This window comes from Shinella sp. (genome assembly GCF_049651085.1).
GTDB lineage: Bacteria > Pseudomonadota > Alphaproteobacteria > Rhizobiales > Rhizobiaceae > Shinella.
On record NZ_JBASBL010000009.1, the window covers coordinates 223,455 to 278,105 of the forward strand.

Sequence of the window (54,651 nt, forward strand, 5' to 3'; positions counted from 1 at the left end):
GAGCTTGAGCATCATGGATCGGATGACCTTCCGGAAGAGTTGCGGATATCCGCTGTAGGCCGCCCTATGACGAAGCAAAAATGGCGAAAACGTGCCTCAACCGGCCGCAATTGCTGTCGATGCGCGGTGGGATATACAGTCCATCGCTCACGATGGATTGTTAATCTTCGTTAATCGGACAGGAAAGAGTCTTGCGAATCAGTGACTAAACTGGATCGACTTGAAAGTCGGGATGCCTGTTCGGCAATTGCGCAAATTTTTGGAAAAAACTTTTAATATTAGCAATAGTTCCGCATTAATTCGGCGGCAACAATGAGGCAGATAAATTCAGGGTTGTATTAAATCGCAAAACCCGGCCCCGGGGGCCTCGCCGCCTCAGCCCCGCCAATGGCCGGACGCGTGAAGCTCGGCGAGCGACTGGCGGTAGTTCGGGAAGCGGAATTCGAAGCCCGCAGCCTTCAGCTTCGCGTTCGAAACGCGCTTGTTCTCCCCGTAGAAAGACCGTGCCATGGGGGAAAGTTCCGCCGTTTCGAAAGGAATGTCCGGCGGGGTCGGCAGGCCCATCAGGCGGGCAGCTTCGGCCACCACATCCTGCGGCGGGCCTGGCTCGTTGTCGGTGATGTTCCACACGCCGGCAAGATGCTTGCCGGCAAGGAAGAGGGCCGAGCGGCCGATATCCTCGACGCGGATGCGGTTGAACACCTGGTCCTTCTTGACGAGGCGGCGGGCAGTTCCCTCTTCCATGTTGCGCAGCGCATTGCGGCCCGGCCCATAGATGCCGGCAAGGCGCAGCACGGCAACCGGCAGGCCGGCGGCCTTGCCGAAGGCGAGCCAGTGGTCTTCCGCCTCGACCCGTTCGACGGAGCGGGCGGAGACCGGGTTCAGCACCGTTGCCTCATCCACCCAGCCGCCCTTGTGGTCGCCATAGACGCCGACGGTGGAAAGGTAGCCGGCCCATTCGAGCCTGGGCATCAGGGAGGTGAGCGCCGGCATGTCGGGGCGGAACAGCGGGTCGCCGTCCTTGCCGGGCGCGATCGACTGCACGACATGGGTGGCGCGCGCCATGTCCGCGGCAAGGCCGTCCGAAATCGCACCGCCATCATAGAGGATCGGCTCGATGCCGATCTTGCGGAGGCTTTCGGCCTTTTCGGTCGAGCGCGTTGTACCTGACACGGAAAAACCGGCCTGCCTGAAAACGTCGCCGATGGCCTTGCCGGAAAAGCCGGCGCCGAGGATCAGGAGGTGCTTCATCATCGTTTCGCCTTCGCTCTTTCGTATTCCGCACGCACGTCGTCGTCCGCGTCCTGCATTCTTCCTGCCGCAAATCTCTCGAATTCGCCAGCGTCCATCAGGCGGGAGAGCGCCCATGCGGCCATGCCACGCACCACGGGCGCGGCGTCGTCGGCAAGGCGGATGCACGGATCGATCAGGCTGCGGTCGCCGGAATTGCCGGCGGCAATCAGCGTGTTGCGCACGAAACGGTCCCGGCCGATGCGCTTGACGGGCGAGCCGGAGAAATGGGTGCGGAAGCCGGGGTCGTCGAGCGTCAGCAGTTCGGCGATGGCGGGCGCCTTCAACTCCTCGCGGGCGACGAGCTTCATCTCCGATGCTGCGGCGGCGAACTTGTTCCAGGGGCAGGCGGCAAGGCAATCGTCGCAGCCATAGATGCGGTTGCCGATCTTCGGGCGCAGGTCCGGGTCGATCGGGCCCTTGTGCTCGATGGTGAGGTAGGAAATGCAGCGCCGCGCATCGAGCTTGTAGGGTGCAGGAAAGGCGTCCGTCGGACAGGAATCGAGACAGGCGCGGCAGGAGCCGCAATGGTCGCGCTCCGCTTCGTCGCGCAGGAGGTCGGCGGTGGTGAAGAGGCTGCCGAGGAAGAGCCAGGAGCCGTGCGTGCGGCTGACGAGGTTGGTGTGCTTGCCCTGCCAGCCGAGGCCGGCCGCGGCCGCCAGCGGCTTTTCCATCACCGGCGCGGTGTCGACGAAGACCTTCACGTCCGCACCGCCGCGCGCGGCAAAGCGCGTCGCCACTTCCTTGAGCTTGCCCTTGATGATGTCGTGATAGTCGCGGTTCTGCGCGTAGACGGAGATCGCCGCGCAGTCGGGCATGGCGAGCACGCCGCGCGGGTCGTGCTGCGGGCCGTAGTTCATGCCGAACAGCACGACGGAGCGCACCTCGCTCCACAGCACGCGCGGATCGGCGCGCCGTGCTTCGGTCTCCGACATCCATTCCATCGTGCCGTGGTAGCCGGCGGCAAGGAAATCCGTGAGGCGCGCCGGTGCCTGCGGGATGGAGTCAGGCCCGGTGATGCGACAGAGGTCGAACCCCTTGTCCAACGCCTCCGCCTTGACGAATTCGGTCAGGCGATGCCGGAGCCTGTCGTCGCCCGACATGATGGTCTCCTCAGAAGTCCAGGTCCGCATAGTGCGAGACCGGCGTCACGCCGCGCACCCGTTCGCCGAGCAGCGGGCGGAAGGAGGGGCGCGACTTCAGCCGCTGGTACCAATCCTTGGCCTGCGGTGCGTCGTTCCAGTTTATCTCGCCCATATAGTCGAGCACCGAAATGGCGGCGGCGGCGGCAAGGTCAGCATAACTCAGCCGGTCGCCTGCAAGATAGGTGCGCGAGCCGGCGAGCCAGGAAAGATACTTCATGTGCTGGCGGATATTGGCGCGCGAATTGCGCAGGATCTTGCTGTCCGGCGGCCCGCCGCCCTGATCGGCCGTCATCTGGAGCTTGAAGATGCGCTCGCGCACCAGCGGGCGTGTCACGTCCTGCTCCATCTTCTGCAGGAACCATTCCGTGAGGCGGCGAATTTCGGCGCGCTGGAAGGGATCTTCCGCCAGCAGCCGGCGATCACGCTTGAGGACGCCATGGGTCTCGTCCAGATATTCCGAGATCACGCTCGCGCCACAGAGCGCCCGCATACTGTCGTCGACATAGACGGGCAGGGTGCCGGCCGGGTTGAGAGCGAGAAAATCGCGCCGGTTTTCCCACGGCTGCTCGTCGGCGAGTTCCGTCTGGAACCCGTATTCCGACAGGATGAGCCGGACGAAGCGGGAGGCCGAAGACATCGGATGGTGATAGAGTGTGGGCATGAACGCTGCTTTTACTCGATGTGCGGAAGGGGCATTGCCGGGCCTACCGCATCATGCGGAACTGATTTGGCGACGGCCGATTTGACGAACCTATAGAAATTTGATGGTACAAACACAAGCGAATCGGGCTTTTTGCCGGATGTCCGCTTCTCCATTGCGCCTTTCCTTCCCTTTTCCCAAGGAACTTACATGGCAGACCAGTCGATCGTCAGCGCCCTCATTCTCGGTCTCATCGAGGGCCTGACCGAATTCATCCCGGTATCGTCTACCGCTCACATCCTGCTGGCCGGACATTTTCTCGGTTTCAAGTCGCCGGGCAACAGCTTTGCCGTTCTGATCCAGCTCGGCGCGATTCTCGCGATCCTCTCCGTCTATGCGGCAAAGCTCACGCGCATCGCCTTCGCGCTGCCGTCGAGCCCGGAGGCGCGGCGTTTCGTCGTCAGCGTGCTTGTCGCCTTCCTGCCGGCCGCCGTCATCGGGGCGATCGCGCATGATTTCATCAAGACGGTGCTGTTCGAGACGCCGATGCTGATCTGCATCGTGCTGATCATCGGCGGCGTCATTCTCTATGTGATCGACCGGCTGCCGCTGCAGCCGCGCTATACGGATGCGATGAAATACCCGCCGTCGCTCGCCTTCAAGATCGGCCTGTGCCAGTGCCTGGCGATGATCCCCGGCACCTCGCGCTCGGGGGCAACGATCGCCGGAGCCCTGTTGATGGGCACGGACAAGCGGTCTGCGGCGGAGTTTTCGTTCTTCCTCGCCATGCCGACCATGCTCGGCGCCTTCACGCTCGATCTCTACAAGAACCGCGAAGCGCTCTCGTCGGACGACCTGCTGGTGATCGGCGTCGGTTTTGCCGCCGCCTTCGTCGCGGGCCTCTTCGTCGTGCGCAAGCTGCTCGACTTCGTCTCGCGTCGCGGCTTCACGCTGTTCGCCATCTGGCGGATCGTTGTCGGCGCGCTGGGCCTTGTCGCCCTTTTGATCTGGGGATGAAAGACCGGCTTCGGCCGGCCTTTTCAGGCTGGCCGGGGCTTACTCGACCGATGCGGTCGTGCAGGGATCGACGCCGTAGGCCGGCGAACAGCCGGGCTTGCTGGCGGAAACCGTCGAGGGCGCGACAAAGGATCCGGCCACGATGATCAGAGCCGAAAATCCGAAGAAGAGTGCAATTGCCTTGCCCATTTGCGCCGAAAGCCTCTCAAAGTGCTGAAATGCGCCGTTGCATGACCCTCATGCAATACGCGGCGCGGGCGGTGTTTATTCGCTGGTCCGGCTACAATCAATATCGTGCCATGCTGAATCGCGCGTAAATGCCGCAACGCATTTTTTAACCGCTGCATAAGTGCAACAGCAGGCCCAAGGCGCTTTGGGAAAAACCAGAGCGGCCGCCGCCGGGATTGCCCCTGCGGCGGCCGCTCCGATTGGAAAAAGAGGCTTCAGACCGTCTTGTCGATCCGCGTGAACTGGCCCTGCGGACGGTAGCGCACGAGGTAGCTCGGCAGGATCGCCTCGACGAGTATCGGCTCGATGCCGATGGCCTCCAGGGTGCGGCCCTCGCTGCGGGCAGCGTCCGAGACGATGTTGTCCGAGCGCAGCAGCGTCACCTGGTCGGGGGTCAGCGGCGGCTTGACGAAAGGCACCAGCGAGGCGATGGAGCCGATTATCGAGGCGATGCTGAAGGGCAGGGAGACGAGCGGCTTCTTGCGGTCGACCACCTGCAGCATCAATTCGAGACACTGGCGGAAGGTCAGGACTTCCGGGCCGCCCAGTTCGTAGATACGGCCGCGTTCGATCGAGCCGTCCACCGAGCGGGCGACCGCTTCCGCGACGTCGTCGACATAGACCGGCTGGAACTTCGTGTGGCCGCCGCCGATCAGCGGCAGGACCGGCGCATAGCGCGCCATGGTCGCGAACTTGTTGAAGAATCCGTCTTCCGGGCCGAAAATAATGGACGGGCGCAGGATGACGGCATCCGGCACGGCGCGCAGCACGGCGGCTTCACCGCGGCCCTTGGTGCGGGCATAGGTGGAGGCGGACTTCTCGTCGGCGCCGAGTGCGGAAATATGGGTGAGCCCGGCGCCGGCGTTGCGCGCGGCCTCGGCGACGGCGCGGGCGCCAAAATCCTGCACGGCGTCAAACGTGTTGCGGCCGGCCTCGAACAGCACGCCGACGCAGTTGACGACGTGATCGGAGCCTTCGACAGCCCGATCGACCGACTGGCGGTAGCGCAGGTTCGCCTGGACATAGGAGATCTGGCCGACGCCGCCGATCGGCTGGAGGAAGCCGGCAAGGTCCGGCCGGCGCACGGCGACGCGGATGCGGTAGCCGCGGCGCGCAAGCGCGCGCACCACATGACGCCCGACGAAGCCCGAGCCGCCGAAGACGGTGACGAGCGGCGGGAGGTTGGACAAGGTCATGAGGCTGCTCCTGGAGAATAGGATGGTAGTAGGTGAGGCCTACATAGCCCAAACCGTCCGCGAGGTGAAGCGCGGCGAAGCGTCTCTTCTGCCGGTTTTGCAGGCCTATGCGGGGCTTGGCTCAGAGGCCTTCCACGACCACCATTTCCGCGTCCGCCACTTCCTGGCGGATGGCGGCGGCGATCTGGTATTCCGGCGAATTGTAGCAGTCGACGGCGGCCTGGAGCGAAGGAAACTCGATGATCACGTTGCGCGCACGCACGCGGCCTTCCAGTTGCTCGAACGCGCCGCCGCGGGCGATGAACTTCGCGCCGTACTTTTCGAAAGCCGGCTTGGCGGCGGCGACATAGTCCTTGTAGCGCTCGGTGTCGCGCACATCGACCTGTGCAATCCAGTAGCCCTTCGACATGTCTCTCTCCCTTTGCATTTATGCTGTCAGTGCGCCGTCCATCTCGGCAAGGATCGCTTTGGCTGCGGCCAACGGATCGGCGGCCTTGACGATCGGGCGGCCGACGACAAGGTGGCTGGAGCCGGCCTTCAGGGCGTCGGCAGGCGTCATCACGCGCTTCTGGTCGCCGAGATCGGCGCCTGCGGGGCGGATGCCCGGGGTGACGATCGCCATGTCGGAGCCGACGATCTTGCGCACGGCGCTCGCCTCTTCGGCGGAGCAGACGACGCCGCCCATGCCGGCGATGCGCGCCTGTTCGGCGCGGCGCAGCACCAGCGTGTGCGGATCGTATTCATAGCCGGCGTCGATGACGTCCTTGGCATCCATGGAGGTGAGGACCGTGACGCCGAGAAGGCACAGGTCGGAACCCTTCGCGGCGGAAACAGCCGCGGCCATCGCCTTGGGATAGGCATGCAGCGTCAGCATGGACATGCCCATCTTGACGACGTTCTCAACGCCCTTGGCCACCGTGTTGTCGATGTCGAGCAGCTTCATGTCGAGGAAGACCTTCTTGCCGTCCTTGGCAAGGTCGCGGGCAAATTCCAGGCCGCCGGCAAAGACGAGCTGGTAGCCGATCTTGTAGAAGAGGGTGGAGCTGCCAAGCGTCCGGACCACTTTTTCCGCCTCCGCGATGGTCGGTACATCGAGGCCAACGATCAGGCGGTCGCGCGCGGACATGGTCAAAACCCTTTCCAAGATTCCATTGGCGTCCAGTCGCATGTGACGCTTCGGTCCGCAAGCCGGAAAGCGAAAAGATTGCCGCCACCGGGCGGCTGGTCGCCATCCCGGCGGATCGGCGTGCCATTGAGGTGGCATTTCAGCAGCGTGCCGACGCCGCCATGGCCGACAAAGGCGATCGGAACGGCCGGATCGTGCCCGGCAAGCACCCGCTCGACGGCCGAGACGATGCGCGCCTGTGCGTCCACCGCGCGCTCCCAGCCGTGAAAGCTTTCCGCAGGATGGGCAAAGAACCAGTCGGCGGCGTCCTCGAAGGCGTCCGGCGGCAGGAAGCCGGTGGCGGAACGATCGTTTTCGCCCATGGCGTGGTCGGTTTCGACGGCAGCGCGACCGGCGCACAGAATATCCGCCGTCTCGATCGCCTTGCGCTCGGTGCTCGCCACGAAGCGGCCGATCTTGCCTGCCCAGCCGGCGGAGGCGGCCAGCAGGCTGCGCTCCCTACCGCGTTCGGAAAGCCCCCAGTCGGGCACGGGTATGGCGGGGTCGATCAGGACCTGCGGATGAGTGATGTAGATCGCGAGCACGGTGCCGCTCAATGGGTGCGGCGGTAGGTCCACAGCTGCGCCGGCGGAATGTTGCGCACGACGAAATCGAGATGTGCGATCTGGTAGCGATCCGGCATGGCGACGACCGGTGAAAGCGGCCCGTAGGAAATCTGCACGACGGGGCGACCGACCGGAATGCGGGAGAGCAGGTCCTCGATCAGCGACACGCGCTTGTGCATGGGGAAGTTCAGCAGCGGCACGGCGGATATGATGCTGTCGAAGGTCGTGTCGCGCATGTCGCCGAGTGTCTTGTCGAGATCGAAGGCATCGCCGTTGATGAAATTGACGCCGTGGAACCGCTCGACCAGGTAGTTGTAGAAGTCCGTCGAGAATTCGATGGAGGTCAGCTTCTCCGGCGCAAGGCCGGTTTCAAGGATCGCCTTGGTGATGACGCCGGTGCCGGGTCCAAGTTCAAGGACGGGAAGGCCGGAGGCCGGGGTGACGACGCTGGCCATGCGGCGCGCGGTGATGGAAGACGTCGGGATGATGGCGCCAACCGCCTTCGTGTTGCGCACCCAGCCTTTGAAGAACCGGATCTCGGTGTCGAATTTCTTGCCGAGCCGTTCCTTCACTTTAACGCGCAACGTCATGGTACTCCCCTTCATGGTCGCTATCTGGCCGGCAGTGGATTTCATTCCATTCTGCGTCGTTTGACCGTTCGCGAATATGTGACGCGATTTGCGTCAAAAACAAGCCTGATTGCGTCGCCGCCGGCAAGTTTTCTTCCGGCGGCACCGCTGGTTACAAAAAAACCCGCCGGCAGCCGGCGGGTTCCACAATGGTTTCCCGGTGCCGGCAGGCTGGTCTATACGCGCATCGGCATGAGGACGTAGAGCGCGTCGTCGCCGGCAAGGTCGCGCACCAGCGTCGGCGAGCCCGGATCGGCAAGCATGAACACGGCTTCCGAGCCGGAAAGCTGCGCGGTGATGTCGAGCAGGTACTTTGCGTTGAAGCCGATTTCGAGCGGATCGTTCTCGTAGCCGACAGCCAGTTCTTCCGTCGCGCTGCCCGAATCCGGGTTGTTGACGGTCAGCGTCAGCTGGCCATCGGCGAGCGCCAGTTTCACGGCGCGGCCGCGCTCGGACGAAATGGTGGAAACGCGGTCGACGGCCTGCGCGAAGGACTGGCAGTCGATCTTCAGTTCCTTGTCGTTGTTGGTCGGGATCACGCGCTGGTAGTCCGGGAAGGTGCCGTCGATCAGCTTGGAGGTCAGCACGATCGAGCCGATGGTGAAGCGGATCTTCGCGTCGGAGACTTCCACGGTGACGGTGAGGTCCGGATTGTCGACCAGCTTCTGCAATTCGCCGACCGTCTTGCGCGGGATGATGATGCCCGGCATGCCCTCGGAGCCTGACGGGGCTTCAATATCGGCGCGCGCGAGGCGGTGACCGTCGGTGGCGACGGCGCGCAGCTTCAGCTGGCCGTTGCTTTCGATCGTGTGGATGAAAATGCCGTTGAGATAGTAGCGGGTCTCTTCCGTCGAGATCGCGAACTGGGTGCGATCGATCAACATCTTGAGGTCCGTCGCCTTGAGGCGGAACGTGTGCGAGAAGCTGCCGGCGGTAAGGTCCGGGAAGTCCGATTGCGGCAGGCACTGCAGCGAGAACTTCGAGCGGCCCGAGGCGACCGTCATCGAGGCGCCGTCGGCGCTCGTGGCCAGCAGCACTTCCGAGCCGTCGGAAAGCTTGCGCACGATATCGTAGAGAAGGTGAGCCGGAACGGTGGTGGCGCCCGCCTCTTCCACCTGGGCAGGTGTCGCCTCGGTGATCTCCAGGTCGAGGTCGGTCGCCTTCATGTCGAGGCTGGCGCCCTCCGAACGGAGCAGCACGTTCGAGAGGATCGGGATCGTGTTGCGCCGTTCGACCACGCGATGGACGTGGTTCAGCGACTTCAGAAGATTGGACCGCTCGAGAGTAATGCGCATGGAACTGTACCGCTTTCGACCGCTAGCACGCCGGGAGCCGGCGCGGCATTGCCTTGAAGTCCCGGCCGGGGCCGGAAGATGTGGAGGGGCAAAATGGCAGAAGTTCCGGCAGGATTGCAAGTGCTAACGGTGTGTAGAGCGCGTTCCTCAACGGCTGTCCCTTGCCGGGGCCTTTTCGCTCGCCCATAAGGAGACAAAAGAAAGGTGGCAGATGATGCGGGAAGACTTGACGGCAAGCGGGGCAGGCGAGGGCGGAAAGACGTTTCGCCTGCATAATGCCGTCATCCCGGCCCGGCCGCTGGAGCCGGCGCTCTACCTGGTCGCGACGCCCATCGGCAATCTCTCGGATATCACGCTGCGGGCGCTGGAAACGCTGGCCGGCGCCGACGTGCTCGCCTGCGAGGACACGCGCGTCACCCGCGTGCTGCTCGACCGCTATGGCATCGTCAACCGGCCCTATGCCTATCACGAGTACAATGCCGACGACGTCGGGCCACGGTTGATTGCCGCGCTCGATGCCGGAAAATCCGTGGCGCTCGTCTCCGATGCCGGCACGCCGCTCGTTTCCGATCCGGGTTATCGGCTGGCGCTGCTTGCCATTGCGGCCGGCCATCGCGTCGTGCCCATCCCCGGCGCCTCCGCGCCGCTTGCCGCGCTTGTCGGCTCGGGCCTGCCGAACGATGCGTTCTTCTTCGCCGGGTTCCTGCCCTCCAAGGACAAGGCGCGGCGCGATCGCCTCGCCGAGCTTTCGGCCGTTCCGGCAACGCTGATGTTCTTTGAATCGCCGCACCGCATCGCCGCGACGGTGGTGGCCGCGGCCGACGTGCTGGGCGAGGCCCGCCCGGCCTGCGTGTGCCGGGAGCTGACCAAGACCTTCGAGGAATTCCGCAGGGGCTCGCTTGGCGAGCTTGCCGCCCATTATGGGGACGGGCACACTGTCAAGGGCGAGATCGTCTTCGTCATCGGACCGCCGGGCGAGGCGGCCGCCCCCGATGCGGCGGATGTCGACCGGCTGCTGGCAATGCTCGTCAAGGACATGTCGGCCGGCAAGGCGGCGACCGAGGCGGCGCGCCAGACCGGCCTGCCGCGGCGCGACCTCTACCAGCGGCTCATCGACCTGAAGGGCGGCGATGCGGGATAGGCCGGCGGATCCGAAACGGCTCAGGGCCTTCCGCCGCGGACACGTCTCCGAATATATCGCCGCGCTTTACCTCACCGCCAAAGGCTACCGCATCCGCGCCATCCGCCATCGCACGAAACTCGGCGAGATCGACATCATTGCGCAGCGGGGCGACCTTGTCGTCTGCGTCGAGGTAAAGGCTCGCCGCGACGTGGACAGCGCCGTCTTCGCCGTCACCGCAACCGCCCAGCAACGCATCCGCTCCGCCAGCGAAATCTGGCTTTCGCGCCAGCCGGACGCCCACCGCCTTTCGCTGCGCTACGACATCGTCGCGGTCCTGCCCTGGCGGTTTCCACGGCATTTTGTGGGCGCGTTTTAAGCAAAAGGAAGATGTAACGAAAGTGACATGAAAGTGTAGCGCGTCTGTCATGGCCGCTCATTAGTGCAGCCTCACACCAAGTCCGGTGAAGAGGAGCAACCCATGTTCAAGCCGCTTTCCCTCGCAGGTTTCGCACTCGCCGTTACCGCTACCACGTCGCTTGCCGCGACCAATATCACCTGGTGGCACGGCATGGCCGGCCGCAACGGCGAAGTCATCAACGAGGTCGCCCAGAAGTTCAACGCTGCGCAGAACACCTGCGCGCTGACGCCGGTTTCCAAGGGCACCTACGAGGAAGCGCTTGCTTCGGGCATCGCCGCCTTCCGCGCCGGCGAGCAGCCGAACATCCTCCAGGTCTTCGACGCCGGTGCGGCGACGATCATCAACGCGCCGGGCGCCGTCATCCCCGCTGAAGACCTGATCATCGGCGCTGGCCACACATTCGACCGCGAAGCCTTCATCGAGGGCGTGCGCTATTTCTACGCCGCGCCGGACGGCAAGTTCGTCGGCATGCCGTTCAACTCCTCGGCGCCGATCATGTATGTCAACACCGAGGCCCTCGAAAAGGTCGGCGCCGAAGCGCCGAAAACCTGGGAAGAGTTCGAGGCGCTGGCCCCCAAGCTCAAGGAAGCCGGCTACCTGCCGCTCGTCCAGTCGCAGCTCACCTGGCAGTTCACCGAAAACTTCTTCTCGCGCCACAACATCCAGTTCGCGACGAACAACAACGGCTACGATTCGGTCACCGACACGAAGATCAACATGACGGATCCGAACCTCGTCATGATGTTCACCAAGCTCAAGGCCTGGGCTGACGAAGGCTACTTCGGCTACTACGGCGCCGGCTGGAACGACAACCAGAAGCTCTTCGAAGACGGCAAGGCCGCCTTCTGGATCGGCTCCTCCGGTTCGTTCGGCGGCCTCCAGAAGACCGCGCAGAAGCCGTTCTCGGCAACCTTCCTGCCCTATTGGCAGAGCGTCGATGGCGCCGGCACCAACACCTTCATCGGCGGCGCGGCGCTCTTCGCCATGTCCGGCAAGACGGAAGAGGAAAACAAGTGCACGGCCGACTTCTTCCAGTTCCTGACCTCGCCTGAAATCCAGAAGTTCTACCACCAGGCAACCGGCTACGTCGCCATCACCAAGGCGGCCTATGAACTGGCGAAGTCCGAAGGCTACTACGAGAAGGCTCCGGTTGCCGAAGTCGGCATCCAGCAGCTCATGCTGAAGTCGGGCGACTGGTCGAAGGGCTACCGCCTCGGCTTCTACCCGCAGATCCGCGAGATCATGGAGCGCGAATACGGCCGCATCTTCGCCGGCGAAACCTCGGTCGAGGACGCCCTGAAGACGATCGAGACCGAAGCGAACGACCTGCTCGCCCGTTTCGCCAAGACCGCCGGCTGATCCCGGTCAACCGCTGAAATCCGTGCCGGGGGCGTCCTGCTCCCGGCGCGCTGTACTGAAGGTGGCCCATGAAGCGCGTCCAGTTCTCGTCGCCCTATCTGCCCTATCTGTTCCTTGCGCCGCAGATGGCGATCATCGCCGTGTTCTTCTACTGGCCGTCGATCCAGGCCATTCAGTCGTCCTTCTATCTGGAGGATCCGTTCGGCTTCGGCTCCACCTTCGTGGGCCTGTCCAACTACGCCGATGCGATCGGCTCGGCGCAGTACCAGTCGATCGCCCGCTTCACGGTGGTCTTCACGGCGCTCGTCACCTTCCTGTCGCTCGGGCTCGGCATGTTGCTCGCCGTCAAGGCCGATGCGGTCCTGAAGGGCAGCTCCACCTACAAGACGCTGCTCATCTGGGTCTATGCCATCGCCCCGCCGGTCGCCGGCCTGATGGGCATGATGTTCTTCGACCAGCATATCGGCCCGCTGGTGAAATTCGCCGCCCTTTTCGGCTGGGACATGAAGGTCGGCCTCAACTACAACGACACGGCCATCGCCATGGTCATCGTGTCGGTCTGGAAGCAGATCCCCTACAATTTCATCTTCATCCTCTCGGGCCTGCAGAGCATTCCGGTCTCCGTTCGCGAAGCCGCCGCCATCGACTGCCGCTCCGGCACGCGGCGCTTCTGGACGATGACGCTGCCGCTGCTTGCGCCGACCGCCTTCTTCCTGCTCATCATCAACATGACCTATGCGCTGTTCGACACGTTCGGCGTCATCGACGTGATGGTGAAGGACAAGGCGGCCAACAACCCGATCACGCTCGTCTACAAGGTCTATATGGACGGCTTCCGCGGCAACGATCTCGGCGGCTCCTCCGCCCAGTCCGTCATCCTGATGATCGTCGTCTTCGTCCTCACCATCTTCCAGTTCCGCTTCATCGAGCGGCGCGTGCACTACAATTGAGAGGGCGCCCGCCATGAACCGTCTTCGCCTTTTCGATCACTTCGTCCTCCTCGTCGGCGTCTTCGTGATGGTCGCGCCGGTGGTGGTTGCCTTCATGACCTCGACCCACGAGGCGGCCGATATCCACCGCAACGGCCTGTCCCTCACCTGGGGCGGCAATTTCACCGAGACCTACAACACCGTGCTGACGCGCAAAGGCGGCTTTACCGGCGAGATTACCGGCGCGCGGATGATCTGGAATTCCCTGATTCTGGGTGTGGGTTTTGCCGCCGGCAAGATCGTGTTGTCCATGCTGGCCGCCTATGCCATCGTCTATTTCCGCTTCAGGCTCGGCACGCTGTTCTTCTGGATGATCTTCACGACGCTGCTGCTGCCGCTCGAAGTGCGCATCGTTCCCTCCTACGAGGTGATGAACAAGCTGGCGCTCACCAACACCTATACCGGCCTCATCGTGCCGCTGCTGGCCTCTGCCACCGGCACCTTCTTCTTCCGCCAGTTCTTCAAATCCGTGCCGGAGGAGCTGCTGGAGGCCGCGCGCATCGATGGGGCGGGGCCGTTCAAGTTCTTCATCGACGTTCTGGTGCCGCTCTCGCGCACCATGATCGCGGCCATCTTCATCATCATGTTCGTCTATGGCTGGAACCAGTATCTCTGGCCGACGCTGATGACCACGGACGAGCGCTTCTTCACGCTGGTGCGCGGCATCAAGCAGATCCTGCTTGTCTGGGTGGGCTCCAACATTCCCGATTATAACGAAGCCTTTGCGCTGGCGATCCTCGCCATGCTGCCGCCGGTGATGATCGTCCTGATCTTCCAGCGGTGGTTCATCAAGGGTCTCACCGAAAGCGACAAATAAGGAGTCTTCCGATGGCATCGATCGGCATCCGGGACGTATCCAAGATCTACAATGGCGGCGTTACCGCAGTCAGCTCCATCAATATCGATATCGCCGACGGCGAGTTCATCGTGCTCGTCGGCCCCTCCGGCTGCGGAAAGTCGACGCTTTTGCGCATGGTCGCGGGGCTGGAGACGATCAGCGACGGCGAGGTGACGATCGGTGATCGCATCGTCAACGATGTCGATCCTGCCGACCGCGACATCGCCATGGTCTTCCAGAACTACGCGCTCTATCCGCATATGACGGTCTACGAGAACCTCGCCTACGGCTTGAAGAACCGCCGCACGCCGAAGGCGGAAATCGATGCGCGGGTGGCGGAAGCCGCCCGCATGCTGGAGCTTCAGCCCTATCTGGAGCGCAAGCCCCGCGCCCTTTCGGGCGGCCAGCGCCAGCGCGTCGCCATGGGCCGCGCCATCGTGCGCAAGCCGTCCGCCTTCCTCTTCGACGAACCGCTCTCGAACCTCGACGCCAAGCTGCGCGTCTCCATGCGCGGCGAGATCAAGCGCCTGCAGCGCCGCGTCGGAACGACCTCGATCTATGTCACGCATGACCAGCTGGAGGCCATGACGCTCGCCGACCGGCTCGTGGTGCTTTCCGGCGGCCGGATCGAGCAGATCGGCCGCCCGCTCGACGTCTACCACCGACCCGCCTCCACTTTCGTGGCAAGTTTCATCGGCTCGCCGGCCATGAACCTCGTGAGGGGCGAGCTGCATGGCAGCAGGCTGGCGATCGGCCCGGTCCTGATCGATCTCGGACCGGTGGTCCCGACGCAGGGCGCGGTGACTGTCGGCCTGCGCGCCGAGGACCTGCGCCTGCACCAGGATGGGCAAGGCCCGCTGCCGTTCCGGATCGACTATGTCGAGGAGCTGGGCGCCCAGCGCCTCGTGCACGGTCTTGTCGGGGACCAGCCGCTTACCGTGGCTGTCTCCTCCGAAATACCGCTGCCGGAAACCGCTTCGCTCTCGATTGCGCCCGCAAGGCTGCACTTCTTCGACAGCGCGAGCGGCCTGCGCATCGACTGGTCCGGCGCGGAGAATCTGCCGCTCACCACCGTTCCCCTCGCCATGGAGGTTGCCGCATCATGATCCGCACCACCGTCGACCGGCTTGCCGCGCCAAGCCCGAAAGACCGCGCAGCCATCGCCACGCTGGAAAAATCCATTGCCGCGCATGATGGCCGCATGGCCGAGCTTGCCTGCATGAACGCGGTGGAGGCCGGCGGCCGCGCCGAGCGGGCCGAGCCGCTGCCCTTTCCCTTCACCGTCGCGGCCTGGAACCTGGAGCGCTGCCTGTTTCCGCTGCAAAGTGCCGAACATCTGGGCGCGACCGGAGCCGAAGTCGTGCTGCTGTCCGAAATGGACGACGGCATGGCCCGCACGCGCCAGCGCCACACGACGGCGGAGGTCGCCGAGGAACTCGGCATGGCCTATCTCTATGGCGTTGAGTTCATCGAGCTTGGCCTCGGCTCCGCCACGGAACTCGAATTTTGCAAGGACGATTTCAACCGCCGCGGCCTGCATGGCAACGGCCTGATGTCGACCGTGCCGCTGCACGAGCCCTTCCTGCTGCGGCTGGAAGGCGAGCGTCTCTGGTTCATGGGCGAGGTCGACCAGCCGCGCCTTGGCGAGCGCATGGCGATTGGCGGGGTGATCAACACCGAAGCCGGCTCGCTCGTCGTTGTCTCCACCCATTTCGAAAGCGCCGCCACCGCGGATTACCGCGAGCGTCAGATGACCGGCTTGATGGATGCGCTCGACGTGGCCTTTCCCGGCCTTCCCGTCCTCATCGGCGGCGATCTCAACACGGGCAACCATGCCGGCGGCGATTTCGAGGTCGAGGGTCTTTTTGCGCGGGCTGCCGAGCGCGGCTTCACCCGCCACGGCGGCCCGATCGACGGCATGACGACGCGCCCTAGCCTCATCACCCGCTGGCCTGAGCGGGCCATGAAGCTCGACTGGTTTCTGTCGCGTGGTCTTGCGGTTTCGCAAGCGACGATCGTCTCCTCGCTCTCTCCCGCCGGCAAGCCGCTTTCCGACCATGATGTCATCACCTGCCGCATCGACGGTTTTGCCTGACATGCCCTGGCTGCATGGCGCCCCGTTGCCATAGTGCCTGACGCATCCTAAATGTGTCAGGCATCCTCAGGGGACTTTTCATGGCAAAGATCAAGAACGTCGCGGTCCAGATGGACCATGTCTCGACCATCACCATCGCAGGCGATTCCACCTTCGCCATGAGCCTCGAGGCGCAAAGCCGCGGCTACAAGCTCTTCCACTATACGCCCGATCGGCTGAGCCTGCGCGACGGGACGGTCTATGCCACCGTCGAGCCGATGAAATTGCGCGAGGTCAAGGGCGACCACTACACGCTGGGCGAGCCCGAGCGCGTCGATCTGTCGACCATGGACGTGGTGCTGCTGCGCCAGGACCCGCCCTTCGACATGGCCTACATCACCGCGACGCACCTGCTGGAGCGCATCCACCCCAAGACGCTCGTCGTCAACGATCCGGCCTGGGTGCGCAACTCGCCGGAAAAGATATTCGTCACCGAATTCGCCGACCTGATGCCGGCGACGCTGATTACCCGCGATCCGGAAGAAATCCGCCGCTTCCGCGACGAGATGGGCGACATGATCCTGAAGCCGCTCTACGGCAATGGCGGCGCCGGTGTCTTCCATTCCACCAAGGACGACCGCAACCTGTCCTCGCTGCTTGAAATGTTCGGCCAGATGTTCCGCGAGCCCTTCATCGCCCAGCAGTATCTGCCGGACGTGCGCAAGGGCGACAAGCGCATCATCCTTGTCGATGGCGAGCCGGTCGGTGCGATCAACCGCGTTCCCGCCGAGCACGATGCGCGCTCGAACATGCATGCCGGCGGCCGCGCCGAAGCGACGGAGCTGACGGCGCGCGAGAAGGAAATCTGCGCCCGTATCGGCCCGGCGCTGCGCGAGCGCGGCTTTATCTTCGTCGGCATCGACGTCATCGGCGACTACATGACCGAGATCAACGTGACCTCGCCGACCGGCATCCGCGAGGTCAAGAAATTCGGCGGGGCCGATATCGCGGCTCTGCTCTGGGACGCTATCGAGCACAAGCGCTGAGCGGATCGGAAAGGCAAGGCGGGGCCTGCGTTCGCGAACGTCCCGCCTTCGTTCCGCAAATACAACCGCATACAACCCGTGCGCGGAAATCCTGTTCGCAAGTTCTATAATTGTTCTTGTTTCATTCCGTATTCCATGCCAGATTTGCATATGCAACCCAGGGGCGGCTCATGAGGCCGTTTTCGGCCAGGGCGAGCGGGGGCGATCATGGTGGCACGGGTCGGTACGATTGCGTTTCAGGGTATCGAGGGCGTGCCCGTGGACGTCCAGGTCATGGTCGCGCCCGGCAAGGTCGGCATGCAGATCGTCGGCCTGCCGGACAAGGCGGTCGCCGAAAGCCGCGAGCGGGTCCAGGCCGCGCTTCACGCCTCAGGACTCTCGCTGCCGCCCAAGCGTGTCACGATCAATCTCGCGCCTGCCGACCTGCCGAAGGAAGGCTCGCATTACGACCTCGCCATCGCTCTTGGCCTGATGACGGCACTCGGCGCGGTGCCGGGCGATGCGCTGGAGGACTATCTCGTCATCGGTGAACTCAATCTCGATGGCACGATCGCGCCCGTCGCTGGCGCGCTCCCCGCCGCTATGGGCGCCAACGCGCTGGGCAAGGGGCTTGTCTGCCCGGCGGAAAACGGCGCGGAAGCGGCCTGGGCTGGTCGCGGGCTCGACGTTCTGGCGCCGCGGAGCCTCATTGCCCTCGCCAATCACTTCAAGGGCAGCCAGGTGCTGTCGCGGCCGGTGCCGGCGATCCGCGCACCGGCTTCGAACCTGCCGGACCTTGCCGATATCCGCGGCCAGGAAAGCGCCAAGCGGGCGCTGGAAGTCGCCGCTGCCGGCAGTCACAATCTCCTGATGGTTGGCCCGCCCGGATCGGGAAAGTCCATGCTCGCCGCGCGTCTTGCCGCCATCCTGCCGCCGCTGTCGCCGGCGGAACTGCTCGAAGTATCGATGATCCATTCCATTGCCGGCCAGCTCTCCGGCGGCCGCCTGTCCGATCGCCGGCCGTTCCGCACGCCGCATCACTCCGCCACCATGGCCGCCCTTGTCGGCGGCGGCGCGCGGGCAAGGCCGGGCGAGGTCTCACTCGCCCACAACGGCGTCCTCTTTCTTGACGAGCTGCCGGAGTTCTCGCCGCAGGCGCTCGATGCGCTGCGCCAGCCGCTCGAAACGGGTGAATGCATCATCGCGCGGGCAAACCACCGTGTCAGCTATCCCGCCGCCGTGCAGCTCGTCGCCGCCATGAACCCCTGCCGCTGCGGCATGGCGGGCGAACCGGGCCGCAGTTGCGCCCGGGGCCCGCGCTGCATGAGCGACTATCAGGCGCGCGTCTCAGGGCCTCTGATGGACCGGATCGATATCCGCATCGACGTGCCGGCCGTCTCGGCGACGGACCTCCTTCGCCCCTTGGCGGGCGAGACCAGCGAATCCGTCTCCCGCCGCGTCGCGGCAGCCCGCGCCCTGCAGATCGACCGCTTCGCCCGTCTCGGCATGGGTTCGGTCACGAGCAATGCCCGCGCCTCGACGACGCTCGTCGAGACGATGGCCGAACCCGATCCCGGCGGGCTGCAGCTTCTGCGCGATGCGGCGGAAAAGATGTGTTTTTCCGCGCGCGGCTATCATCGTGTGCTGAAGGTGGCCCGTACGCTTGCCGATCTCGATGAAGCGCCGATCGTCGGGCGCATCCATCTGGCGGAAGCGATTTCCTATCGCATTGCCGGCGAGCGGCTGGTTGCGGCGGCCTGAGGCCGGCGCGGTGGCGTGGTAGCCGCCGCGCGACCCGTTCGACGCTCCAGACGGGCGGTTACCCTTCAGGCTCCGAGCCCCTCGAAGAGCGCGGTGGAAAGGTAACGCTCGGCGAAGGAGGGGACGATGACGACGATGGTCTTGCCGGCATTTTCCGGGCGGCTGCCGACCTTGACGGCGGCGGCCAGCGCCGCGCCGGAGGAAATGCCGACCGGCACGCCTTCCAGCCGCGCGACGAGGCGGGCATTTTCGAAAGCCTCGTCATTGGAAACGGTCACGACCTCGTCATAGATCGCCTTGTCGAGCACGGCCGGGGCAAAGCCCGCGCCGATGCCCTGGATCTTGTGCGGGCCGGGATTGCCGCCGGAAAGCACCGGGCTGTCTGCCGGTTCGACAGCCACGACCTGGAGGCCGGGCTTCCTTGCCTTCAGCACCTGGCCTGCGCCGGTGATCGTGCCGCCCGTGCCGATGCCGGAAACGAGAATGTCGACCGCGCCTTCGGTGTCGTTCCAGATTTCCTCGGCCGTCGTCTTGCGGTGGATTTCCGGATTGGCCGGGTTTTCAAACTGCTGGGGAATGACGGCGCCCGGAATGGTGGCGGCGAGTTCCTCGGCCTTGGCGATCGCGCCCTTCATGCCTTTCGGACCTTCGGTCAGCACCAGCTCGGCGCCGAGAAGCGCCAGCATCTTGCGCCGCTCGATCGACATGGTCTCAGGCATGGTGAGGATGAGGCGATAGCCCTTGGCGGCCGCGGCAAAGGCCAGCGCGATGCCCGTATTGCCGGAGGTCGGCTCGACCAGCGTGGATTGGCCCGGTGTGATCTTGCCCTGCGCTTCGAGCGCCTCGATCATCGCCACGCCGATGCGGTCCTTCACCGAGGCGATCGGATTGAAGAATTCAAGCTTGGCGAGAAGGTTGGCGCCGACGCCCTTTTCCCGGGCGAACTTGTCGAGCCGCACGATCGGCGTATCGCCGATGGTCTCGGTGATAGAGGCATAGATACGGCCGCGGCCAGGTTTGCGGGTGTCGGTCATTGGATGCTCCTCGGTTCTCGTTGCGGGAGAATGTAGGAGGGAATCCAGCCTTAGACGAGTCCGGATTTGGCGGCGAAAACGCAGAAAGCGGAATAAACGGCTTTTCAACCGGCAAAAGCCGGATCGTCCCTCATGCCGCGCGCGTCGCGATATAGGCGGCGGTGCCGGCAAGGATGCCGGCCGCGATCCGGTTCAGCCGCTGCAGCGCCTTCGGCTGCTTGAGGAAAAGCCGGGCGCGCGAGGCGAGCGCGATGTAGGGAATGACCACGGCGAGCAGAACCGCAAAGGTGGCGACCAGCAATATGCCGTAGTCCTTGAGGCCGATCGTGTCGAGATCGATCAGGGTCGGGACCAGCGCGACATAGAAGAGCATGGATTTCGGGTTGCCTGCCGTCACGAACAGGCCGGAAAGGAAGGAGGCGGTCATGCCGGTCGAACGCCGTGCCTCGATATCCTGCGGCAGGAGGCCGGACGTCCAGAGCTTCCAGGCGAGGTAGGCGAGATACAGCGCTCCAGCGATCTTGATCAGCATGAAGGTCGTGGTGAAGCTCTGCGCGATAAAGGAAAGCCCGAGGATCACTGCGGTCAGGTACGCCATGTCGCCGATAATGACGCCAAGGCCCATGAAGAAGGTCGAGCGGAAGCCGGAGCCGAGGGCGCGGGCGACGATCGCCGTGATCCCGGGGCCTGGAATGATGGCGGCGATGAACAGAGCCCCGCAATAGGCGAGGAGGGCGGCGAGGGTCATGGAAGGCTCCTTGGACAAGCCTCCATATCGCCGGCGGACGATTCCGGCAATGGGCGTGCGCGCGCTTGCCGCGACCGAGGCACGGAACCGTTCTTGTCATCCGTCATGGGAGCGCCGCCGTGTCGACCGGGCCAGCTGTGCCGCCCTCGCTCTCATCGCACTCCGCATGGCGACGGACGCCCGCCGCTGATCAGAATTCGGCCATCGGCGGCAGGGCGAAGGGGTGTTCCGGCCGCAGGTCTTTTGCCGAGCGGAGCATCAGGGCCATCTCGCCTTCATCCAGGACGGCCTCGCCGTCCCATGCGAGATGATCGGGCGCAAAACGCACGGTGACGCTGGCTGCCTCGATCTTCAGGCTGGCCACGATGTCGGCAAGACTGGGGATTTGCGCACCAACGATATCCATGAGGTCAAGGCTGCCGTCGAGGCCTGCCTGCCAGGCGATGACGGTGTTCTCCTCGATCAGGTCGAGCCGCAAATCGGGCATCAGGGATGCGTTGAAGAGGAACATTTCCAACTGCCGGAGCGGCGCGAAACGGTCGGATACCGGCCGGCGGGCCTTGAGCAGACGGCGCAGCAGGGTGATATCGGCATCGTTCGCCATATCCAGTCGGCGGACTTGTCCTGCCGTTCCGCCGGTGGGTGCCGGGCCGGTGAAATGGTGCTGTGCCAGCGTGCGAAAACCGTAGCGTCCGTAAAGGTCCGGCGTGTCGGTCAGAAGCAGGATCGCTTCGACGCCTTCCGCGTCGCAATGATCAATCGCAGCCTCCATCACGTTGCGGTAAAGGCCGCGGCCGCGATGGCTCGGCCGCACCGCGCCGGATTGCAGGCCGGCCGCCCGCACGAAGGCGCCGTTGATGACGAGGGGCATCGAAAAGGCGCTGATATTGGCGATGCAGGCGCCGGTCTCGTCGAACCAGCCGAAGGGAACGGTGGTCGGGTCCGGTCCGCCGAGCCGGTCCATGATCGTCACGTCGATGTCGAACGTGTCTTCGAGCAGGCCGGCAAGGGCGCGCCAGGCGGCGGTATCGCCAAGATAGTCCGAACGAAAGATCAGGCCTTCCCGGTCGGACATGGCTTTAGCGCACGCCGGTGGAGCCGAAGCCGCCGCTGCCACGGGCAGTCTCGCTCGCTTCCGTCGCCTCGCGCACGGCGACCTGCGTGACGGGGGCGATCACCATCTGGGCGATGCGCATGCCGCGCTCGATGACGAAGGGCTCGTCGCCGAGATTGGCGAGCAGCACCTTCACCTCGCCGCGATAGTCGCAGTCGACGGTGCCGGGCGTGTTGAGGCAGGTAACGCCGTTCTTGAAGGCAAGGCCGGAGCGCGGGCGGATCTGGCCTTCATGGCCCTGCGGGATTTCGAAGATGAAGCCGGTGGGCACGAGCGCCCGTTTTCCGGGCTCCAGCGTCAGCGGCGCGTCGGCCTCCACGGCCGCGCGAAGATCCATGCCGGCAGCGCCGGATGTCTCGTAGGCGGGAAGCTCGATGCCCGCGCCATGCGGCAGGCGAACGAGGCGGAGCGTGGGCTGGGAGGGGGTGTGCGCGTTCATGCGCTCATAAGCCGATCCGCACGCTACCCCGTCAATTGCATCTTTCCGGCTGAGACTGTAAAGAGCGCGGCAACTCACAGGATATTGCAGAAAATGACCGAAACCCTTGCCGAGGCGGTCTCCCGCCGCCGCACCTTCGCGATCATCGCGCACCCGGACGCCGGTAAAACAACCCTCACCGAAAAACTGCTTCTCTTCGGCGGCGCCATCCAGCTCGCTGGCGAGGTCAAGGCGAAGAAGGATCGTATCCAGACCCGCTCGGACTGGATGAAGATCGAGCGCGAGCGCGGCATTTCGGTCGTCACCTCGGTGATGACCTTCGAATACAACGGGAATGTATTCAACATTCTCGATACGCCCGGCCACGAAGACTTCGCTGACGATACCTACCGCACGCTGACCGCGGTGGATGCCGCTGTCATGGTCATCGACGCGGCCAAGGGTATCGAGCCGCGGACGCTGAAGCTTTTCGAAGTCTGCCGCCTGCGCGACATTCCGATCATCACCTTCGTCAACAAGATGGACCGCGAGAGCCGCGATACGTTCGAAATCCTCGACGAGGTGGAACAGAAGCTGGCGCTCGATACGGCCCCAGTCACCTGGCCTGTCGGGCAGTCGAAAACCTTCTGCGGCTCCTATCATCTTTCCGATGGAACCTTCCGCGGCTCGGACACGCAGGTGCAGCCGACGAAGGTCGACGATGCGTCGATCGTTGCCCGGAACCTGCCGGAAAACGACCGCGCCGCCTTCATCGAGGAGCTGGAGCTTGCCCGCGAGGCGTGCCGCCCGTTCGATCGCGAGGCCTTCCTCGAAGGACACCTGACGCCCGTCTTCTTCGGCTCGGCGCTCCGGAACTTCGGCGTGCGCGACCTGATCAACGCGCTCGGTGACTTCGCGCCGCCGCCGCGCGACCAGGTGGCGGATGTGCGCAAGGTCCATGCCTCGGAAGACAAGATGACGGCCTTCGTCTTCAAGATCCAGGCGAACATGGACCCGAACCATCGCGACCGCATCGCCTTTGCCCGTGTCTGCTCCGGCATGCTGGAGCGCGGCATGAAGGTGCGCCTTGCCCGCACGGGCAAGACGATCGGCCTGTCGGCGCCGCAATTCTTCTTCGCCTCGCAGCGCCAGCTTGCCGACACGGCCTATGCCGGCGATGTGGTGGGCATTCCGAACCATGGCACGCTGCGCATCGGCGACACGCTGACGGAAGGCGAAGCGCTGGTCTTCGAGGGCGTTCCGAACTTCGCGCCGGAAATCCTGCGCCGCGTGCGGCTGGAAGATGCGATGAAGGCGAAGAAGCTGAAGGAGGCGCTCCAGCAGATGGCGGAAGAGGGCGTCGTGCAGCTCTTCTCGCCGGAAGACGGCTCGCCCGCCATCGTCGGCGTCGTCGGTGCGCTGCAGCTCGACGTTCTGAAGGAGCGGCTCTCGGTCGAATACGGCCTGCCCGTCTCGTTCGAAATGTCGCGCTTCTCCGTCTGCCGCTGGGTTTCGTCCGACAGTGCGGCCGAACTCGACAAGTTCGTCACCCAGCGCCGCGGCGATATCGCCCGCGACCTCGATGGCGATCCGGTGTTCCTTGCGCAGGATTCCTTCTCGCTGCGCTACGAGGCGGAGCGCTACCCGGCGATCAAGATGGTCGCCATCAAGGAATATCACGTCAGCAAGGCGTAACGGACGCCTGTCACTTTCAAGGTGACAGGCGCCCCATCATTTGCGAAAACATCGCCGAGACAGGGGCGTCCGTCGCAAGACGGGCTGAGAAGCACCCTTTGAACCTGAACCGGATCATGCCGGCGGAGGGAGTCGAACGGCCGCCGCATCGCCGGTGCCCGAAGGCTGCCTTCCCCTGCGAGGAGGCGAAATGACCGACGCAATCGCAAATATTCTCTCGATAGCAGGCTCCGATCCTTCGGGCGGCGCCGGCATCCAGGCGGACCTCAAGACCTTCGCAGCCCGCCGCACCTATGGCATGGCCGTGCTGACCGCGCTGACGGCGCAGAATACGCAGGGCGTTTCCGGGGTGCATCCCGTACCGCCCGCCTTCGTCGCGGCACAGATCGCCGATGTCTTCAGCGATGTTCGCGTCGATGCTGTGAAGATCGGCATGATCGCCTCGGCGCAGATTGCAGAAGCGGTGGCATCCGCGCTGTCGCCGCATCGCCGCGTGCCCGTGGTGCTTGATCCGGTCATGGTCGCCAAGGGCGGCGCCTCGCTTCTGGCGCGGGAGGCGGTCGAGGCTTTGACAGGCCGCCTGCTGCCGCTCGCCACGGTTCTGACGCCGAACCTGCCGGAAGCGGCTGCGCTGCTCGGCGAGCCTGAAGCCACGGACAGGGCGGGCATGGAAGATCAGGCCAGGCGGCTGCGCGCGCTCGGGCCGAAGGCGGTGCTGCTGAAGGGCGGCCACCTGCCGGGCAGCGAGAGCCCGGACGTGCTGGCGACGGCGGAGGGGGCGTTCTGGTTCGAGGGCGTGCGCATCCTGACGCGCAACACCCATGGCACCGGCTGCTCCCTGTCGAGCGCGATTGCTGCCGAACTCGGCAAGGGGCGGGGGCTTGCCGATGCCGTTGCGGCGGCAAAGGGCTTCATCGCCGGGGCGGTGCGCCATTCGGACAGGCTCGCCGTCGGTTCCGGCCACGGCCCGCTTCATCATTTCCATGCGCTCTGGGACTGAGCGTCAGCGATCCGCCAGCGCGAGCCTGAGGCCCATCAGGCCGAGGGCGGCACCGAAGCCGCGTTGGAGCCACACCATGATCTTGGGCCGGCTCAGCACCTGCCGGCGCAGGCTGGCCGCGAGCGCGGCGTAGACGGCGAAGACGAGGAAGGTGAGCAGCATGAAGACGCCGCCGAGGACGAGCATCTGCGCGGTGGCGTTCGATGCGTTTGCCGGAACGAACTGCGGCAGGAAGGCGAGGAAGAACAGCGAGAGCTTCGGGTTGAAGACATTGGTGAGGATGCCCTTGCGCACGATGCGGAACGACTTTTCCGCAGGGGCCTGTTCCTGCCCGAGATCCGGCGCGTTGCTCTCGCGCAGAAGGCTCCAGGCGATGAAAAGGAGATAGGCGACACCGATGACGCGCAGTATCTCGAAGGCAAGCGCGCTTGCATGCAGCACGGCGGCGAGGCCGACGACGCTGGCAAGGATATGCGGGATGATGCCGAGCGTGCAGCCGAAGGCGGCGACGAGGCCCGCGCGAAAGCCGCCGCTGATGCCGAGCGCCAGCGTGTAGATCACGCCCGTGCCCGGCAGGAGTATGACGACGAGCGAGGTGATGAGGAATTCAGTGGTCATGTCGGGTTCCCTGCGGTTTCTAAAGGGCAGGAAACACCGGATAGGCGCGCAGGGTCTTGAACGAAATTGCTGGAGCACTCCAGTCGAAGCGGCATCGCTTCGACGCCGGACAATGCGGCAAAACAAAACCCTCAAGCAGTTGCGATGAACCGGCTTTCACCGGAATTGCCCTGGCGTCAGGCGCGGGCGGAAAGATAGGCGCCGGGCGTATAGCCGTAGCGCCGCGTGAAATTGCGCGTCATGTGGCTCTGGTCGGCAAAGCCCGCCTCGACGGCGGCTTCGGCAAGCGGCCTGCCAAGGGCGATCAGCCGGCGCGCCAGCTCCGTGCGGCGCTGGAGCAGGTAGGCATGCGGCGTCAGGCCGGTGATGCGGGCGAAATCGCGCACCAGCCGGAAACGGCCGAGGCCGCTTTCCGCAGCGAGATCCTCCAGCGTCACGGCCGAGGCCGGATCGTCGTCGAGCCGGTCGCGGACGCGGCCGATGGGGGATGCGGCAGGGCTCTCATGCGGCGCCTGCTCGCGCAGCACGGCGGCCAGCAGCAGGAAAAGGCGCTCGTCGCGGCCGAGACGTGCCGCGTTCCGGTCCAGCAGGATCGCAAGGGTCGCCGAAACCAGCCCGGCAATGCGCCGATCTTCCAGCACCGGTGCATGAAATTCCTCGCGCGGCCTGCCGTCGAAAATATCCTGCGCCGCCGCCGCCACGATGGCAGGCTGCAGGTAGAGCATGCGCCAGGCGCGCGGGGCATCGCCGAGCGGCGCGCCGTCATGCACCTCGCCGGGATTGACGGTGATCGTGTTGCCGGCTTCTGCCTCGACCATGCCGCGTCCGCTCGCCGATACCTGTGCGCCGCGCTCCACGATGCCGATGCCGTAGGTGTCATGCGTGTGCCGGGCAAAACTATGCCGGCTGTCGGCCGTCACGGCCTCGATGCCGTCTATCCCCGTTCTGACGATCTGGAAGCGCCCTGTCGCCACGGTTCAATCCCGCTTCTCGCAGAGCCAGTCGGCCTCGTAGACCGCGAAGCCGTAGTGGCATTGCCCGTCGATCAGCATGCCCGCTGTCCTCCATCTTGCGAGAATGAGGATAGAGGCTGATGCCGTGCCGTCAACAGCTGGCGCAAATGGCTGTTCCGCCGGAAACTGCCGGCTTTGGTCGATGTCATAAGAATGACACGCATGGTTTCGGCCTGTTTACATTCGTTAACGCAATTTTACCCATTTGCGTTGAAAATCCGGGCAGTGCCATGGTTAATGCATCGTATCCAACTCCGGCTCGTGCCGGTCTCTTGAAGCGGGAATAGCGTCATGTGCCGTTGGGCAGCCTATCGCGGAGAGCCGCTCTATCTCGAGGAACTGGTGTCCTCGCCGGCTCACTCGCTCATCGAACAGTCCCATTGCGCCACTCGCGCCAAGACGGCGACGAACGGCGATGGCTTCGGCATCGCCTGGTACGGCGAGCGTCCGGAGCCCGGACGCTATCGCGATATCCTGCCGGCCTGGTCGGACTGCAACCTGCGCAGCATCGCCCGGCAGGTCCGCTCCCCGCTCTTCCTTGCCCATGTGCGCGCGGCAACCGGCGGCGGCACGCGGCGCGACAATTGCCACCCCTTCGTCAACGGCATCTGGTCCTTCATGCACAATGGCCAGATCGCCGATTTCGAGCAGCTGCGCCGGCCGCTCGAAACCATGCTCGACAACGACCTCTACAACGCCCGCACCGGCTCGACGGATTCCGAGCTGCTGTTCCTGTTGGCGCTGCAATTCGGCCTCGCCCGCGACCCGCTCGGCGCCATGGCCGAGACGATCGCCTTCGTGGAGCGGTTGGCCGCCCATCTGGAATGCCGTGTGCTCGTCCGCTTCACGGCCGCTTTCACCGACGGCGACCAACTCTATGCGGTGCGCTATGCGACGGACTATGCCGCGCCGACGCTTTATGCCGCGCCGATGGGCGGGACGGGCGGTTACTGCCTCGTTTCCGAGCCGCTGAACGACGACACGGAAGCCTGGGTCGAAATCCCGGACGGCAGCGCGGTGGTGCTCGGGGAAAACGGTGTGGACGTGCGCATCTTCTCGCCGGCCGGTCGTCCGGCAGGCGCGATGGAAACCAGGCTCGCCCTCGTCAAGTAAGCCGTTCGGCTATCCAGCCGGCAAGACGGTCGGCAACGTCGTCCTTCGTCAGGTCCGGCCATTGCTCGACGCCGGCTGCCGTGATCAGCTTCACGCTGTTGCGCGCGCCGCCCATGATGCCGGTTTCGGGCGAAACATCGTTCGCGACGATCAGGTCGGCACCCTTCTTCTGCAGCTTCACCCGGCCGTTGCTCTCCACATCCTGCGTTTCGGCGGCAAAGCCGACGACGACCCTCGGGCGCTTGGCATGATGGCCGACGGTCTTGAGGATGTCCGGGTTTTCGGCCAGCATCAGCGGCGGCGGGCCTTCGCCCGGCTTTTTCTTGATTTTTTCCGTGTTCGCCGTCGCGACGCGCCAGTCGGCGACGGCGGCGACCATGACGGCGATATCCGACGGCAGAGCGCCAAGCACCGCCTGCAGCATCTCCTCGGCCCGTTCCACTTTCACGACGGTCACGCCCGGCGGGTCCGGCAGCGTGACGGGGCCGGAGACCAGCGTTACCTCGGCGCCCAGCCGGGCAAGGGCTGTGGCAATGGCATGGCCCTGCCGGCCGGAGGAGCGGTTGGCGATGTAGCGCACAGGGTCGATCGGCTCATGGGTCGGGCCGGAGGTCACGATGGCCGTGCGGCCGGCGAGCGGCCTTGCCCCGCCATCGACCAGGGTCTCCGCTGCCGCGACGATTTCAAGCGGCTCGGCCATGCGGCCAAGGCCCGCCTCGCCGCCCTCCGCCATCTCGCCGGCATTGGGGCCGACGAAGGACAGGCCGTCGCCGCGTAGCGTCTCGACATTGCGTTGGGTGGCGGGATGCGACCACATTTTCGGGTTCATGGCAGGCGCCAGCAGCACCGGCCGGTCGGTGGCGAGGAGCAGGGTCGAGGCGAGGTCGTCGGCAAGGCCGTTCGCCATCTTGGCCATCAGGTCGGCGGTCGCCGGGGCGACGACGATGAGATCGCAGTCGCGCGCCAGCCGGATATGACCGACATCCTGCTCGTCCTCGCGGGAAAACAGATCCGTATAGACATGGCCGGCCGAAAGCGCGCCGACGGCAAGCGGCGTGACGAATTGCTGCGCCCCGGCGGTCATGACGGGCCGCACCTCCGCGCCCCGCTCGCGCAGGCGGCGGATGAGGTCGAGGCTCTTGTAGGCGGCGATGCCGCCGGAGATGACGAGGAGGATGCGTTTTCCTGCAAGCGGCATGGCGGGTCCCGGGCTCTGAGGCGCATGATCGGCCCGTGAAGGGCTTTCAAAACGTCCTATCCCGTTGAAAGGGCTTTTCCAAGCCGTTTCAGGCGGGCGGGTCAGGCGCCTTCGTCGGGAATTTTCAGCACGTGGCCGCAGGCCTTGCAGTGCACGGCATCGGCGTCGTGCCGGGAGAGGCCGCATTGCGGGCAGGGGAAGATGGCCTTGTAGGGTTTGACGATCGCCTGCGCGAGCCGCACGAAGAGTGAAATGCCGACGATCATGGTGACGATGGCGGTGAGCTTGCCGGGCGTGCCGGGCAGGACGATGTCGCCGAAGCCCGTGGTGGTGACGGTCGCGACCGTGAAGTAGAGCGCGTCGACAAAGCCCGCAAACCCCTCCGCGCCGTAGAAGAAATTGCTGTAGACGAAGCCGGTAACGAGAAAGAGGAAGACGAGGAAATTGGCGCAGGCCTGGATGATGTCCTCCTTGTCGCCATTGCCGGTCCGGTGCAGCATGAGTGTCAGGAGCTTGCTCTGGCTGATCGCCCAGATGCGCAGGACCCGCAGAAACGCGAAATTGTGCAGCTGGTTCGGGAAAAGCAGCGTACCGAGGATGACGATGTCCACCCAGGTCATCGGCCGCAGCGCCCAATAGCGAAGGTTGGGCGCAATCAGCGCGCGCGCCGCCAGCTCGAAGGCAATGATGGCCGCGATGAAATAGTCGACGACGACATAGGCCGAGCCGGTGCGCAGATACGGTCCGGCAATGAAGAAGCCGAGGATCGCGATATCGACCAGCAGCATGGCGACCTGGAAGCGGAGCGCCTCCCGGTCGCGTCCGAAATAGAGCCCGCGCAGTTGCCGGCGCACCCGTTCGATGAAGGGTTGCGGTTCGGTGGCGATCAAGGGCTCTTCTGTCATCGACAAGAGACTAGCGCCGGGCCGGCGCCGGTCAAGCGCGAGCCGGTCAGGCGAGCTTCCAGGCGATGTAGACGAGCGTCGCGGCGATGACCCAGAGCGCGAGGCGGCCGGAACGGCTGTGGCGGGCTTCCGAGCGGCCGATTGCCTCGGCGGTTTCCGGATCGAACCGCAGGCCCCGCTCGGCCATGGAGGTCAGGTCCTGTGAGAACTTCTCCGCCTTGATGGCGATTTCCGGCACGGCTTCCGCCAGTCGCAGGGCCGCATGGGCGCCGTCACGCAGATCGGTCAGAAGGCGCTTGGGGCCGAGATTGTCGCGGATCCAGTCGCCGACGACGCCCTCGGAGGCCTTCCACATGTTGAAGCGCGGGTTCAGCGTGCGCGACACGCCTTCCACCACCACCATGGTCTTCTGCAGCATGACGAGTTCGGTGCGGGTCTCCATGTCGAAGAGTTCCGTCACTTCGAACAGCAGGGTCAGCAGCTTGGCCATGGAGATGGTTTCGGCCGGCTGGCCGTGGATCGGCTCGCCGATGGCGCGGATCGCCTGGGCGAAGCTTGCCGTGTCGTGATGCGAGGGGACGTAGCCCGCCTCGAAATGCACGTCGGCGACGCGCTGGTAGTCACGCGTGATGAAGCCGTAGAGGATTTCGGCGAGGAAGCGGCGCTCCTTCTTGCCGAGCCGGCCGACGATGCCCATGTCGACGGCGACGATTATGCCTTGCGGGTCGACGAAGAGATTGCCCTGATGCATGTCGGCATGGAAGAAGCCGTCGCGCAGCGTGTGGCGCAGGAAGGACTGGATCAGCGTGTCGGCGAGCTTGTCGAGATCGTGACCGGCGGCGCGCAACCCCTCGACATCCGACATCTTGGTGCCGTCGATCCACTCCATGGTGACGACATCGCGTCCCGTACGCTCCCAGTCGACTTTCGGCACGCGGAAGCCGGGATCGTTCAGGGTGTTCTCGCCCAGTTCGGAAAGGGCGGCGGCCTCCAGCCGGAGGTCCATCTCGACCTTCGTCGTCTGCTCCAGCGTGCGCGTCACCTCCACCGGCTTCAGCCGGCGGGTGTTGGGCAGCATCTTCTCCTGAAGTCGGGCGGCGGCATACATCGCCTCAAGGTCATGGGCAAAACGCTGCCGCACGCCGGGACGGATGACTTTTACCGCGACGCGGCGCTCGCCGGTCGCATCGCGTACAAGCGCGGGGTGGACCTGCGCGATGGAGGCTGCGGCGACGGGTTCGCCGAATTCTGCATAGAGATCGTCGAGCGTGCGGCCGAGCGAGCCCTCGATCGTGGCAACCGCCGCCTCGTGCGGGAAGGTCGCCATGCGGTCCTGAAGGGCTGAAAGCTCGACGGCGATCTCGGCGCCCACCACGTCAGGCCGGGTCGCCAGGAACTGGCCCATCTTCACATAGGAGGGGCCAAGGCGTTCGATCGCGCGGGCAAGCCGGTCGCCGCGCTGTTCGCGGGCAGCCTTGCGGCGCTCGAACAGGCCGGCAACGGTGTGCGCGGTGCGCGCGAGCGGCGGCATGCCTTCGGTCGGAAGCGCCGAGACGACACCCTCGCGCATGAGAACCCAGCCCACGCGGGCAAGGCGAAGATAGGCGCCGATAACGCTCATGCGGGAAGGCTATCCTTGGAAGAGGGGAGGGGCATGCTCAGAGCTTCCAGCCCGAATGCAGTGCTGCGATGCCGCCCGTATAATTGGTGAAATTGACGCGCGAAAAGCCGGCGGTGCGGATCATCGCGGCAAAATCCTGCTGATTGGGGAACTTGCGGATCGATTCCACGAGATACTGGTAGGGCTCCGCATCGCCGGTGATCATCTTGCCGAACTGCGGGATCGCCTTGAACGACCAGGTGTCATAGACCTTGTCGAGCAGCGGCATCTCCACCTCGGAAAATTCGAGCACGAGCAGCCGGCCGCCGCGCTTCAGCACGCGGTAGGCTTCCGACAGCGCCACATCGATGCGCGGCACGTTGCGGATGCCGAAGGCGATCGTATAGGCGTCGAACAGGCCGCTTTCGAACGGAAGCTCCTCCGCATTGGCCTCGACGAAATCGAGATTGGCGGCAAGGCCCTTCTTGGCCGCGCGGTCCGCGCCGACGCCGAGCATCGAGCCGTTGATGTCGAGCACGGTCGCGTGCGCCAGGCGGTCGGAGGCCTCCACGATGCGGAAGGCGATGTCGCCCGTGCCGCCGGCAACGTCCAGCACCTTGTAGGACGGATCCTTGCGCGGGTTGAGGCTCGCGATCATGGCGTCCTTCCAGGCCCGGTGCAGGCCGGCGGACATGACGTCGTTCATGATGTCGTAGCGCTTGGCGACCTTGTGGAAGACGTCGTTGACGAGCGCCTGCTTTTCGCCTTCGCCGACCTGCCGGAAGCCATAGGAGGTTTCCATGCCGCCGTCTGCGGATGTGCGCTGTTCCGTCATCGTCGTCTCCATGGGCCGGTCTGTCGCAGCCGGTTTGCCGCCAAGACCATAGCGAATTGGTATCGGGCGCGCTATCTGAACACCACGCCTAGCATCGATGCGCTGGGTATATAGGACATAGATTGCCGATAGGGAAATGCCCTGCCGCGGCAAATGCGCTCAAGGTTAAATCGCCTTCAAGGAGACGGACATGCCGGAACTGCCGGAAGTGGAAACGGTCAAGCGCGGTCTCGCGCCCGTCATGGAGGGTTCGCGCATCCGCCGCGCGGAACTGCGCCGCCCGGACCTGCGTTTTCCCTTTCCGCCGGCCTTCTCCGAAATGCTGTCCGGCCGCCAAATCGTGTCGCTCGGCCGCCGCGCCAAATATCTCCTGATCGATCTGGAAGGCGGCGATGTGGTGATCGCGCATCTCGGCATGTCCGGATCCTTCCGGGTGGAGGGTGCCGCGCCCGATGGCGAAACGCCGGGCGATTTCCAGATGCCGCGCAGCAAGGACACGCGCCACGACCATGTCGTCTTCCATCTGGAGACGCCGGGCGGTGAGCGCCGCGTCGTCTACAACGACCCGCGCCGGTTCGGCTTCATGGATCTCGCCCGGCGCGAGGACCTTGCCGGCCACGCCTTCATCCGCGATCTCGGCGCCGAGCCGACCGGCAATACGCTGGACGCCGACTACATCGCGGCCAAGTTCCGCGGCCGGCAGACACCGCTGAAGTCCGCGCTGCTCGACCAGAAGAACATTGCCGGTCTCGGCAACATCTATGTCTGCGAGGCGCTGTGGCGGTCGCACCTCTCGCCGGAGCGGCTGGCCGGAACGCTGGTGACGGCGGCGGGCAAGCCGAAGAAGGAACTCATCGTCCTGACGCAGGCGATCCGCGAGGTGATCGCCGATGCCATCGAGGCGGGCGGCTCGACCCTGCGCGATCATATCCGCGCCGACGGCTCGCTCGGCTACTTCCAGCATTCCTTTTCCGTCTATGACCGCGAGAAGGAGCCTTGCCGCACGCCCGGCTGTGCGGGCACTATCGGCCGTATCGTGCAGAGCGGCCGGTCGACCTTCCGCTGCGCCGTCTGCCAGAAATAGAACAGGGCGAGGAAAAGCGTGCCGCGGCTTTCCGCCCGGCATTGCACAGCAAACACGAGGAGAGAGCACATGGGCCTGGAAACTGCTTACGAAACCCTGCTGGTGGAGACGCGCGGGCGCGTCGGCATCGTCACGCTCAACCGGCCGCAGGCGCTGAACGCGCTGAACCGCCAGCTGCTTGACGAGCTGAGGGGCGTTCTCGCCTCCTTCGAGGCGGATGCCGGCATCGGCGCCATCGTCATCACCGGTTCGGAAAAAGCCTTTGCCGCTGGCGCCGATATCAAGGAAATGCAGCCCTATGGCTTTGCCGAGGCCATGGTCGAGGACCTTGCCGCCGGCTGGGATGACGTCGCCGGCAGCCGCAAGCCGATGATCGCTGCCGTCAGCGGCTTTGCGCTCGGCGGTGGCTGCGAGCTGGCCATGATGTGCGATTTCATCATCGCGTCGGAAACGGCAAAGTTCGGTCAGCCGGAAATCACGCTCGGCGTCATTCCCGGCATGGGCGGCACGCAGCGCCTGACGCGGGCAGTGGGCAAGTCGAAGGCGATGGACCTGTGCCTCACAGGCCGGATGATGGATGCGGCCGAGGCGGAGCGCTCCGGCCTCGTCGCCCGTGTCGTCGCCCCGGAGAAGCTGATGGAGGAGGCCCTGGCGGCGGCGGAGAAGATCGCCAGCTTCTCCCTGCCGGCCGCCATGATGGCCAAGGAAGCGGTGAGCCGTGCCTACGAGACGGTGCTGTCGGAAGGCATGCGCGCCGAGCGCCAGCTTTTCCATGCGCTCTTCGCCACGGAGGACCAGAAGGAGGGCATGGCGGCCTTCATCGAGAAGCGCAAGCCCGTCTTCCGCCACCGTTGAGGGGCTTCGGGGCAGCCGGGCGGCGTTTCTTGCAGAATCCGCGTTGACGTCTTCGCGGTTTCCAGCTATACGCCGCCCACAGTTTGGAAAGCCGAATTCTGAGGTTTTCCGATATTGCTCCCGAATTGCTTTGATGACAGGTCGCAGTGACCCGGCACGGCGAGGGCGGAGTTTGTGTCAGATTTCTGAAGAGAGGCATCCATGGCCAATACAACGTCGGCAAAGAAGGCGACCCGCAAGATCGCCGCGCGCACCGCAGTCAACAAGTCGCGCCGCTCGCGCGTCCGCAACTTCATCCGCAAGGTCGAAGAGGCAATCGCCTCCGGTGACCAGGCTGTTGCTGCCGCCGCTCTGAAGGCTGCCCAGCCGGAACTGATGCGCGCTGCCACGAGAGGCGTGCTTCATTCCAACACAGCATCCCGCAAGGTTTCGCGTCTTGCGAGCCGCGTGAAGACGATGTCGGCCTGATAGCCTCCATCGAGCTATGCAATATTAGAAAAAGCCCGGCGCTTGCGCCGGGCTTTTTCTTTGCTTTTTTGTGACTGCCATGGTTATTCCGCAAGGCTCGATCGTGTCAAAAGAGTGACGGAGAAAATCATTTAAATTCAGTTACTTGCGGGAGGTTATCTGTCGTTGCCATCCTTTCGTCACGGGAGTTTGACGGCAATTTGAGTCAAGCGAATTTTTATTTTTTTCGTTTTCCGGGGCTTTCGAAAGCGGTCCGAAATCAAAGCCATTGATTCCTAACAGATTCTCCTCAGGCGGGCCTTTTCCGAGTCAGGAAGGCGCGCGCGAGTCAACGGTCGGCCCTTAATTATGCGTAAAATTCGTGATTGATCTTGCTACCTGATCCTGCCTAAATGGTTTCCACAGGGGGCGCGGACACAGCCTTAAATGATCACCGACAAGAACTGCCTCACAAGGTAGCGGTGGTTGTTTGTCTCCTGTAACGGGGCGGCTCCGCTTCGTAAAATCATCAAACTGGTAAAGCTAGCCCCAGGTGCTCCGGCACTCTGGAAATGGCTTTTTGTGGCCTTTGGCTGCGCCGGTGTGGCTGTGAGGACAGCCGGGGTGATTGAGGGCATGCCTGCCGTACGCTCGACGAGGGAGCGCTCGGCGAGGCTCACAGACGGGAACGCGGGATCGGGTATGAAGCCGGATCGTGCAGAACCGACTTGTGTTTGAAACAACAGGGATTGCACTGGAGGTAGGGGGCCAGTGCAGTCGGGGCACCAGATCCCATACCGGGCCATGGCTCGGCACGGATGGGTGATGGCAAACATGAAAGGCGTCGGCAGGAATGCCGACGTGGCGAATAGAGCATGAAAGGCGGCAAGATGCAGATGAATACGGCCAGAACGGCTGGTGCATTCGCGAACGGGGAAAATGCACGACAGGCGCTCCCATCAGAAGGGGTGCAAGCGGCGGCGGGAGTTCCATCAGATATGAAGCAGGAGGCGATTTTCGAGCGGGTCAGTACGCGCCTCAAGGCGCAGGTTGGACCGGACGTCTTCGCGAGCTGGTTCGGTCGCCTCAAGGTCCACTCGGTTTCCAAGAGTCTCGTGCGCCTTTCGGTGCCGACGACCTTCCTGAAGTCCTGGATCAACAACCGCTATCTCGACCTCATCACCAACCTGTTCCAGCAGGAGGATCCCGAGATCCTCAAGGTGGAAATCCTGGTGCGCACCGCGACCCGCGGCGTGCGCGTCGGCGTGGCTGAAGAAGCCGTCAGCGAGCAGCAGCCCGCAACGCAGGCCCAGTCGCGCCGTTCGACCGGCGGTCCGCAGTCGGTCGCCAATGCGGTTGCATCTGTTGCCGCCGCGGCCCAGCCGCGCGTCCAGCATGCCGGCCCGCTTTTCGGCTCGCCGCTCGACCAGCGTTATACGTTCGATGCCTTCGTCGAGGGCACGTCGAACCGCGTCGCCCTTGCTGCGGCCCGCACCATCGCGGAAGCCGGCGCCGGCGCCGTTCGCTTCAATCCGCTCTTCATCCATTCGAGCGTCGGCCTCGGCAAGACGCACCTTCTGCAGGCGATCGCGCTCGGGGCCCTTTCGAGCGCCCGCAACCCGCGTGTCGTCTATCTGACGGCCGAATATTTCATGTGGCGTTTCGCAACGGCGATCCGCGACAATGATGCGCTGTCGCTCAAGGAGACGCTGCGCAACATCGACCTTCTGATCATCGACGACATGCAGTTCCTGCAGGGTAACTCGATCCAGAACGAGTTCTGCCATCTGCTCAACATGCTGCTCGATTCCGCCAAGCAGGTCGTCGTCGCCGCTGACCGTGCGCCGTGGGAACTGGAATCGCTCGACCCGCGCGTGCGTTCGCGCCTCCAGGGTGGCGTCGCCATCGAAATGGAAGCGCCGGACTACGAAATGCGTCTCGAAATCCTCAAGCGCCGCCTTGCGGTCGCGCAGCAGGAAGACCAGTCGCTCGATATCCCGGCCGATATCCTGAGCCATGTGGCGCGCAGCATCACCGCCAGCGGCCGCGAGCTGGAAGGCGCCTTCAACCAGCTGCTCTTCCGTCTCTCCTTCGAGCCGAACCTGTCGATCGAGCGTGTCGATGAGCTGCTCGGCCATCTGGTGGCTGCCGGCGAGCCGCGCCGGGTGCGCATCGAGGACATTCAGCGCGTGGTGGCAAAGCACTACAACGTCTCGCGCCAGGAACTGGTCTCGAACCGCCGCACGCGCGTCATCGTCAAGCCGCGCCAGATCGCCATGTATCTGTCGAAGACGCTGACGCCGCGCTCCTTCCCGGAAATCGGCCGCCGCTTCGGCGGACGCGATCACACGACCGTGCTGCACGCTGTGCGCAAGATCGAGGAGCTGATCTCGGGCGACACCAAGCTCAGTCACGAGATCGAGCTGCTGAAGCGCCTGATCAACGAATAGCAAGGCCTCTCGGCCTTTCAGGAAAAGGGGCCGTCAGGCCCCTTTTTCAGTTTCAGCCTACTGCGCGTTTCCTGCATCAGCCATTGCCGGAGCGCGGTGACCGCGCGCCGCTCCGGACGCACCGGACGGATAGACGATCGAGCAGGCAGGCCGCGGCGACACGTCGTCGGGCTCACCGCCATCGACGGTCGGCTTTTGAGGATAGCGATGGGAAGACGACGGTTGCTCGGCCCGCCTGTGTCAGCAGGCGAGATCCGCGACGACCGCGTCGAGGATCAGCATGCCGGCCGGCGTGCAGCGCAGCCGCGAATTGCCGAGCCGCTCGATGAAGCCGTGTTCAATGAGGAACTGTTCGCGATCGGGATCGAGATCGCGGCCGGACAGGGACTGCCAGCGGGCGAGATCGACGCCCTCCTTCAGGCGCAGGCCCATCAGCAGCAGTTCGTCCGCCTGCGCCTCGCGCTCCAAGAGTTCCTGGTCGATCATGCCGTGGCCTTCGACCTCCACGAGACTGAGCCAGCCTTCCGGCCGCCGTTCGGTGGCCGTCGCGATCCTGGCGCCGCCCGTGGAGAGGCGGCCATGGGCGCCGGGGCCGATGCCGACATAGTCGCCATAGCGCCAGTAGGTGAGGTTGTGGCGGCTCTCGGAGCCCGGCCTTGCATGGTTGGAAACCTCGTAGGCGGGCATGCCCTCGCGCTCGGTGATCTCCTGCGTCGCCTCGTAGAGCACGGCCGAGTGCTCGCCGTCCGGTACGATCAGCTTGCCGGCCTTGGCAAGGCCGTAGAAGGGCGTGCCCTCCTCGATGGTGAGCTGGTAGAGCGAAAGGTGGTCGACGGCATAGGAGACCGCCTCCTTCAGTTCGCGGTCCCATTCCTCCACCGTCTGGTTCGGGCGGGCATAGATGAGGTCGAAGGACATGCGCGGGAAGATGTCGCGCGCCAGGCGTATCGCCTTCAGCGCGTCCGCGACATCGTGCAGCCGGCCGAGGAATTTCAGGTCGCGGTCGTTCAGCGCCTGCACGCCGAGCGAGACGCGGTTGACGCCGGCGGCGCGGTATCCGCGGAAACGTTCCGCCTCGACGCTGGAGGGGTTCGCCTCCATGGTGATCTCGATGCCGTCAGGCACATGCCAGTGGCGGGCAATGCCGTTGAGGATCGCGTCCACCGTCTCGGGCGCCATCAGCGATGGCGTGCCGCCGCCCATGAAGATGCTGGTGACGCTGCGCGAGCCGGTGAGCCGGCGCATGGTCGCCATTTCCTTCAGGAAGGCCTGCACGAAGCGCGGCTGGTCGACCGGCTGGTGGCGCACATGGCTGTTGAAGTCGCAATAGGGGCATTTGGCGGCACAGAACGGCCAGTGCACATAGATGCCGAAGCCGGGATCGGAGAGATCCGGCGTAAAGTTCGGCCGCATATCGAAGGGCACCGCCGTCATCGCGCCTCAGGCCTTCAGGCAGGTTTCGACGAAAAGCTTGAAGGCGCGCGCGCGGTGCGACAGGGCGTTCGCATCGCCCGGCTTCCAGCCGTGCTTTTCCTCGGCGCTCATCTCGCCGAAGGTCGTCTCATAGCCTTCCGGCTGGAAAACGGGATCATAGCCGAAGCCCTGGCCGCCGCGCGGCGGCCAGACGACATGGCCTTCCACCTCGCCGCGGAAAAGCTCGGTGTGACCATCCGGCCAGGCAAGGCAGAGAACGGAGACGAAGCGCGCGGTGCGGTCCTTCGTCTCGGTCGCGCCCTTGTCGGCCAGCGCCGTCTCGACCTTCTCCATGGCCATGGCGAAGTCGCGCGTGCCGTCTTCCGTCTCCGCCCAGTTGGCCGTGTAGACGCCCGGCGCGCCGCCCAGCGCATCGATGGCGAGGCCGGAATCGTCGGACAGGGCCGGCAGGCCGGAAGCCTTGGCCGAGGCAAGCGCCTTGATCGCCGCGTTCTCCTCGAAGGTCGTGCCGGTCTCGTCCGGTTCCGCGAAATTCAGTTCCGCCGCCGACCTGGCGGAAAAGCCGAAGGGGCTGATCAGGTCTTCGATCTCGCGGATCTTTCCGGCATTGTGACTGGCGACGACGATCGTCTTGGTGTCGAGCTTGCGCATGATGGTCCTTAAGAGATGTTCCAGAGGCCCGGCTCGGCGCATTCCAGGCTGTTGCCGGCGGGGTCGCGGAAATAGATGGAACGGGCGCCGCTCGGCCAGCGGAAGTCCGCTTCGATGGCGATGCCGGCTTCTTCGAGCTTTTTCACCCAGAAATCAAGCTCTGGCCCCGGCACGCGGAAACAGACATGGCCCGGGCCGCTTGTGCCGTGCACAGGCACGGGAAACGCATGCGGCGGGGGCGGCACGGCGGTCTCCTGCGGGTTGAAGATCAGGAGAACCCCGGGGCCGCAGCGAAAGAAGACGTGGCGGTTGGCCTGCCGCGTGATCTTTTCCAGCCCCAGAATGCCGGCGTAGAAGGCTTCCGCCGCGTCGAGGTCGTCCGCGTAGAGTGCGGTTTCGAGGACACCTTCGATCGCGGCGGTCATGGGAAAGCCTTGTCTCAGGCGATCGCCTGCTTCTGCATGGCCACGAGGTCGGCAATGCCGGCGCGGGCAAGCGCCATCAGGCTGGAGAACTCCTCCTCCGTGAACGGCTTGCCTTCGGCGGTGCCCTGGATTTCAACGATGCCGCCCGAGCCGGTCATGACGAAGTTGGCGTCGGTCTCGGCGGCGGAATCTTCCAGATAGTCGAGGTCGATGACCGACTGGCTGGCGAAGATGCCGCAGGAGATCGCGGCGACATGGTCCTTCAGGACCTTCTCGACCTTGATCATGTTGCGGGCTTCCATCCACTTCAGGCAGTCGTGAAGGGCGACAAAGGCGCCGGTAATGGCGGCCGTGCGGGTGCCGCCGTCGGCCTGGATGACGTCGCAGTCGACGGTGATCTGACGTTCGCCGAGCGCTTCGAGATCGACGACGGCTCGCAGCGAGCGGCCGATGAGGCGCTGGATTTCCTGCGTGCGTCCGCCCTGCTTGCCGGCGGCGGCCTCACGGCGCATGCGGTCGCCGGTGGCGCGGGGCAGCATGCCGTATTCGGCGGTGACCCAGCCCTTGCCGCTGTTGCGCAGCCACGGCGGCGTCTTGTCTTCGAGGCTTGCCGTCACGAGCACATGCGTGTCGCCGAACTTGACGAGACAAGAGCCTTCGGCATGTTTGGAAATGTTGCGCTCGAAGGAAACCTTGCGCATCTGATCGGTTTTTCTGCCGGACGGCCGCATTGCGAACTCCTCATTAAGATATGTGGGAGTGCTTTAGACCAGTTCGCCGGGCGAGGGAATGGCGATGCGGCGGGTCTTTTGTCCTGACGCGGTTGCGCACGAAAAACCTTGTCGCGCGTCTCCCGGTATCGCGTGCGGGAAAATCCGTTTTGCGCTAGCCTGCGAAATCACTATATTCCAATTGGATAACAGGGTTGCAGCGGAAAGATGGTTTTGAAGATATCTCCGGGTCCTGACAGCCAGGCGGCGCTCGACGAGCGTTCAGGCGAAATCTTCCGCCGCATCGTGGAAAGCTATCTGGAAAGCGGCGAACCCCTCGGTTCGCGCAACCTGTCGCGCATCCTGCCCATGTCGCTCTCGCCGGCCTCCGTGCGCAATGTGATGAGCGATCTGGAAGAGCTTGGCCTCATCTATTCGCCGCATATCAGCGCCGGCCGCCTGCCGACGCAGCTGGGCCTGCGGTTCTTCGTCGATGCCTTCATGCAGGTCGGCAACATTTCGGCGGAGGACCGGGCCTCGATCGAGCGGCATGTCCGCCCGCACGGCGAGAAGTATTCGGCTGTCGAAACCATGATGAACGAGGCGAGCCAGGCGCTCTCCGGCATGTCGCGCGGCGCGGGTCTCGTCATCACCACCAAGAACGATGCCGTGCTGAAGCATGTCGAATTCATCCGCCTGGAACCGACCAAGGCGCTGGTCGTGCTCGTCGGGGATCACGACCAGGTGGAAAACCGCATCATCGAGCTGCCGGCAGGCGTCACCAGTTCGCAGCTCACCGAGGCTGCCAATTTTCTCAATGCGCATCTTGGCGGCAGCACGCTGATCGAGGCGCGCGCCCAGCTCGAGCATCTGCGCGGCGAGATCAGCAGCGCGCTCGACAAACTGTCGCAGGACCTCGTGGAGCGCGGGCTGGCCGTCTGGTCCGGCGGCTTCGACGACGCGAAGCCGACGCGTCTCATCGTGCGCGGCCGGGCGAACCTGCTGGAAGGTCTTGCGGGCGCCGAGGATATCGATCGCCTGCGCATGCTGTTCGACGACCTGGAGCGCAAGGACAGCCTGATCGAACTCCTGAACCTTGCCGAGACGGGGCCGGGCGTGCGCATCTTCATCGGTTCGGAGAACAAGCTCTTCTCGCTCTCCGGTTCCTCGCTCATCGTCGCACCCTATCGGGACAGCGACGAGAAGATCGTCGGCGCCGTCGGCGTCATCGGGCCCACCCGCCTCAACTATTCCCGTATCGTGCCCATGGTGGACTATACGGCCCAGTTGATGTCGCGGCTTTCGCGCTGAAGCATGGCGCGCAAAAGCATGCACCGGTTTGGCGATATCGATCTGCGGCAAGGCCGTGAAGCGAGGCGATCTGAACGATCGCGACGCGCTTTAGCCGGCATTCCGGCCGTCAGCCCTTGATTTTTCAGGCTCGAAGCTCGATATCGGGCGCAACCCTTAAATCTGCAATTCGGAGTACGTCATGACCGACGAGAGCAAAAAACACGGATCTGACGAAGCGGTGGACAACAAGGTCGCCGCTGAAGCATACGCATCGCAGGATGCTGCCGTCGAAGCCGAAGTTCCCGCCGAGCCCGATCCGGTCGAGGTGCTCAAGGCCGAGAATGCCGACCTCAAGGACAGGTATCTGCGCCTTGCCGCGGAGATGGACAACCTGCGCCGCCGCACCGAACGGGACGTGGCCGATGCCAAGTCCTATTCCGTCGCCGGTTTTGCGCGCGACATGCTCGGCGTGTCCGACAACCTGCGCCGTGCGCTCGACGCCATTCCGGCCGATGCCCTTGAAGGCGGGGATGCCGGCCTGAAGGCGCTGGCCGAAGGCGTCGAGATGACCGAGCGTTCCATGCTCACGGCGCTCGAGCGCCACGGCGTGCGCAAGCTCGATCCGATGGGCGGGAAGTTCGACCCGAATTTCCATCAGGCCATGTTTGAAGTGCCGAACGCGGATGTCGCCAACAACACCGTGGTCCAGGTCGTGCAGGCTGGATACGTGATCGGCGAGCGCGTGCTGCGGCCCGCCATGGTCGGCGTCTCCAAGGGCGGTCCGAAGGTTACCGTCGACGAGGCAACCACCGCACAGGCCTGACCGCGACCAGCCATCGAAGATCAAGACGCCCGCAACCGAAATGATGCGGGCGTTTTCTTGCCCTGCCTTTCTTCGTGCGGCATTCTCCCAAGCGCGTATGCCCGCCCCGGCCGATGACGATCGGCATTTATCCTCCATCCGAAAGGAAGCTCCTTGCCGGAAGCCGTGTGGATCATTGCACTCGGCGCAATCGTCGCGGGTTTCGTGCAGGGATTGTCCGGCTTCGCCTTCAGCCTCGTCGCCATGTCCTTCTGGGCCTGGACGGTCGAACCGGAGCTGGCTGTGGTGCTTCTGGTCTTTGGAGCGTTCACAGGTCAGCTTGTCGGCGCGTTCTCCGTCCGGCGCGGCTTCGCGGTTCCGGTTCTCCTGCCTTTCCTCGTCGGTGGTCTTGCCGGCATTCCGATCGGGGTGGCGGTCCTGCCGCTTCTCGATGCCCGTCTTTTCAAGACCATGCTCGGCCTGCTGCTGGTCGTCTGGTGCCCGATCATGCTGTTTTCGCGCTCGCCACCGCCTATCCGCTTCGGTGGCCGGCTGGCCGATGGCGCGGCCGGGTTGATCGGCGGCGTCATGGCGGGACTTGGCGGTTTCGCCGGGCCGGTACCAACGCTCTGGTGCACCTTGCGGCAGATGGACAAGAACACCCAGCGCACGGTCGTCCAGAATTTCAATCTGGCGACGCTTGGCGTCACCATGGCGATCTATCTTGCCACCGGCGTGGTCAAGGTCGAGATGGTTCCGATGTTCGCTGTCGTCGCCGCGGCCATGCTGCTGCCGACGCTGCTGGGCAGCCGCATTTACATTGGGATCAGCGAAGCGACTTTCCGGCGCATCGTGCTCGGGCTTCTGACGGCCTCGGGCGCTGCAATGCTCGCGGCCACGCTGCCACAGTTCTTTTCATGATCGGCCAAACGGAAACCGCCGCAGGACATCTGTCCGCGGCGGTTTCGATCTGCAATCGGTATGTGCCCCGAGCGCGGCCTCAGGCCGCGTTGGATGCCTGTTCCTCGCTGAGGCAGGCGTAGACCGCGCTCTCGCTGTCCGAGGCACGCAGCTTTGCGACCATTGCAGGGTCGCGCAGCACGCGGGCGATGCGGGAGAGGGCCTTCAAATGATCCGCACCGGCGCCTTCCGGCGCCAGGAGCAGGAAGACGAGGTCGACCGGTTGGTCGTCCAGCGCCTCGAAGTCAACGGGAGTCTCGAGCCTCGCGAAGAGGCCGGTGATCTGCGAAAGCTCCTTCAGCTTGCCGTGCGGGATGGCGATGCCATTGCCCACGCCGGTGGAGCCGAGCCGCTCGCGCTGAAGGATGACGTCGAAGATCTCACGCTCCGGAATTCCGGTGATCTTTGCCGCTTTTGTTGCCAGCTCCTGAAGCAATTGCTTCTTGGAATTGGCCTTCATCGCCGGAATAATCGCACTTTGCTGCAGCAAACCTGCCAATGCCATGCTCTTGTCCTCGTGCGCTGGGTGAAGGGGTTGAAGAAACGTGGTGCCGGTTTCCGGCACCACGATCCCGTCACTCAGCTTTTGATATTGGCTGCGTCGATCCAGCCAATATTGCCGTCGTTGCGTCGGTAGACGATATTGAGTTGTTCCGATCCGGCGCTGCGGAAGAGTAGGACCGGGTCGTCCGTCATGTCGAGCGCCATGACGGCGCTCGCCACGGACATCGTCCGGAGCTGCTTCGTGCTTTCCGCAACGATGGTCGGCGCGTAATCCTCGGGAAGCTCATCGTCTTCGTCGGGGACCGAGTCCATCACCGCATAGGCCACTTCCGCAAAGGCGTCCTGCCCATTGCCGTTGTGGTGTGCCTTGAGTTTGCGCTTGTAGCGGCGCAGGCGTTTCTCGATCCGTTCGGAAGCCGATTGGAAGGCTGCCTGGGGATCATTTGCTTCGCCATTTGCCTGCAAGGCCATGCCCGTATCCAGATGGATCTTGCAGTCTGCGCTGTAGCGCGATCCCGCTTTCTGTACGATGACCTGGCTCGAAAATCCTCCGTCAAAATACTTGGTTACGGCCTCTCCCACCTGCTCTTCAATGCGCTGACGGAAGGTTTCGCCGATTTCCATATGTTTACCGGATACACGCACACTCATGGAGGTTTCCTCTCGTTCGTGGTTTGCGTGCAACAGTCTATTCCAACCTCACCCTTGTTCCAAGCCTTTCAAGCATGCGATGGGCATTGCGTCGCATACGGTACAAAAGCGGGGATATTTCTGGGTGTCCGGCCTGCCTTGTCTTCAGGATCGGGGCGCGAATTAGCCCGTCCCGGTGGCGAAGTCAATCGGTGGGTTTAGCGATCGTTAACTTCTCGGGCGCGCAAACGCGGCTTTCCCCGGCTTTGTGTCACGAAAGCGCCGCTTTGGCATGCGCCCGTTTTTCGCGGCGACGCTGCACGGAAGAGGGGATGTTCATCGCCTCGCGGTACTTGGCTACCGTCCGGCGTGCAAGCTCGACGCCGCCCTTGCGCAACGCATCGACGATGTCGTCATCGGAGAGCACCGAATCGGACGATTCCTGCGCGATCATCGTGCGGATGCGGTGACGTACGGATTCCGCCGAATGGGAATCGCCGCCCTCCGCCGATCCGATCGAGACGGTAAAGAAATACTTGAGCTCGAACAGGCCGCGCGGCGTCAGCATGTACTTGTTCGAGGTGACGCGGCTGACGGTCGATTCGTGCATCTTGATCGCCTCGGCAACCGTCTTCAGGTTCAGCGGGCGCAGGTGATCGACCCCGTTCATCAGAAAGGCGTCCTGCTGGCGCACGATCTCGCTCGCCACCTTCATGATGGTGCGGGCGCGCTGGTCGAGGCTTCGCGTCAGCCAGTTGGCCGTCTGGAGGCACTCGTTCAGGAAGCCGTGGTCCGCGCTGCCGCGGCCGGTGCGGCTGGAGACAGCGGCATAGTAGTCGCGGTTGACGAGCACCCGCGGCAGGGTGTCGGCATTGAGCTCGACATGCCAGCTGCCATCCGGCGCGGCATGCACGATGATATCCGGTACCACGGCCTCCGCGCCGCTCGTCTCGTAGCGAGTGCCGGGCTTGGGATCGAGCTTGCGGATTTCCGCCAGCATGTCGAGAAGGTCTTCCTCGCCCACGCCGCAGAGCTTCTTCAGCGTCGCGAAATCGCGCCGGGCGAGCAGTTCGAGATTGTCGATCAGCGCGGCCATGGCCGGGTCGAGGCGATCAAGGGCCTTGAGCTGGATGGCGAGGCATTCACTGAGCGAGCGGGCAAAGACGCCGGGCGGGTCCAGCTCCTGGAGGCGGGCGAGCACGCGCTCGATGTCGGGAACGGGCTTGCCGAGGCGCATCGCCGTGTCGGCGGTGCTGCCCTGGAGATATCCGGCCTCGTCAAGCTGGTCGATGAGGTGCTGGGCGATCAGCCGGTCGATCGGGTCGGAGAGAGCGAAGGGGACCTGCTCGTTGAGCACATCGCGCAATGTCTTGCGGCTCGCGACGAAGGCGTCGAGGTCGTAGCCCTCGCCATCCTCGCCGCCGCCGGGCATGGACTTCCATTGGCCGAGGAGCTCCGGCGCATCCGCCGCCCGCGGGCCGGCATCGTCGGGAAACACGTTGTCGAAACCGCCGTCGAAAACATCGGATGTGTTGCCGGCCGTATCGGCGGTGGCCGAATCGTAGAGGTCCGGCTGAAAGCCTTCGTCGGCGCCCGCCCGTTCGGCAGGCACGCGCTCGTCGCCGCCCGTAAAATGCTCATCCGGGTCAGGGACGTGGTCGCGCACGCCGTCGTCGCTGGCGGCGATTTCGAGCAGCGGATTCTTCTCGAGTTCCTGTTCGATGAATTGGGTGAGCTCGACATGCGTCATCTGCAGAAGCTGGATCGACTGCATGAGCTGCGGGGTCATGACCAGCGACTGGCTTTGGCGCAGGAAAAGGCCGGCTGCGAGTGCCATGCGGAACGCTCTACTCCCGGGAAAAGCCACCCTCGGCCATCGTGGCGAGGCAGCAAGCTCCAACTGGCCCGAAAATTGCTTTTTTGAGGAGTTTGGTCAAGTCGCCGCCGTGAACTTGGTGAAGATCGCGGCGCTCTGGCGCAGGCACGGCCCTAGAGGCTGAAATTGTCGCCGAGATAGAGGCGGCGTACATCCGCATTGTTGACGATGTCGTTTGCCCGGCCATGGGTCAGAACTTCGCCAGCGTGAATGATGTAGGCGCGGTCGATGAGGCCGAGCGTCTCGCGCACATTGTGGTCGGTGATGAGCACGCCGATCCCGCGCGAGGTGAGGTGGCGCACCAGCGCCTGGATGTCGGCAACCGAGATCGGGTCGACGCCGGCAAAGGGCTCGTCGAGCAGCATGAAGGTCGGGTCCGTGGCCAGCGCACGGGCGATTTCGAGCCGGCGGCGTTCACCGCCCGAAAGCGCCACGGCCGGCGACTTTCTGAGATGCGCTATCGAGAATTCGGCCAGGAGGCTGTCAAGCTTCTGCTCGCGCTGCACCTTGTTCTTGTCGTGCACTTCCAGCACCGCGCGGATGTTTTCCTCCACCGTCAGGCCCCGGAAAATCGAGGCTTCCTGCGGCAGGTACCCGACGCCGAGACGGGCGCGGCGATACATCGGCATGGTGGTGACGTCATGGCCGTTGATTTCGATCGTGCCCTCGTCGACAGGCACCAGACCGGTGATCATGTAGAAACAGGTCGTCTTGCCCGCACCGTTGGGGCCGAGCAGGCCGACAGCCTCGCCGCGACGCACGACGAGCGAGGCGCCGTTGACGACGCGGCGGTCGCGATAGGTCTTCGTCAGGCCGCGGGCAATGAGGGTGCCTTCGTAGCGCGAGAGATCGGCGCTGCGCTGCGGCTCGTGCACGGCCTTTTTCGGGCGGCGCGTCAGGCGGGTGAGCAGGGAAGAAGACACCAGGGAAGCTGTTTCAGTTCGTTTGTTTGCGGGATTTGGGGTCGAGCTGGATCATGACGCGGCCGCCACAGGCATCGAGCTTGGCCTCGCCGGTGCGCATGGCCACCTGGAGCTGGCAGCCGACGAAGACGTTTTCGCCTTCGGACAGCACGACCTTCTTGCCCTTCAGCAGCAGCGTCTCGTTGACCATGTTGAACGTGCCGGTATCGGCGGTCGCTTCCTGGGTCTGCGACTTCAGGTAAACCTTGTCGAAGACGTCGATCTTCTCGATATCGGCATCGCCGCTGGCAACCGAGCCGCCGCCGGATTTGTAGTAGACGACCATCCTGCCGGCCTGCAGCGTCGTCGTGCCCTGCACGACCTTAACGTTGCCGGTGAATTCCGCCTGGCTCTCCTGGTCGCGAATCTCCAGCTTGTCGCTCTGGATCTGGATCGGCTGATCGTTCGACAGCTCCATGCCCTGCATGCGGCTCGACGTCTGCTGGGCGGAGGCGGAGCCTGCTGCAAGCGCGAGGCCCGCAGCAAAAACGAAAACGCTGGCGGCCCGAGCGGGGGCGGAGAGAGTGGCGAACATGGCGCTCTTACTTTTCTCGGTTGCGGATGGTGGCAGGGTTGACGTCCACGACGACCTTGCCTTCAAAGACGACGACCTTGCCTTTATCCGTCATTCGCAGCGACTGCGCAACAATGGATGCGGCGGACGAACGGATTGAAACGGGCTCGTCCGTCGACATGGTTCCGCCGTTGATGTCAAGATGGGCCGAGCGGAAGGCCGCCTCGAGGCCGGTATTGAGATTGATGGTAAAGGGCGCAAGCATGTCGAGCAGGTTGCGGCCGCGGTCGTAGACGCCTGTCTTGGCGACGACTTCGGCAATCGTCGTCTCGTTGACCGGCATCTTCGCCGTGATGTTCTCGAGCGTGATGACGTCGGGCTGCTTCATGTCCTGCAGCGCCCGTTCGGCCTTCATCGAGTAGCTGATGCCGTCATTGTTGCGGCCGGCGATGGCGGGATAGCGCATCACGATCTTGCCATCCTCGATGGTGGCGCTTTCGACCTGCAGATCGGAGGGAACATAGGTGCGCACGATGGAGACGACCGCAAAGATCGCGCCGATGATGAGGGCGATGACCGGCAGGGCGATCTTCAGGAAGCGTACGCGCGCGGAATGGCGCGTCGCGAGGCGGTAAGCCTCGGGAGAAACGCCCATGCCCGGTGCACCTGTCGGTGCTTCTGTCACGCTGTCCAGCATAATGCCTGCTTGAATTTTCGGCCCCGGCTTTCGTCGTTCACATGCCTGGCCGCAATCATAACGGGCCGCATATGGCGATTATTCCTGAACAAACAATGGATGTCCAAGAAAGTTCAGCGACGATTTGCCATTTGTACGGGGAATGCCATATCGGTAGGGCCTTCCGCAAGCCACCTGGTACAAGGTGACCGCAAGCATCGAGGACTGGGAATGGATCAATCCGCCATCACCGACCGCCGGCAACTGCGCCGCAAGCTCACCTTCTGGCGCATCGCGGCCATCCTGGTCGCGCTCCTCGCCATTTTTGCCGCCGCCAGCTGGCAATGGTCGGGCACCGCGCCGGTCGATCATATTGCAAGGGTAAAGATCTCCGGCATCATCCAGGACGACACGGAGCTTCTGCAGCGTCTCGACCGCATCGCCCGCAACGACCGGGTGAAGGCGCTCGTCGTGACGATTTCCTCTCCCGGCGGCACCACTTACGGCGGCGAGGTGATCTTCAAGGCGCTGCGCAAGGTGGCGGAGAAGAAGCCCGTCGTCTCGGACGTGCGCACGCTTGCCGCTTCCGCCGGCTACATGATCGCGACGGCCGGCGACACGATCATCGCGGGCGAAAGCTCGATCACCGGTTCGATCGGCGTCATCTTCCAGTATCCGCAGCTGAAGGAATTGATGGACAAGGTCGGCGTCTCCCTCGAGGAAATCAAATCCGCGCCGCTGAAGGCCGAGCCTTCGCCCTTCCACCCGGCGAGCGAAGAGGCCAAGACGATGATCCGCGCCATGGTGATGGACAGCTATGACTGGTTCGTCGATCTCGTCGCCGAGCGCCGCAAGCTGCCGCGCGCCGAGGTCTTGCGCCTTGCCGACGGCAGCATCTTCACCGGCCGTCAGGCGCTCGCCGCCAAGCTGGTCGACACGCTGGGCGGGCCGGAGGCCATCCGCGCTTATCTGGACGAGCGGAAGGTTCCTGCCGACCTGCTCTTCATCGACTACGATGCGCCGAAAAGATCCCTTTTCCCGTGGTTGGGCGCCAGCACGCAGGACCTTGCCCGTTCCGTTCTCGGCCAGTTTTTCGACCTTCAACCGACGATCGAAAAACTGGCTGGCCAAAAGTTGTTTCTTGACGGTCTGGTCTCGGTTTGGCAGGTTGATCATGATTGAAAAACAAGAATTTTTGAGGGGGATACAGTGATCAAGTCGGAACTGGTTCAGATTGTCGCCGCGCGCAATCCTCACCTCTATCACCGCGACGTCGAGAACATCGTCAATGCGGTGCTCGACGAGATCACCGACGCGCTTGCCGCCGGAAACCGGGTCGAGCTGCGCGGCTTCGGCGCCTTCTCCGTCAAGAACCGCCCCTCCCGCTCGGGCCGCAATCCGCGCACGGGCGATGCGGTCTTCGTCGAGGAGAAGTGGGTCCCGTTCTTCAAGACCGGCAAGGAGCTGCGCGAACGCCTCAACCCCGGCCAGGCCGACCAGGACGATTGAAGCAGTTCCAGCAAGAGTGTAAAGCGGTTCTGCGCCCGGAATTGCGTGGAGCAGCGGTAGGGCGCCCTGCCGGCGCCTCGCGCCACAGATAAGGTGACGCCATGATCAAGAGAGTAATCAACGTCCTCGTGCTCATTCCGGTCGGCATCGTGCTGATCGTGCTGTCGGTGGCGAATCGACAGTCGGTGACGCTCGCGCTCAATCCGTTCCGGCCGGAAGACAGCGTGCTCTCCATGACCGCGCCCTTCTTCGTCTATCTCTTCCTCGCAACGATCTTCGGTCTCGTCCTCGGCTCGCTCGCCACCTGGTTTGCCCAGGGCAAACACCGCAAGCGCGCCCGCATCGAGGCGAATGAAGCCGTCAAGTGGCACAGCGAGGCGGAAAAGCACCGCACCCGCGCCGAGGCGATCGTCTCGCAGGCCGTCGTGCCGGTTTCCGGGAAGCTGAACTGAAGCGCGTCGCGATCCTCCCCGCTACGCTTCAGCTATTTGATTTTTCGCGTGTCGTCGGCAAGGCGCGACCTGCTTCAGGCCGAGCCGCCGTTCAGTCTTGCGCCGAGATCGGTGAAGAATTGCGCGGCCAGCTTTTTCGACGTCGAATCGATCAGTCGTGAGCCGAGCTGGGCGAGCTTGCCGCCGATCTGCGCCTTCACGTCGTAGGCAAGGATCGTGTCGCCGCCGTCTTCACTCAGCCGCACGTCGGCGCCGCCCTTGGCAAAGCCCGCAATGCCCCCCTTGCCCTCGCCGGAAATCGTGTAGCCTTCCGGCGGGTTGAGATTCGATAGCGTCACCTCGCCGTTGAAGGTGGCGGAGACCGGGCCGATCTTGATCTTGACGGTTGCCTCCAGCTCGGTCGGGGACTTCATCGTGAGCGACTGACAGCCCGGAATGCAGGCTTTCAGGATCTCGGGATCGTTGAGCGCGGCCCAGACGGCCTCGCGCGGGGCAGCAATACGTTCTTCGCCGGACATGTCCATGATCGATCCTCCCTGGAGCTGTTCCAAACTATCGCAATCGGAAAGCGCTTTGCCAAGTGGGGGAGGGATGGTATGGACCGCTCGTTTTCCGGCGCTGCCGGCAGGTTTCAACCGACGACGGATGATCGATCGTGAAGGACAGACATCGCCGGCCGAAGAGCGGCGCCGCAACGCCCGCCAAAGCGCACGCGCCCATGAAGGCGCACGCGCCAAGGCCTCCGGCCGCGAAAGCGCCGGCCCCCAGGAAGGAGCCGCGCCCGGCCCCCGAAGCTCCCGCGCGCCCGCTGATGCGCCGCGAGGGCGAGAAGCCGGCCGAGCGCGTGCCGGTGATCCTGGAGACCGCAGGGTCCGACCAGTACCGCCTGATAGACAGCGGCGCGGGTGAAAAGCTCGAACAATATGGCCCCTACCGCATCGTGCGGCCGGAAGCGCAGGCGCTCTGGCAGCGCAGCCAGCCCGCCGTGTGGGACAAGGCCGATGCGATCTTCACCGGTGATACGGACGAGGACGGCATGGGGCGCTGGAAGTTCCCCAAGGCGGCGCTCGGCGAAACCTGGCCGATGCAGCTGCTCGGCGTCGATTTCCACGGCCGCTTCACCGCCTTCCGCCATGTCGGCGTTTTCCCCGAACAGCTCGCCCATTGGAGCTGGATGAAGGAGCAGGTCGAGACCGCGGGCCGCCCGCTCAAGGTGCTGAACCTGTTCGGCTATACCGGCGTCGCCTCGCTGGTCGCGGCAAGCGCCGGGGCGGAAGTCACCCATGTCGACGCATCGAAGAAGGCGATCGGCTGGGCGCGCGAGAACCAGGCGCTCGGCCGCATGGAAAAGCTGCCGATCCGCTGGATCTGCGAAGACGCCATGAAGTTCATCCAGCGCGAGGAACGCCGCGGCAGCAAGTACGACATCATCCTCACCGACCCGCCGAAATTCGGCCGCGGCCCGAACGGCGAGGTCTGGCACCTGTTCGACCACCTGCCGCTGATGCTGGATGTCTGCCGGGAAATTCTCTCGCCCAAGGCCGTCGGCCTCGTGCTCACGGCCTATTCGATCCGCGCGAGCTTCTATTCCATCCACGAGCTGATGCGCGAAACCATGCGCGGCCTTGGCGGTACGGTGGAATCGGGCGAGCTTGTCATCCGTGAGAGCGGCCCGGACGGCGGCGATGCCGGTCGCGCGCTCTCTACATCCCTCTTCAGCCGATGGATCAGCGCATGAGCCACGAACAGCCTGGGGCCCGCCGCGTCGGGCAGGTGAAGGAGGTCACGAGCCTCTCCAACCCGATCATCAAGGACATCAAGGCGCTCTCGAACAAGAAGGAGCGCGACGAGACGAAGAGCTTCATGGCGGAAGGCCTGAAGCTGGTGATCGACGCGCTGGAACTCGGCTTCGAGATCAAGACGCTGGTCTATGCCAAGAACGTCAAGGACAAGCCGCAGGTCGAACAGGTCGCCAAGAAGACCTTCGTGCGCGGCGGGCTTGTTCTGGAGGTCAGCGAAAAGGTGCTGTCCTCGATCACCCGGCGCGACAATCCGCAGATGGTCGTCGGCATTTTCACGCAGCGCTGGACCGGCCTGAAGGACCTGAGACCGAAGACCGGCGAGACCTATGTCGCGCTCGATCGCGTGCGCGATCCCGGCAATCTCGGCACGATCATCCGCACGGCGGATGCGGCCGGGGCCAGTGGCGTCATCCTCGTCGGCGAGACGACCGATCCGTTCTCGATGGAAACCGTGCGCGCCACCATGGGCTCGGTCTTCGCCGTACCGCTGGTCAGGACGAACGTTGCCGATTTCCTCGCCTGGAAAAAGACGGCGGGCGTTTCGCTCGTCGCGACCCACCTTGCCGGCGCGGTCGACTATCGGACCATCGACTATCGCAAGAAGCCGGTCGTGCTGCTGATGGGCAACGAGCAGGCGGGCTTGCCGGAAGAACTGGCGCGCGAAGCCAATGCGCTCGCCCGCATCCCGCAGGCCGGCCGCGCGGATTCGCTGAATCTCGCCATCGCCACCGGCATCATGCTCTTCGAGGCCCGCCGCCACCTCCTGACGCTGGACGAGCGTGCATGAACGATCGCGTTCCGCTTTTCTCCCGGCCGCTGCCGGTCGTCGTCCTCATCGTGCTGGCGCTGCTGCTCGATCAGGCGGTGAAATTCGCCGTCGAGGCCTGGCTTCCCTTCCAGGAGGCGGTGGGTGTCGTGCCGATGCTGGCGCTTTACCGCACCTACAACTACGGCGTCGCCTTCTCCATGCTGTCGGGCATGGAGGGCTGGTTCATCGTCACGCTCCGGCTCTTCGTCGTCGGCTTCGTCATCTGGCTCTGGCGCCAGACGCCGAAGGAACGCGGCTTTGCCCATGCCGGCTATGCCTTCATCATCGCCGGCGCCTTCGGCAACCTCATCGACCGGGCGCTGTTCGGCTACGTCATCGACTACATCCTCTTCTATACGCAGACGTGGTCCTTTGCGGTCTTCAACCTTGCCGACAGTTTCATCACCATCGGGGCCGGTCTCGTCATCCTCGACGAGCTACTCCTGCTGCGCCGCCGGGATCGATAAATTTTTATCGACTTGCTGAAGCCGATTTGAACGGTCCGCGTGCTAAGCGGATCGTCATGAGCGAACCCGTCAAGCTACAGAACCGGCTCAAGGCCGAATTTGCCGATGAGCCGCCTCGTTCCGCCCGCGCCCGTTCCAAAAGGGCGGCGGCGCGCGATTCCGGCTTCCCTGATGCAGGCAAGGTCGCGCCTGTGCCGAGGCGTGAAAGCCATGCGGCGCTCCGCAGCGCCATTGCCGGTCTCGGTCTCTTTCTGGCGGTGCTGGCGCTCGCAACGGGTATGGCCGCCGGGTTCTACGCCGCCGCCGCCGGCCTTGGCCTTGCGGGCATTGCCGGTGCTGCCATCCTGTTCCGGTCGCGCCAGCCGGCAGCCGGTATCGAAGCCGCCGACGATCGTTCCTGGGAGCGTAGCGAGACCTCGGAAATCCTCTCGGCGATCCATGACGTGCTCGGCGATATCGTGGTCATGCGCGCGCTGGACGGCCGCATCCTCAGCGCCAATGCCGTGCTCGGCGAACTGACGGGTATCGCGGAGGTCGAAGGCAAGACCTGCGAGGCGCTCGGCCTAACCTTCCGCTCGCAGGCCAGCGCGCATCGCTACGATGTCGATGTCGAAGGCCCGACGGGCAGGCGCATCTATTCCTGGCACGATGTCACCGTGCGCGATCCCGCCTCGGGCGAACTCGTCGTGCACTCCATCGCTCGCGACGTGACGGAGGAACGCTGCGCCGAAAGCGAGCGCGAACGTGCCCGCCAGCGCGCGGAAGCGGCAAGCGCCGCCAAGTCGCGCCTGCTGGCTACCGTCAGCCATGAGATCCGCACGCCGCTCTCCGGCATTCTCGGCATGTCCCACCTCATCGGCCAGACCCGGCTGACCGCCGAGCAGAAGAATTACCTTGCCGGCATCCGCCAGTCCGGCCATGCGCTGGTCCAGCTCGTCGACGATCTGCTCGATTTCTCCACCATCGAGGCCGGCCGCTTCCAGCTTCGCCCCTCGCAAGAGCCGGTGCGGCCGATGCTGGAAAGCGTCGTCGAGATGCTGTCGCCGCGCGCCCATGAAAAGGGCATTGAGATCGGCTCCTTCGTGTCGCCCGAGGTGCCGGGGCTTCTGCTCTACGATGCGCCGCGACTGCGCCAGGTTTTGTACAATGTCGTCGGCAATGCCGTTAAGTTCACGCATACGGGCGGCGTCTTCCTCGAGACCTCGCTGGATCGCGGTGCCGTCGTCATTCGCGTGACGGATACGGGACCAGGGATGAATGCCGAGGAACAGGCCCGCATCTTCGAGGAGTT

Annotated in this window: 59 protein-coding genes and 1 riboswitch (2 of these 60 running past the window's edge); of the genes, 27 read left to right on the top strand and 32 right to left on the bottom strand. The window is 64.3% G+C overall.

Annotated features, from left to right (window positions below; translation table 11 throughout):
• The 4 genes from WA950_RS06335 to WA950_RS06350 all read right to left on the bottom strand — a co-directional run.
• Window positions 1-12, bottom strand: partial view of a septal ring lytic transglycosylase RlpA family protein gene (locus tag WA950_RS06335; protein WP_424550994.1) — the start only. It extends 348 nt beyond the left edge of the window; 12 of the gene's 360 nt are visible here — the first part of the coding sequence; its start codon is at window positions 10-12; its stop codon lies off the left edge, out of view.
• 363 nt (window positions 13-375) lie between these two features.
• Entirely contained in the window at window positions 376-1,254 is an 879-nt protein-coding gene (locus tag WA950_RS06340) for an SDR family oxidoreductase (protein ID WP_424550843.1), read from the bottom strand.
• Window positions 1,251-2,393, bottom strand: coding sequence for a tRNA epoxyqueuosine(34) reductase QueG (queG, locus tag WA950_RS06345; protein ID WP_424550844.1), 1,143 nt, complete (start codon window positions 2,391-2,393; stop codon window positions 1,251-1,253). The genes WA950_RS06340 and queG overlap by 4 nt, the downstream gene beginning before the upstream one ends.
• A 10-nt stretch (window positions 2,394-2,403) precedes the next feature.
• Entirely contained in the window at window positions 2,404-3,096 is a 693-nt protein-coding gene (locus WA950_RS06350) for a glutathione S-transferase family protein (protein ID WP_424550845.1), read from the bottom strand.
• A gap of 189 nt (window positions 3,097-3,285) precedes the next feature.
• On the opposite strand from WA950_RS06350, the gene WA950_RS06355 reads away from it, so the two are divergent.
• A complete protein-coding gene (locus WA950_RS06355) occupies window positions 3,286-4,092 on the top strand; it encodes an undecaprenyl-diphosphate phosphatase (protein ID WP_424550846.1) in 807 nt (268 codons plus the stop codon).
• Between the two features lie 39 nt (window positions 4,093-4,131).
• Here the strand turns inward: WA950_RS06355 and WA950_RS06360 are convergent, their stop codons facing one another.
• From WA950_RS06360 to dnaN, 7 genes are all read right to left on the bottom strand, one after another.
• Complete coding sequence (locus WA950_RS06360) at window positions 4,132-4,281, bottom strand: hypothetical protein (RefSeq protein ID WP_424550847.1); 150 nt, start codon at window positions 4,279-4,281, stop codon at window positions 4,132-4,134.
• A gap of 254 nt (window positions 4,282-4,535) precedes the next feature.
• A complete protein-coding gene (locus tag WA950_RS06365; protein WP_424550848.1) occupies window positions 4,536-5,516 on the bottom strand; it encodes a complex I NDUFA9 subunit family protein in 981 nt (326 codons plus the stop codon).
• Window positions 5,517-5,637: 121 nt separating this feature from the next.
• Window positions 5,638-5,925 (bottom strand): DUF1330 domain-containing protein, encoded by a 288-nt coding sequence (locus WA950_RS06370; RefSeq protein ID WP_424550849.1) that lies wholly within the window; start codon window positions 5,923-5,925, stop codon window positions 5,638-5,640.
• A gap of 18 nt (window positions 5,926-5,943) precedes the next feature.
• Window positions 5,944-6,642, bottom strand: a complete 699-nt coding sequence (gene pyrF, locus WA950_RS06375) for an orotidine-5'-phosphate decarboxylase (RefSeq protein WP_424550850.1) — start codon at window positions 6,640-6,642, stop codon at window positions 5,944-5,946.
• Window positions 6,643-6,644: 2 nt separating this feature from the next.
• Entirely contained in the window at window positions 6,645-7,226 is a 582-nt protein-coding gene (locus WA950_RS06380) for a histidine phosphatase family protein (RefSeq protein WP_424550851.1), read from the bottom strand.
• A gap of 8 nt (window positions 7,227-7,234) precedes the next feature.
• On the bottom strand, window positions 7,235-7,837 hold the full coding sequence (gene pmtA, locus WA950_RS06385; RefSeq protein WP_424550852.1) for a phospholipid N-methyltransferase PmtA: 603 nt from the start codon (window positions 7,835-7,837) through the stop codon (window positions 7,235-7,237).
• 215 nt (window positions 7,838-8,052) lie between these two features.
• Window positions 8,053-9,171, bottom strand: coding sequence for a DNA polymerase III subunit beta (dnaN, locus tag WA950_RS06390; protein ID WP_424550853.1), 1,119 nt, complete (start codon window positions 9,169-9,171; stop codon window positions 8,053-8,055).
• A gap of 211 nt (window positions 9,172-9,382) precedes the next feature.
• Here dnaN and rsmI point away from each other — a divergent pair, with 211 nt between their 5' ends.
• The 9 genes from rsmI (at window position 9,383) to WA950_RS06435 (ending at window position 18,758) form a co-directional block, all read left to right on the top strand.
• Window positions 9,383-10,312, top strand: a complete 930-nt coding sequence (rsmI, locus tag WA950_RS06395; RefSeq protein WP_424550854.1) for a 16S rRNA (cytidine(1402)-2'-O)-methyltransferase — start codon at window positions 9,383-9,385, stop codon at window positions 10,310-10,312.
• Window positions 10,302-10,670: a YraN family protein gene (locus WA950_RS06400; RefSeq protein WP_424550855.1), complete on the top strand. Its 369-nt coding sequence runs from the start codon at window positions 10,302-10,304 to the stop codon at window positions 10,668-10,670. Before rsmI ends, WA950_RS06400 begins: the two co-directional genes overlap by 11 nt.
• 102 nt (window positions 10,671-10,772) lie before the next feature.
• On the top strand, window positions 10,773-12,071 hold the full coding sequence (locus WA950_RS06405) for an extracellular solute-binding protein (protein WP_424550856.1): 1,299 nt from the start codon (window positions 10,773-10,775) through the stop codon (window positions 12,069-12,071).
• A gap of 68 nt (window positions 12,072-12,139) precedes the next feature.
• Window positions 12,140-13,021 carry an ABC transporter permease subunit gene (locus tag WA950_RS06410; RefSeq protein WP_424550857.1) on the top strand — a complete coding sequence of 294 codons (882 nt, stop codon included), beginning with the start codon at window positions 12,140-12,142 and terminating at the stop codon, window positions 13,019-13,021.
• A 13-nt stretch (window positions 13,022-13,034) separates the two neighbouring features.
• The gene (gene ugpE, locus WA950_RS06415) at window positions 13,035-13,877 is read left to right on the top strand and encodes a sn-glycerol-3-phosphate ABC transporter permease UgpE (RefSeq protein WP_424550858.1); all 843 of its coding nucleotides are present in this window, start codon (window positions 13,035-13,037) and stop codon (window positions 13,875-13,877) included.
• A gap of 11 nt (window positions 13,878-13,888) precedes the next feature.
• Entirely contained in the window at window positions 13,889-15,004 is a 1,116-nt protein-coding gene (locus tag WA950_RS06420) for a sn-glycerol-3-phosphate import ATP-binding protein UgpC (protein WP_424550859.1), read from the top strand.
• The gene (locus tag WA950_RS06425; protein WP_424550860.1) at window positions 15,001-15,993 is read left to right on the top strand and encodes an endonuclease/exonuclease/phosphatase family protein; all 993 of its coding nucleotides are present in this window, start codon (window positions 15,001-15,003) and stop codon (window positions 15,991-15,993) included. Before WA950_RS06420 ends, WA950_RS06425 begins: the two co-directional genes overlap by 4 nt.
• Before the next feature lie 80 nt (window positions 15,994-16,073).
• Window positions 16,074-17,018 carry a glutathione synthase gene (gene gshB, locus WA950_RS06430; RefSeq protein ID WP_424550861.1) on the top strand — a complete coding sequence of 315 codons (945 nt, stop codon included), beginning with the start codon at window positions 16,074-16,076 and terminating at the stop codon, window positions 17,016-17,018.
• 207 nt (window positions 17,019-17,225) lie between these two features.
• The gene (locus tag WA950_RS06435) at window positions 17,226-18,758 is read left to right on the top strand and encodes a YifB family Mg chelatase-like AAA ATPase (protein ID WP_424550862.1); all 1,533 of its coding nucleotides are present in this window, start codon (window positions 17,226-17,228) and stop codon (window positions 18,756-18,758) included.
• 65 nt (window positions 18,759-18,823) lie between these two features.
• On the opposite strand, the gene cysK is transcribed toward WA950_RS06435, so the two are convergent.
• The 4 genes from cysK to dut all read right to left on the bottom strand — a co-directional run bounded on the left by cysK (window position 18,824) and on the right by dut (window position 22,093).
• Window positions 18,824-19,792, bottom strand: a complete 969-nt coding sequence (cysK, locus tag WA950_RS06440) for a cysteine synthase A (protein ID WP_424550863.1) — start codon at window positions 19,790-19,792, stop codon at window positions 18,824-18,826.
• Between the two features lie 130 nt (window positions 19,793-19,922).
• On the bottom strand, window positions 19,923-20,540 hold the full coding sequence (locus tag WA950_RS06445) for a LysE family translocator (RefSeq protein WP_424550864.1): 618 nt from the start codon (window positions 20,538-20,540) through the stop codon (window positions 19,923-19,925).
• 190 nt (window positions 20,541-20,730) lie between these two features.
• A complete protein-coding gene (locus WA950_RS06450) occupies window positions 20,731-21,615 on the bottom strand; it encodes a GNAT family N-acetyltransferase (RefSeq protein WP_424550865.1) in 885 nt (294 codons plus the stop codon).
• A 4-nt stretch (window positions 21,616-21,619) separates the two neighbouring features.
• Window positions 21,620-22,093: a dUTP diphosphatase gene (gene dut, locus WA950_RS06455; protein ID WP_424550866.1), complete on the bottom strand. Its 474-nt coding sequence runs from the start codon at window positions 22,091-22,093 to the stop codon at window positions 21,620-21,622.
• Window positions 22,094-22,186: 93 nt separating this feature from the next.
• Between dut and WA950_RS06460 the strand changes: the two genes are divergently transcribed.
• Both WA950_RS06460 and thiD read left to right on the top strand, forming a co-directional pair.
• Window positions 22,187-23,767 (top strand): peptide chain release factor 3, encoded by a 1,581-nt coding sequence (locus tag WA950_RS06460; protein ID WP_424550867.1) that lies wholly within the window; start codon window positions 22,187-22,189, stop codon window positions 23,765-23,767.
• A gap of 51 nt (window positions 23,768-23,818) precedes the next feature.
• A riboswitch (TPP riboswitch) is annotated at window positions 23,819-23,915 on the top strand.
• A 42-nt stretch (window positions 23,916-23,957) separates the two neighbouring features.
• The gene (gene thiD, locus WA950_RS06465; RefSeq protein ID WP_424550868.1) at window positions 23,958-24,767 is read left to right on the top strand and encodes a bifunctional hydroxymethylpyrimidine kinase/phosphomethylpyrimidine kinase; all 810 of its coding nucleotides are present in this window, start codon (window positions 23,958-23,960) and stop codon (window positions 24,765-24,767) included.
• Between the two features lie 3 nt (window positions 24,768-24,770).
• Here thiD and WA950_RS06470 read toward each other — a convergent pair whose 3' ends face one another.
• Both WA950_RS06470 and WA950_RS06475 read right to left on the bottom strand, forming a co-directional pair.
• Entirely contained in the window at window positions 24,771-25,385 is a 615-nt protein-coding gene (locus WA950_RS06470) for a LysE family translocator (RefSeq protein ID WP_424550869.1), read from the bottom strand.
• A gap of 176 nt (window positions 25,386-25,561) precedes the next feature.
• Window positions 25,562-26,359 (bottom strand): AraC family transcriptional regulator, encoded by a 798-nt coding sequence (locus tag WA950_RS06475; RefSeq protein ID WP_424550870.1) that lies wholly within the window; start codon window positions 26,357-26,359, stop codon window positions 25,562-25,564.
• A gap of 330 nt (window positions 26,360-26,689) precedes the next feature.
• Here WA950_RS06475 and WA950_RS06480 point away from each other — a divergent pair, with 330 nt between their 5' ends.
• Window positions 26,690-27,511: a class II glutamine amidotransferase gene (locus WA950_RS06480; RefSeq protein ID WP_424550871.1), complete on the top strand. Its 822-nt coding sequence runs from the start codon at window positions 26,690-26,692 to the stop codon at window positions 27,509-27,511.
• Here WA950_RS06480 and coaBC read toward each other — a convergent pair.
• From coaBC to ubiE, 4 genes are all read right to left on the bottom strand, one after another.
• On the bottom strand, window positions 27,504-28,709 hold the full coding sequence (gene coaBC, locus WA950_RS06485; RefSeq protein ID WP_424550872.1) for a bifunctional phosphopantothenoylcysteine decarboxylase/phosphopantothenate--cysteine ligase CoaBC: 1,206 nt from the start codon (window positions 28,707-28,709) through the stop codon (window positions 27,504-27,506). The two genes, WA950_RS06480 and coaBC, sit on opposite strands and share 8 nt — an antisense overlap.
• A 101-nt stretch (window positions 28,710-28,810) precedes the next feature.
• Window positions 28,811-29,614, bottom strand: coding sequence for a potassium channel family protein (locus tag WA950_RS06490; RefSeq protein WP_424550995.1), 804 nt, complete (start codon window positions 29,612-29,614; stop codon window positions 28,811-28,813).
• Between the two features lie 46 nt (window positions 29,615-29,660).
• Entirely contained in the window at window positions 29,661-31,235 is a 1,575-nt protein-coding gene (gene ubiB / locus WA950_RS06495) for a 2-polyprenylphenol 6-hydroxylase (RefSeq protein WP_424550873.1), read from the bottom strand.
• 37 nt (window positions 31,236-31,272) lie between these two features.
• Window positions 31,273-32,049, bottom strand: a complete 777-nt coding sequence (ubiE, locus tag WA950_RS06500) for a bifunctional demethylmenaquinone methyltransferase/2-methoxy-6-polyprenyl-1,4-benzoquinol methylase UbiE (protein ID WP_424550874.1) — start codon at window positions 32,047-32,049, stop codon at window positions 31,273-31,275.
• Window positions 32,050-32,239: 190 nt separating this feature from the next.
• On the opposite strand from ubiE, the gene mutM reads away from it, so the two are divergent.
• The 4 genes from mutM (at window position 32,240) to dnaA (ending at window position 36,885) form a co-directional block, all read left to right on the top strand.
• Window positions 32,240-33,133 carry a bifunctional DNA-formamidopyrimidine glycosylase/DNA-(apurinic or apyrimidinic site) lyase gene (mutM, locus tag WA950_RS06505; protein ID WP_424550875.1) on the top strand — a complete coding sequence of 298 codons (894 nt, stop codon included), beginning with the start codon at window positions 32,240-32,242 and terminating at the stop codon, window positions 33,131-33,133.
• 69 nt (window positions 33,134-33,202) lie between these two features.
• Window positions 33,203-33,988: an enoyl-CoA hydratase gene (locus WA950_RS06510; RefSeq protein ID WP_424550876.1), complete on the top strand. Its 786-nt coding sequence runs from the start codon at window positions 33,203-33,205 to the stop codon at window positions 33,986-33,988.
• Window positions 33,989-34,189: 201 nt separating this feature from the next.
• On the top strand, window positions 34,190-34,456 hold the full coding sequence (gene rpsT / locus WA950_RS06515; protein WP_424550877.1) for a 30S ribosomal protein S20: 267 nt from the start codon (window positions 34,190-34,192) through the stop codon (window positions 34,454-34,456).
• A gap of 869 nt (window positions 34,457-35,325) precedes the next feature.
• The gene (gene dnaA / locus WA950_RS06520; RefSeq protein ID WP_424550878.1) at window positions 35,326-36,885 is read left to right on the top strand and encodes a chromosomal replication initiator protein DnaA; all 1,560 of its coding nucleotides are present in this window, start codon (window positions 35,326-35,328) and stop codon (window positions 36,883-36,885) included.
• 240 nt (window positions 36,886-37,125) lie between these two features.
• On the opposite strand, the gene hemW is transcribed toward dnaA, so the two are convergent.
• Genes hemW through rph form a run of 4 tightly spaced genes read right to left on the bottom strand, consistent with a single transcriptional unit; the run spans window position 37,126 to window position 40,126 of the window.
• Window positions 37,126-38,319 carry a radical SAM family heme chaperone HemW gene (gene hemW / locus WA950_RS06525; protein ID WP_424550879.1) on the bottom strand — a complete coding sequence of 398 codons (1,194 nt, stop codon included), beginning with the start codon at window positions 38,317-38,319 and terminating at the stop codon, window positions 37,126-37,128.
• A gap of 6 nt (window positions 38,320-38,325) precedes the next feature.
• Window positions 38,326-38,970 (bottom strand): RdgB/HAM1 family non-canonical purine NTP pyrophosphatase, encoded by a 645-nt coding sequence (gene rdgB, locus WA950_RS06530; RefSeq protein ID WP_424550880.1) that lies wholly within the window; start codon window positions 38,968-38,970, stop codon window positions 38,326-38,328.
• An 8-nt stretch (window positions 38,971-38,978) separates the two neighbouring features.
• The gene (locus WA950_RS06535) at window positions 38,979-39,395 is read right to left on the bottom strand and encodes a VOC family protein (RefSeq protein ID WP_424550881.1); all 417 of its coding nucleotides are present in this window, start codon (window positions 39,393-39,395) and stop codon (window positions 38,979-38,981) included.
• Between the two features lie 14 nt (window positions 39,396-39,409).
• Complete coding sequence (gene rph, locus WA950_RS06540; protein WP_424550882.1) at window positions 39,410-40,126, bottom strand: ribonuclease PH; 717 nt, start codon at window positions 40,124-40,126, stop codon at window positions 39,410-39,412.
• Between the two features lie 213 nt (window positions 40,127-40,339).
• On the opposite strand from rph, the gene hrcA reads away from it, so the two are divergent.
• The 3 genes from hrcA to WA950_RS06555 all read left to right on the top strand — a co-directional run bounded on the left by hrcA (window position 40,340) and on the right by WA950_RS06555 (window position 43,121).
• On the top strand, window positions 40,340-41,416 hold the full coding sequence (gene hrcA / locus WA950_RS06545; protein ID WP_424550883.1) for a heat-inducible transcriptional repressor HrcA: 1,077 nt from the start codon (window positions 40,340-40,342) through the stop codon (window positions 41,414-41,416).
• Window positions 41,417-41,597: 181 nt separating this feature from the next.
• The gene (gene grpE, locus WA950_RS06550) at window positions 41,598-42,221 is read left to right on the top strand and encodes a nucleotide exchange factor GrpE (protein ID WP_424550884.1); all 624 of its coding nucleotides are present in this window, start codon (window positions 41,598-41,600) and stop codon (window positions 42,219-42,221) included.
• Window positions 42,222-42,374: 153 nt separating this feature from the next.
• Complete coding sequence (locus WA950_RS06555) at window positions 42,375-43,121, top strand: sulfite exporter TauE/SafE family protein (RefSeq protein WP_424550885.1); 747 nt, start codon at window positions 42,375-42,377, stop codon at window positions 43,119-43,121.
• A gap of 79 nt (window positions 43,122-43,200) precedes the next feature.
• On the opposite strand, the gene ptsN is transcribed toward WA950_RS06555, so the two are convergent.
• The 6 genes from ptsN to lptC form a co-directional block, all read right to left on the bottom strand.
• Window positions 43,201-43,665, bottom strand: a complete 465-nt coding sequence (ptsN, locus tag WA950_RS06560; RefSeq protein ID WP_424550996.1) for a PTS IIA-like nitrogen regulatory protein PtsN — start codon at window positions 43,663-43,665, stop codon at window positions 43,201-43,203.
• Between the two features lie 74 nt (window positions 43,666-43,739).
• Window positions 43,740-44,315, bottom strand: a complete 576-nt coding sequence (gene hpf, locus WA950_RS06565; RefSeq protein ID WP_424550886.1) for a ribosome hibernation-promoting factor, HPF/YfiA family — start codon at window positions 44,313-44,315, stop codon at window positions 43,740-43,742.
• A gap of 250 nt (window positions 44,316-44,565) precedes the next feature.
• Entirely contained in the window at window positions 44,566-46,131 is a 1,566-nt protein-coding gene (rpoN, locus tag WA950_RS06570) for an RNA polymerase factor sigma-54 (RefSeq protein ID WP_424550887.1), read from the bottom strand.
• A gap of 152 nt (window positions 46,132-46,283) precedes the next feature.
• A complete protein-coding gene (lptB, locus tag WA950_RS06575) occupies window positions 46,284-47,069 on the bottom strand; it encodes an LPS export ABC transporter ATP-binding protein (RefSeq protein WP_424550997.1) in 786 nt (261 codons plus the stop codon).
• Window positions 47,070-47,106: 37 nt separating this feature from the next.
• Window positions 47,107-47,667: an LptA/OstA family protein gene (locus WA950_RS06580; RefSeq protein WP_424550888.1), complete on the bottom strand. Its 561-nt coding sequence runs from the start codon at window positions 47,665-47,667 to the stop codon at window positions 47,107-47,109.
• A 7-nt stretch (window positions 47,668-47,674) separates the two neighbouring features.
• Entirely contained in the window at window positions 47,675-48,301 is a 627-nt protein-coding gene (gene lptC, locus WA950_RS06585; RefSeq protein ID WP_424550889.1) for an LPS export ABC transporter periplasmic protein LptC, read from the bottom strand.
• Window positions 48,302-48,553: 252 nt separating this feature from the next.
• Between lptC and sppA the strand changes: the two genes are divergently transcribed.
• The 3 genes from sppA to WA950_RS06600 all read left to right on the top strand — a co-directional run bounded on the left by sppA (window position 48,554) and on the right by WA950_RS06600 (window position 50,283).
• A complete protein-coding gene (gene sppA / locus WA950_RS06590; protein ID WP_424550890.1) occupies window positions 48,554-49,504 on the top strand; it encodes a signal peptide peptidase SppA in 951 nt (316 codons plus the stop codon).
• 9 nt (window positions 49,505-49,513) lie between these two features.
• Window positions 49,514-49,831 carry an integration host factor subunit beta gene (locus tag WA950_RS06595; protein ID WP_158565422.1) on the top strand — a complete coding sequence of 106 codons (318 nt, stop codon included), beginning with the start codon at window positions 49,514-49,516 and terminating at the stop codon, window positions 49,829-49,831.
• Between the two features lie 101 nt (window positions 49,832-49,932).
• Complete coding sequence (locus WA950_RS06600; protein ID WP_424550891.1) at window positions 49,933-50,283, top strand: DUF1049 domain-containing protein; 351 nt, start codon at window positions 49,933-49,935, stop codon at window positions 50,281-50,283.
• Between the two features lie 74 nt (window positions 50,284-50,357).
• Here the strand turns inward: WA950_RS06600 and WA950_RS06605 are convergent, their stop codons facing one another.
• A complete protein-coding gene (locus WA950_RS06605) occupies window positions 50,358-50,807 on the bottom strand; it encodes an SRPBCC family protein (protein WP_424550892.1) in 450 nt (149 codons plus the stop codon).
• A gap of 128 nt (window positions 50,808-50,935) precedes the next feature.
• Here WA950_RS06605 and WA950_RS06610 point away from each other — a divergent pair, with 128 nt between their 5' ends.
• The 4 genes in view from WA950_RS06610 to WA950_RS06625 are tightly spaced (at most 56 nt apart) and all read left to right on the top strand, a layout consistent with a single transcriptional unit that may run on beyond the window.
• Complete coding sequence (locus WA950_RS06610) at window positions 50,936-52,021, top strand: class I SAM-dependent methyltransferase (RefSeq protein WP_424550998.1); 1,086 nt, start codon at window positions 50,936-50,938, stop codon at window positions 52,019-52,021.
• Window positions 52,018-52,872, top strand: a complete 855-nt coding sequence (locus WA950_RS06615) for a TrmH family RNA methyltransferase (RefSeq protein ID WP_424550893.1) — start codon at window positions 52,018-52,020, stop codon at window positions 52,870-52,872. The genes WA950_RS06610 and WA950_RS06615 overlap by 4 nt, the downstream gene beginning before the upstream one ends.
• On the top strand, window positions 52,869-53,360 hold the full coding sequence (gene lspA, locus WA950_RS06620; RefSeq protein WP_424550894.1) for a signal peptidase II: 492 nt from the start codon (window positions 52,869-52,871) through the stop codon (window positions 53,358-53,360). The genes WA950_RS06615 and lspA overlap by 4 nt, the downstream gene beginning before the upstream one ends.
• Window positions 53,361-53,416: 56 nt before the next feature.
• Window positions 53,417-54,651, top strand: the 5' portion of a protein-coding gene (locus tag WA950_RS06625; RefSeq protein WP_424550895.1) for an ATP-binding protein. Its footprint extends 1,057 nt past the window's final position; 1,235 of the gene's 2,292 nt are visible here — the first part of the coding sequence; it begins with the start codon at window positions 53,417-53,419; its stop codon lies beyond the right edge, outside the window.

Coding starts and splice junctions, on each gene's coding strand:
- WA950_RS06580 (WP_424550888.1), bottom strand. CDS start 47,667: ATGTTCGCCACTCTCTCCGCCCCCGCTCGGGCCGCCAGCGTTTTCGTT.
- WA950_RS06420 (WP_424550859.1), top strand. CDS start 13,889: ATGGCATCGATCGGCATCCGGGACGTATCCAAGATCTACAATGGCGGC.
- WA950_RS06605 (WP_424550892.1), bottom strand. CDS start 50,807: ATGGACATGTCCGGCGAAGAACGTATTGCTGCCCCGCGCGAGGCCGTC.
- WA950_RS06365 (WP_424550848.1), bottom strand. CDS start 5,516: ATGACCTTGTCCAACCTCCCGCCGCTCGTCACCGTCTTCGGCGGCTCG.
- lspA (WP_424550894.1), top strand. CDS start 52,869: ATGAACGATCGCGTTCCGCTTTTCTCCCGGCCGCTGCCGGTCGTCGTC.
- WA950_RS06445 (WP_424550864.1), bottom strand. CDS start 20,540: ATGACCCTCGCCGCCCTCCTCGCCTATTGCGGGGCTCTGTTCATCGCC.
- gshB (WP_424550861.1), top strand. CDS start 16,074: ATGGCAAAGATCAAGAACGTCGCGGTCCAGATGGACCATGTCTCGACC.
- dnaN (WP_424550853.1), bottom strand. CDS start 9,171: ATGCGCATTACTCTCGAGCGGTCCAATCTTCTGAAGTCGCTGAACCAC.
- cysK (WP_424550863.1), bottom strand. CDS start 19,792: ATGACCGACACCCGCAAACCTGGCCGCGGCCGTATCTATGCCTCTATC.
- rpsT (WP_424550877.1), top strand. CDS start 34,190: ATGGCCAATACAACGTCGGCAAAGAAGGCGACCCGCAAGATCGCCGCG.
- WA950_RS06355 (WP_424550846.1), top strand. CDS start 3,286: ATGGCAGACCAGTCGATCGTCAGCGCCCTCATTCTCGGTCTCATCGAG.
- coaBC (WP_424550872.1), bottom strand. CDS start 28,709: ATGCCGCTTGCAGGAAAACGCATCCTCCTCGTCATCTCCGGCGGCATC.
- grpE (WP_424550884.1), top strand. CDS start 41,598: ATGACCGACGAGAGCAAAAAACACGGATCTGACGAAGCGGTGGACAAC.
- WA950_RS06410 (WP_424550857.1), top strand. CDS start 12,140: ATGAAGCGCGTCCAGTTCTCGTCGCCCTATCTGCCCTATCTGTTCCTT.
- WA950_RS06370 (WP_424550849.1), bottom strand. CDS start 5,925: ATGTCGAAGGGCTACTGGATTGCACAGGTCGATGTGCGCGACACCGAG.
- WA950_RS06535 (WP_424550881.1), bottom strand. CDS start 39,395: ATGACCGCCGCGATCGAAGGTGTCCTCGAAACCGCACTCTACGCGGAC.
- thiD (WP_424550868.1), top strand. CDS start 23,958: ATGACCGACGCAATCGCAAATATTCTCTCGATAGCAGGCTCCGATCCT.
- sppA (WP_424550890.1), top strand. CDS start 48,554: ATGGATCAATCCGCCATCACCGACCGCCGGCAACTGCGCCGCAAGCTC.
- pmtA (WP_424550852.1), bottom strand. CDS start 7,837: ATGACGTTGCGCGTTAAAGTGAAGGAACGGCTCGGCAAGAAATTCGAC.
- lptC (WP_424550889.1), bottom strand. CDS start 48,301: ATGGGCGTTTCTCCCGAGGCTTACCGCCTCGCGACGCGCCATTCCGCG.
- rph (WP_424550882.1), bottom strand. CDS start 40,126: ATGCGGCCGTCCGGCAGAAAAACCGATCAGATGCGCAAGGTTTCCTTC.
- dnaA (WP_424550878.1), top strand. CDS start 35,326: ATGCAGATGAATACGGCCAGAACGGCTGGTGCATTCGCGAACGGGGAA.
- ubiB (WP_424550873.1), bottom strand. CDS start 31,235: ATGAGCGTTATCGGCGCCTATCTTCGCCTTGCCCGCGTGGGCTGGGTT.
- WA950_RS06490 (WP_424550995.1), bottom strand. CDS start 29,614: ATGACAGAAGAGCCCTTGATCGCCACCGAACCGCAACCCTTCATCGAA.
- WA950_RS06480 (WP_424550871.1), top strand. CDS start 26,690: ATGTGCCGTTGGGCAGCCTATCGCGGAGAGCCGCTCTATCTCGAGGAA.
- WA950_RS06360 (WP_424550847.1), bottom strand. CDS start 4,281: ATGGGCAAGGCAATTGCACTCTTCTTCGGATTTTCGGCTCTGATCATC.
- WA950_RS06405 (WP_424550856.1), top strand. CDS start 10,773: ATGTTCAAGCCGCTTTCCCTCGCAGGTTTCGCACTCGCCGTTACCGCT.
- hpf (WP_424550886.1), bottom strand. CDS start 44,315: ATGAGTGTGCGTGTATCCGGTAAACATATGGAAATCGGCGAAACCTTC.
- WA950_RS06425 (WP_424550860.1), top strand. CDS start 15,001: ATGATCCGCACCACCGTCGACCGGCTTGCCGCGCCAAGCCCGAAAGAC.
- WA950_RS06435 (WP_424550862.1), top strand. CDS start 17,226: ATGGTGGCACGGGTCGGTACGATTGCGTTTCAGGGTATCGAGGGCGTG.
- rsmI (WP_424550854.1), top strand. CDS start 9,383: ATGATGCGGGAAGACTTGACGGCAAGCGGGGCAGGCGAGGGCGGAAAG.
- WA950_RS06340 (WP_424550843.1), bottom strand. CDS start 1,254: ATGATGAAGCACCTCCTGATCCTCGGCGCCGGCTTTTCCGGCAAGGCC.
- WA950_RS06615 (WP_424550893.1), top strand. CDS start 52,018: ATGAGCCACGAACAGCCTGGGGCCCGCCGCGTCGGGCAGGTGAAGGAG.
- WA950_RS06510 (WP_424550876.1), top strand. CDS start 33,203: ATGGGCCTGGAAACTGCTTACGAAACCCTGCTGGTGGAGACGCGCGGG.
- pyrF (WP_424550850.1), bottom strand. CDS start 6,642: ATGTCCGCGCGCGACCGCCTGATCGTTGGCCTCGATGTACCGACCATC.
- mutM (WP_424550875.1), top strand. CDS start 32,240: ATGCCGGAACTGCCGGAAGTGGAAACGGTCAAGCGCGGTCTCGCGCCC.
- hemW (WP_424550879.1), bottom strand. CDS start 38,319: ATGACGGCGGTGCCCTTCGATATGCGGCCGAACTTTACGCCGGATCTC.
- WA950_RS06350 (WP_424550845.1), bottom strand. CDS start 3,096: ATGCCCACACTCTATCACCATCCGATGTCTTCGGCCTCCCGCTTCGTC.
- ugpE (WP_424550858.1), top strand. CDS start 13,035: ATGAACCGTCTTCGCCTTTTCGATCACTTCGTCCTCCTCGTCGGCGTC.
- dut (WP_424550866.1), bottom strand. CDS start 22,093: ATGAACGCGCACACCCCCTCCCAGCCCACGCTCCGCCTCGTTCGCCTG.
- WA950_RS06460 (WP_424550867.1), top strand. CDS start 22,187: ATGACCGAAACCCTTGCCGAGGCGGTCTCCCGCCGCCGCACCTTCGCG.
- rdgB (WP_424550880.1), bottom strand. CDS start 38,970: ATGCGCAAGCTCGACACCAAGACGATCGTCGTCGCCAGTCACAATGCC.
- WA950_RS06450 (WP_424550865.1), bottom strand. CDS start 21,615: ATGTCCGACCGGGAAGGCCTGATCTTTCGTTCGGACTATCTTGGCGAT.
- ptsN (WP_424550996.1), bottom strand. CDS start 43,665: ATGGCATTGGCAGGTTTGCTGCAGCAAAGTGCGATTATTCCGGCGATG.
- queG (WP_424550844.1), bottom strand. CDS start 2,393: ATGTCGGGCGACGACAGGCTCCGGCATCGCCTGACCGAATTCGTCAAG.
- WA950_RS06600 (WP_424550891.1), top strand. CDS start 49,933: ATGATCAAGAGAGTAATCAACGTCCTCGTGCTCATTCCGGTCGGCATC.
- WA950_RS06400 (WP_424550855.1), top strand. CDS start 10,302: ATGCGGGATAGGCCGGCGGATCCGAAACGGCTCAGGGCCTTCCGCCGC.
- WA950_RS06470 (WP_424550869.1), bottom strand. CDS start 25,385: ATGACCACTGAATTCCTCATCACCTCGCTCGTCGTCATACTCCTGCCG.
- rpoN (WP_424550887.1), bottom strand. CDS start 46,131: ATGGCACTCGCAGCCGGCCTTTTCCTGCGCCAAAGCCAGTCGCTGGTC.
- ubiE (WP_424550874.1), bottom strand. CDS start 32,049: ATGACGGAACAGCGCACATCCGCAGACGGCGGCATGGAAACCTCCTAT.